The sequence below is a fragment of the Mycobacterium sp. PSTR-4-N genome, assembly GCF_022348085.1.
Lineage (GTDB): Bacteria > Actinomycetota > Actinomycetes > Mycobacteriales > Mycobacteriaceae > Mycobacterium.
Window position 1 is genome coordinate 1 of record NZ_JAKRFN010000025.1, and the last position, 57671, is coordinate 57671.

General features: G+C 65.0%; 53 protein-coding genes (1 of these 53 running past the window's edge). 21 read left to right on the plus strand and 32 right to left on the minus strand.

Annotated elements, in window-relative coordinates:
• Positions 1-538 precede the first annotated feature (538 nt).
• Positions 539-1846, plus strand: coding sequence for a hypothetical protein (locus tag MHN84_RS25060; RefSeq protein ID WP_241207224.1), 1308 nt, complete (start codon positions 539-541; stop codon positions 1844-1846).
• 146 nt (positions 1847-1992) lie between these two features.
• Here the strand turns inward: MHN84_RS25060 and MHN84_RS25065 are convergent, their stop codons facing one another.
• Positions 1993-4071, minus strand: coding sequence for a DUF262 domain-containing protein (locus tag MHN84_RS25065; protein WP_241207225.1), 2079 nt, complete (start codon positions 4069-4071; stop codon positions 1993-1995).
• A gap of 108 nt (positions 4072-4179) precedes the next feature.
• Here MHN84_RS25065 and MHN84_RS25070 point away from each other — a divergent pair, with 108 nt between their 5' ends.
• The 3 genes from MHN84_RS25070 to MHN84_RS25080 all read left to right on the plus strand — a co-directional run bounded on the left by MHN84_RS25070 (position 4180) and on the right by MHN84_RS25080 (position 13162).
• Positions 4180-9069: a DEAD/DEAH box helicase gene (locus MHN84_RS25070; RefSeq protein WP_241207226.1), complete on the plus strand. Its 4890-nt coding sequence runs from the start codon at positions 4180-4182 to the stop codon at positions 9067-9069.
• 332 nt (positions 9070-9401) lie between these two features.
• Positions 9402-10739, plus strand: a complete 1338-nt coding sequence (locus tag MHN84_RS25075) for a putative lipase (RefSeq protein WP_241207227.1) — start codon at positions 9402-9404, stop codon at positions 10737-10739.
• Complete coding sequence (locus MHN84_RS25080) at positions 10736-13162, plus strand: hypothetical protein (protein WP_241207228.1); 2427 nt, start codon at positions 10736-10738, stop codon at positions 13160-13162. Before MHN84_RS25075 ends, MHN84_RS25080 begins: the two co-directional genes overlap by 4 nt.
• A gap of 6 nt (positions 13163-13168) precedes the next feature.
• On the opposite strand, the gene MHN84_RS25085 is transcribed toward MHN84_RS25080, so the two are convergent.
• Positions 13169-14323, minus strand: coding sequence for an ImmA/IrrE family metallo-endopeptidase (locus MHN84_RS25085; protein ID WP_255730931.1), 1155 nt, complete (start codon positions 14321-14323; stop codon positions 13169-13171).
• A 1332-nt stretch (positions 14324-15655) separates the two neighbouring features.
• Here MHN84_RS25085 and MHN84_RS25090 point away from each other — a divergent pair.
• On the plus strand, positions 15656-16264 hold the full coding sequence (locus tag MHN84_RS25090; RefSeq protein ID WP_241207229.1) for a TetR/AcrR family transcriptional regulator: 609 nt from the start codon (positions 15656-15658) through the stop codon (positions 16262-16264).
• 80 nt (positions 16265-16344) lie between these two features.
• Positions 16345-17904, plus strand: coding sequence for an MFS transporter (locus MHN84_RS25095; protein ID WP_241207230.1), 1560 nt, complete (start codon positions 16345-16347; stop codon positions 17902-17904).
• A gap of 14 nt (positions 17905-17918) precedes the next feature.
• Here MHN84_RS25095 and MHN84_RS25100 read toward each other — a convergent pair whose 3' ends face one another.
• On the minus strand, positions 17919-18056 hold the full coding sequence (locus MHN84_RS25100) for a hypothetical protein (protein WP_241207231.1): 138 nt from the start codon (positions 18054-18056) through the stop codon (positions 17919-17921).
• A 288-nt stretch (positions 18057-18344) separates the two neighbouring features.
• Positions 18345-18884: a hypothetical protein gene (locus MHN84_RS25105; RefSeq protein ID WP_241207232.1), complete on the minus strand. Its 540-nt coding sequence runs from the start codon at positions 18882-18884 to the stop codon at positions 18345-18347.
• A 136-nt stretch (positions 18885-19020) separates the two neighbouring features.
• Here MHN84_RS25105 and MHN84_RS25110 point away from each other — a divergent pair, with 136 nt between their 5' ends.
• From MHN84_RS25110 to MHN84_RS25120, 3 genes are read left to right on the plus strand one after another with little or no spacing between them, the layout of a single operon-like run.
• A complete protein-coding gene (locus MHN84_RS25110) occupies positions 19021-19878 on the plus strand; it encodes an ABC transporter substrate-binding protein (protein ID WP_241207233.1) in 858 nt (285 codons plus the stop codon).
• Positions 19875-20702, plus strand: a complete 828-nt coding sequence (locus MHN84_RS25115; RefSeq protein WP_241207234.1) for an amino acid ABC transporter permease — start codon at positions 19875-19877, stop codon at positions 20700-20702. The genes MHN84_RS25110 and MHN84_RS25115 overlap by 4 nt, the downstream gene beginning before the upstream one ends.
• On the plus strand, positions 20699-21439 hold the full coding sequence (locus tag MHN84_RS25120) for an amino acid ABC transporter ATP-binding protein (RefSeq protein ID WP_241207235.1): 741 nt from the start codon (positions 20699-20701) through the stop codon (positions 21437-21439). Before MHN84_RS25115 ends, MHN84_RS25120 begins: the two co-directional genes overlap by 4 nt.
• A 19-nt stretch (positions 21440-21458) precedes the next feature.
• Here MHN84_RS25120 and MHN84_RS25125 read toward each other — a convergent pair whose 3' ends face one another.
• Positions 21459-21770, minus strand: a complete 312-nt coding sequence (locus MHN84_RS25125; RefSeq protein WP_241207236.1) for a hypothetical protein — start codon at positions 21768-21770, stop codon at positions 21459-21461.
• 11 nt (positions 21771-21781) lie between these two features.
• Positions 21782-22405 carry a flavodoxin family protein gene (locus MHN84_RS25130; RefSeq protein WP_241207237.1) on the minus strand — a complete coding sequence of 208 codons (624 nt, stop codon included), beginning with the start codon at positions 22403-22405 and terminating at the stop codon, positions 21782-21784.
• A 180-nt stretch (positions 22406-22585) separates the two neighbouring features.
• Here MHN84_RS25130 and MHN84_RS25135 point away from each other — a divergent pair, with 180 nt between their 5' ends.
• Positions 22586-22768 (plus strand): hypothetical protein, encoded by a 183-nt coding sequence (locus MHN84_RS25135; protein WP_241207238.1) that lies wholly within the window; start codon positions 22586-22588, stop codon positions 22766-22768.
• Here the strand turns inward: MHN84_RS25135 and MHN84_RS25140 are convergent.
• The 3 genes from MHN84_RS25140 to MHN84_RS25150 all read right to left on the minus strand — a co-directional run bounded on the left by MHN84_RS25140 (position 22765) and on the right by MHN84_RS25150 (position 25465).
• Entirely contained in the window at positions 22765-23586 is an 822-nt protein-coding gene (locus MHN84_RS25140; RefSeq protein WP_241207301.1) for an alpha/beta hydrolase, read from the minus strand. The two genes, MHN84_RS25135 and MHN84_RS25140, sit on opposite strands and share 4 nt — an antisense overlap.
• An 86-nt stretch (positions 23587-23672) precedes the next feature.
• Complete coding sequence (locus MHN84_RS25145; protein WP_374238425.1) at positions 23673-24437, minus strand: SDR family NAD(P)-dependent oxidoreductase; 765 nt, start codon at positions 24435-24437, stop codon at positions 23673-23675.
• A gap of 5 nt (positions 24438-24442) precedes the next feature.
• Positions 24443-25465 carry an alpha/beta fold hydrolase gene (locus tag MHN84_RS25150; protein WP_241207240.1) on the minus strand — a complete coding sequence of 341 codons (1023 nt, stop codon included), beginning with the start codon at positions 25463-25465 and terminating at the stop codon, positions 24443-24445.
• Positions 25466-25548: 83 nt separating this feature from the next.
• On the opposite strand from MHN84_RS25150, the gene MHN84_RS25155 reads away from it, so the two are divergent.
• Positions 25549-26448, plus strand: coding sequence for a LysR family transcriptional regulator (locus MHN84_RS25155; protein ID WP_241207241.1), 900 nt, complete (start codon positions 25549-25551; stop codon positions 26446-26448).
• Here the strand turns inward: MHN84_RS25155 and MHN84_RS25160 are convergent.
• The 6 genes from MHN84_RS25160 to MHN84_RS25185 all read right to left on the minus strand — a co-directional run bounded on the left by MHN84_RS25160 (position 26434) and on the right by MHN84_RS25185 (position 31298).
• Positions 26434-26691 (minus strand): Rho termination factor N-terminal domain-containing protein, encoded by a 258-nt coding sequence (locus tag MHN84_RS25160; protein WP_241207242.1) that lies wholly within the window; start codon positions 26689-26691, stop codon positions 26434-26436. The genes MHN84_RS25155 and MHN84_RS25160 overlap by 15 nt on opposite strands.
• 68 nt (positions 26692-26759) lie before the next feature.
• Positions 26760-27782: a DNA topoisomerase IB gene (locus MHN84_RS25165; RefSeq protein ID WP_241207243.1), complete on the minus strand. Its 1023-nt coding sequence runs from the start codon at positions 27780-27782 to the stop codon at positions 26760-26762.
• Positions 27783-27830: 48 nt separating this feature from the next.
• A complete protein-coding gene (locus MHN84_RS25170; protein WP_241207244.1) occupies positions 27831-29012 on the minus strand; it encodes a zinc-dependent alcohol dehydrogenase in 1182 nt (393 codons plus the stop codon).
• A gap of 39 nt (positions 29013-29051) precedes the next feature.
• Positions 29052-29477, minus strand: coding sequence for an acyl-CoA thioesterase (locus MHN84_RS25175; protein ID WP_241207245.1), 426 nt, complete (start codon positions 29475-29477; stop codon positions 29052-29054).
• Positions 29467-30222, minus strand: coding sequence for an SDR family NAD(P)-dependent oxidoreductase (locus MHN84_RS25180; protein WP_241207246.1), 756 nt, complete (start codon positions 30220-30222; stop codon positions 29467-29469). The genes MHN84_RS25175 and MHN84_RS25180 overlap by 11 nt, the downstream gene beginning before the upstream one ends.
• Positions 30223-30293: 71 nt before the next feature.
• Complete coding sequence (locus MHN84_RS25185) at positions 30294-31298, minus strand: SDR family NAD(P)-dependent oxidoreductase (RefSeq protein WP_241207247.1); 1005 nt, start codon at positions 31296-31298, stop codon at positions 30294-30296.
• Between MHN84_RS25185 and MHN84_RS25190 the strand changes: the two genes are divergently transcribed.
• Entirely contained in the window at positions 31282-33192 is a 1911-nt protein-coding gene (locus MHN84_RS25190; protein ID WP_241207248.1) for an NAD(P)/FAD-dependent oxidoreductase, read from the plus strand. The genes MHN84_RS25185 and MHN84_RS25190 overlap by 17 nt on opposite strands.
• 69 nt (positions 33193-33261) lie before the next feature.
• Here MHN84_RS25190 and MHN84_RS25195 read toward each other — a convergent pair whose 3' ends face one another.
• Positions 33262-33933: a response regulator transcription factor gene (locus MHN84_RS25195; protein ID WP_241207249.1), complete on the minus strand. Its 672-nt coding sequence runs from the start codon at positions 33931-33933 to the stop codon at positions 33262-33264.
• A gap of 91 nt (positions 33934-34024) precedes the next feature.
• The gene (locus tag MHN84_RS25200) at positions 34025-36358 is read right to left on the minus strand and encodes a LuxR C-terminal-related transcriptional regulator (RefSeq protein WP_241207250.1); all 2334 of its coding nucleotides are present in this window, start codon (positions 36356-36358) and stop codon (positions 34025-34027) included.
• Positions 36359-36532: 174 nt separating this feature from the next.
• Here MHN84_RS25200 and MHN84_RS25205 point away from each other — a divergent pair, with 174 nt between their 5' ends.
• From MHN84_RS25205 to MHN84_RS25215, 3 genes are read left to right on the plus strand one after another with little or no spacing between them, the layout of a single operon-like run.
• On the plus strand, positions 36533-37294 hold the full coding sequence (locus MHN84_RS25205) for an SDR family NAD(P)-dependent oxidoreductase (RefSeq protein WP_241207251.1): 762 nt from the start codon (positions 36533-36535) through the stop codon (positions 37292-37294).
• Between the two features lie 26 nt (positions 37295-37320).
• The gene (locus tag MHN84_RS25210) at positions 37321-37950 is read left to right on the plus strand and encodes an NAD(P)H-dependent oxidoreductase (RefSeq protein ID WP_241207252.1); all 630 of its coding nucleotides are present in this window, start codon (positions 37321-37323) and stop codon (positions 37948-37950) included.
• Complete coding sequence (locus tag MHN84_RS25215) at positions 37947-38819, plus strand: NAD(P)-binding domain-containing protein (RefSeq protein ID WP_241207253.1); 873 nt, start codon at positions 37947-37949, stop codon at positions 38817-38819. The genes MHN84_RS25210 and MHN84_RS25215 overlap by 4 nt, the downstream gene beginning before the upstream one ends.
• 58 nt (positions 38820-38877) lie before the next feature.
• Here MHN84_RS25215 and MHN84_RS25220 read toward each other — a convergent pair whose 3' ends face one another.
• The 9 genes from MHN84_RS25220 to MHN84_RS25260 all read right to left on the minus strand — a co-directional run bounded on the left by MHN84_RS25220 (position 38878) and on the right by MHN84_RS25260 (position 48068).
• Positions 38878-40602 carry an AMP-binding protein gene (locus MHN84_RS25220; RefSeq protein WP_241207254.1) on the minus strand — a complete coding sequence of 575 codons (1725 nt, stop codon included), beginning with the start codon at positions 40600-40602 and terminating at the stop codon, positions 38878-38880.
• A 16-nt stretch (positions 40603-40618) separates the two neighbouring features.
• Positions 40619-41884, minus strand: coding sequence for an NAD(P)/FAD-dependent oxidoreductase (locus MHN84_RS25225; RefSeq protein WP_241207255.1), 1266 nt, complete (start codon positions 41882-41884; stop codon positions 40619-40621).
• Positions 41881-43212: an NAD(P)/FAD-dependent oxidoreductase gene (locus tag MHN84_RS25230; RefSeq protein ID WP_241207256.1), complete on the minus strand. Its 1332-nt coding sequence runs from the start codon at positions 43210-43212 to the stop codon at positions 41881-41883. The genes MHN84_RS25225 and MHN84_RS25230 overlap by 4 nt, the downstream gene beginning before the upstream one ends.
• Positions 43209-44066 carry an amidohydrolase family protein gene (locus MHN84_RS25235; protein ID WP_241207257.1) on the minus strand — a complete coding sequence of 286 codons (858 nt, stop codon included), beginning with the start codon at positions 44064-44066 and terminating at the stop codon, positions 43209-43211. Before MHN84_RS25235 ends, MHN84_RS25230 begins: the two co-directional genes overlap by 4 nt.
• Positions 44067-44197: 131 nt before the next feature.
• Complete coding sequence (locus MHN84_RS25240) at positions 44198-45655, minus strand: APC family permease (protein WP_241207258.1); 1458 nt, start codon at positions 45653-45655, stop codon at positions 44198-44200.
• 181 nt (positions 45656-45836) lie between these two features.
• Positions 45837-46205: a nuclear transport factor 2 family protein gene (locus MHN84_RS25245; RefSeq protein ID WP_241207259.1), complete on the minus strand. Its 369-nt coding sequence runs from the start codon at positions 46203-46205 to the stop codon at positions 45837-45839.
• Positions 46202-46594: a nuclear transport factor 2 family protein gene (locus MHN84_RS25250; RefSeq protein ID WP_241207260.1), complete on the minus strand. Its 393-nt coding sequence runs from the start codon at positions 46592-46594 to the stop codon at positions 46202-46204. The genes MHN84_RS25245 and MHN84_RS25250 overlap by 4 nt, the downstream gene beginning before the upstream one ends.
• Positions 46595-46665: 71 nt before the next feature.
• Positions 46666-47505, minus strand: coding sequence for an SDR family oxidoreductase (locus MHN84_RS25255; RefSeq protein ID WP_241207261.1), 840 nt, complete (start codon positions 47503-47505; stop codon positions 46666-46668).
• A 62-nt stretch (positions 47506-47567) separates the two neighbouring features.
• A complete protein-coding gene (locus tag MHN84_RS25260; RefSeq protein WP_241207262.1) occupies positions 47568-48068 on the minus strand; it encodes a DUF6328 family protein in 501 nt (166 codons plus the stop codon).
• A gap of 73 nt (positions 48069-48141) precedes the next feature.
• Here MHN84_RS25260 and MHN84_RS25265 point away from each other — a divergent pair, with 73 nt between their 5' ends.
• Positions 48142-48417 (plus strand): DUF4235 domain-containing protein, encoded by a 276-nt coding sequence (locus MHN84_RS25265; RefSeq protein ID WP_241207263.1) that lies wholly within the window; start codon positions 48142-48144, stop codon positions 48415-48417.
• A gap of 70 nt (positions 48418-48487) precedes the next feature.
• The gene (locus MHN84_RS25270; RefSeq protein ID WP_241207264.1) at positions 48488-48727 is read left to right on the plus strand and encodes a hypothetical protein; all 240 of its coding nucleotides are present in this window, start codon (positions 48488-48490) and stop codon (positions 48725-48727) included.
• A gap of 24 nt (positions 48728-48751) precedes the next feature.
• Here the strand turns inward: MHN84_RS25270 and MHN84_RS25275 are convergent, their stop codons facing one another.
• Positions 48752-49624: an alpha/beta fold hydrolase gene (locus MHN84_RS25275; RefSeq protein ID WP_241207265.1), complete on the minus strand. Its 873-nt coding sequence runs from the start codon at positions 49622-49624 to the stop codon at positions 48752-48754.
• Positions 49625-49661: 37 nt separating this feature from the next.
• Between MHN84_RS25275 and MHN84_RS25280 the strand changes: the two genes are divergently transcribed.
• Both MHN84_RS25280 and MHN84_RS25285 read left to right on the plus strand, forming a co-directional pair.
• Entirely contained in the window at positions 49662-51533 is a 1872-nt protein-coding gene (locus MHN84_RS25280; RefSeq protein WP_241207266.1) for a propionyl-CoA synthetase, read from the plus strand.
• A gap of 74 nt (positions 51534-51607) precedes the next feature.
• On the plus strand, positions 51608-52075 hold the full coding sequence (locus MHN84_RS25285) for a DUF4383 domain-containing protein (protein ID WP_241207267.1): 468 nt from the start codon (positions 51608-51610) through the stop codon (positions 52073-52075).
• A gap of 9 nt (positions 52076-52084) precedes the next feature.
• Here the strand turns inward: MHN84_RS25285 and MHN84_RS25290 are convergent, their stop codons facing one another.
• The 5 genes from MHN84_RS25290 to MHN84_RS25310 form a co-directional block, all read right to left on the minus strand.
• Positions 52085-53026, minus strand: coding sequence for a Ppx/GppA family phosphatase (locus MHN84_RS25290; protein WP_241207268.1), 942 nt, complete (start codon positions 53024-53026; stop codon positions 52085-52087).
• A complete protein-coding gene (locus MHN84_RS25295; protein ID WP_241207269.1) occupies positions 53023-53514 on the minus strand; it encodes a DUF501 domain-containing protein in 492 nt (163 codons plus the stop codon). Before MHN84_RS25295 ends, MHN84_RS25290 begins: the two co-directional genes overlap by 4 nt.
• Positions 53507-54196 carry a septum formation initiator family protein gene (locus MHN84_RS25300; RefSeq protein ID WP_241207270.1) on the minus strand — a complete coding sequence of 230 codons (690 nt, stop codon included), beginning with the start codon at positions 54194-54196 and terminating at the stop codon, positions 53507-53509. The genes MHN84_RS25295 and MHN84_RS25300 overlap by 8 nt, the downstream gene beginning before the upstream one ends.
• 3 nt (positions 54197-54199) lie before the next feature.
• Positions 54200-55489: a phosphopyruvate hydratase gene (gene eno / locus MHN84_RS25305; RefSeq protein WP_241207271.1), complete on the minus strand. Its 1290-nt coding sequence runs from the start codon at positions 55487-55489 to the stop codon at positions 54200-54202.
• Between the two features lie 65 nt (positions 55490-55554).
• On the minus strand, positions 55555-56304 hold the full coding sequence (locus MHN84_RS25310) for a lytic murein transglycosylase (RefSeq protein ID WP_241207272.1): 750 nt from the start codon (positions 56302-56304) through the stop codon (positions 55555-55557).
• Positions 56305-56474: 170 nt separating this feature from the next.
• Between MHN84_RS25310 and efeU the strand changes: the two genes are divergently transcribed.
• Positions 56475-57398 (plus strand): iron uptake transporter permease EfeU, encoded by a 924-nt coding sequence (gene efeU, locus MHN84_RS25315; protein WP_241207302.1) that lies wholly within the window; start codon positions 56475-56477, stop codon positions 57396-57398.
• Positions 57395-57671: the beginning of an iron uptake system protein EfeO gene (gene efeO, locus MHN84_RS25320; RefSeq protein ID WP_241207273.1), read on the plus strand. The gene runs 881 nt beyond the window's last position; the window shows 277 of its 1158 coding nt (coding positions 1-277); it begins with the start codon at positions 57395-57397; its stop codon lies off the right edge, out of view. Before efeU ends, efeO begins: the two co-directional genes overlap by 4 nt.

The window sequence follows — 57671 nt, forward strand, 5'->3', positions numbered from 1 at the left end:
CCAAAGCAACAAACCCGCGACCCGGTCAGACCAACCCAGGAGGCATTAAGGACGCACCTCACGTGCTGGTCCAGGAGAGGTGAAAAGCGAACAGAGCAATACCCGGCGCTACATGCCGACCAGCGTGAAGGCGTATTCACCCCGAATGAACACGACCCCTGCGCCGGTATGATCCGTCGGTTAACGACGGACGAATTCGGAATTGGCCACGTCTGCGCCCAAGTTAACAGCGACATTCCGGCGATTACGACGGTCCTCAGGGGGCTAGAACATCCCCGCAGAACAACCGACCGGATACACGCCGAAGTGGTCGTCGGCGGAGGCCCACCTTCGGTCGCTTTCACTTGCGATAGGGGCTGCTCCTAGGTCTTCGTTGTTACGCTCGTCGATGCGTCCACCTCGGGCCTTGCCCGCGGTAGTTACGAGGCTTAGGCGAGTGCCGGGGGTTGGCAAGGTGAAGCGGCTTGTAATCGGTCTTGGGGCCCTCGCTGTAAGCCTGGCGGCAGCTGGGTGCGGGGTCGGCGCCGATCAGGATTCGGTGCGATGGGACGCGCTTCCCCACACGATGGGTTGCGCATTAGACCCAGCGGATCGAGCTGCGGATCCGCCCGGATCGGCGCTTGTCCGCGAGATCACGCTGTCCCACGTCGACCCGAATCAGCTGCAGCTTGACGTCGAGTTCAACTTTCAGATTCCGCCGGAACCGGGCGTCGCTCGGAACGAGTTCGGGCCGACGGATGCCCCCGGCAGCATCCTTACCGACTACCTGATAGAGCCCCACCACGCGGACGGTGTAGTGGCGATCTCTGGCCCGCGACCAAGCATCGGACAAGGCTGGTATGCGGACGTGTCTGAGTTCGACTCTGCGAACCCCGACGTCTTGACCTCTGTCGCGACCGAGGGCCGCATTCTCACTTTGCGTCTCGACCTCAGCAACCAGCCGACCATCCTCGGCGAGGGCGAATTCAAAGCAGATGTTCAGATCGTTCAGATGGTGGCAGGACGCGTTGATTCGGTGCCGAATATCTTCCCGGTTCGCGGGCAAAATTGCGGCTGGAATGCGCCCGCTCGTGAGACACCTGAAGCTCCGATCCGGCAGCCGGTACCCCAGACCGTCAAACCGACCGTCTCTCCCGAGATACCGCCACCTCTAGCAGGCATGGACACAAGCGGCTTTCGCGAGCACCCCGGTGCCCGCTGTGAACCAGCGGATGAGCTACAGCTCGCGCAGATCACCTCAGATTCGGCCCTTGTCGTCTGCCTTCGGGGCTCCAATTACTACTACCGTGGAAGCCGCCTTAGCGACGGAGCTTCAATTGCCCTAACTGACGTCACCGAAGTTCCTCGGGGCTTCGACGCCGTCAACACCGTCGACGGAACGCGGTACCAAGTGCGTGGCGATGGGCTGACAATCATCACGGCAACACAAACCTACATCGAGCCGGCTGTTGAGCTTTGGCAGCTTGATCACACGTCGGCGCCGGCGCCCTCTGCTCAACCACAAACGCAGTACGTGATCACGCAGTCTCGGCAGGTTCGATGTGCCGTTTCCCAAGGATCTGTTGCGTGCGAACGCAACTCGGCTGACGGCTTTCCGCAGGCACCTGTCAGCACCGGCGGAGCGGCGCACTGGAATCTCGCAACCGTGGATTTTCGCGGCGCATTCGCTTGGGCCGAAGGAAACATCGGCGGGGCAGATCCGAATCAAGACGTCATGCTGGATTACGGGACGAAGGAACACTTCAACGGGTGGATCATCGAGGCAAGCGCGGACGGAACCCGCTTCACTAATGCTGCCAGCGGCCGCGGCATGTTCGTCAGTATCGAACGCGTGCACTCGTTCTGAGACCGATGTGCAGCCAGCGCTCGGCCATCCCGCCCGAGACTATGAGCTGCCCCGCTCCGGATACCCTTCCTACCTGACGTATTGCGCGAGGATGGCGAGTGACGTTTGCACGTCATATCTCGACGATCGGTCCGGCGCGAGCCGGGTCATTGCACCTCGGCCGGCACGTTGTCGAGCAGAGCTTCGAGCTCAGGAGGACCCAGGCGTTGCGCCTGCGAGGCCTTGTCATTGTCGTCGAACTCGATGCCCTCGCCGATCAGCATTTCCATCGGATCGCGGGTGTCGGCCGAATCGTGCCACTGAAATTTGAAACTGATGGACCCATCGCTGCTGAGGACACGGTAAGCGTTCGTCACCGCGGGGTCGTGTGCGATGTGATTTGCGGTCGGCTGTGCCGCCGTTCCTACGAGTTCTGCGAGGTCACCGTAGGACGTCCACGAGCCTGCCGGCAGCGCTGCAACGGCATCGTCGACCCGTGTCCAGTCGAACCCAGAGTGCGCCGTTACAACCCCCGGCACAGGGGCCGACCACAGCGCGATTGCAGCGTCGGCGAGCACCTGCGAACGCGCCTGAATCTCATCGACTCCCCACTGGGAAGCGGCGGCGAGATGCTCGTTCAGCTTGAGGTCCGAGTTCTGCAGAATCTCCTGCTTGCGCTCGAACAGCTGATTCGAAAGCTTCGAGTTCCACGCCGTCAGCGTCAGATTTCCTAGCGTGTGGCCGAGCCGCTCGAAGACCTCGCGCGGCTCGTGACCGGCATCCACCAGGTGCTTCTTCCAGCCCTCACTGAGCGTCTGCGGCATGACATGTTCGATTGAGAGCTTGGCAGAGTCGAAGTCGAGATCAACCTCGGCTCGTAAATGGGATTCCAGGCGCTGTAGAACCAACCGCTGCTGGTGGGCCCGCCCATTGGAGTAGTAGTGCACGTTGGCGATCCCGTCGCGGACACGCTCGTCGTCGGGCCACCGTTTGTCCCGTGACAGCTCTCGACGCACCGCCACGTCAATCGGCTCACCCTGGGGAAGATTGTTGATCACGGCAATGAAGAGCCGGTTCAATACGTTCGTCGGTACATCGACGACGTAGCGCCTGACGATGAAGGACTCGATCGCTTCGAGGCAGGACTCAGCTTGCGCGGTGGTGGCGCGGCCGGCATCGACTTCGGCGTAAATGTGGAGCAGCAGCGGATACGTCGTGCCGGCACCCCAGCCACGCAGGAATGCCAAGTGCCTCAGCGCCTTCTTGCTAAGTCCGAGATCCGATGCCGTGGAGTTCGGATCTGCTGGTTGCAGGAACAGCGAATAGTAGGCGCCTCTTCGCGCAAGCCGCTTGACGTGTTCTTCGAGGAAATCGAGATCCGCTGCTGACGGTTCGAGGCGGCTTCGGGCTGCTCGATAAACATCGCCCTGCTTGACGAAATCGCCCGTCGACTGAAGATCGTCCCTAACCAGCCCTTCCAGGCCCTCCACTCCTAGCGCCTTTTCGAGTGGACGCCAGTGCTGCGTATAGACCGTATTCGAGCGGGGGCCCAGCGCCATGAATAGGTAATTGCGCAACAGATCAGATTGCGTCAGCCCCACACCAGTCGCGTTGATCGACTCGAAGATCTTGTGGGGCCGCTCGCCTTCGGAAACAGTCACGAAGACGAGCGCCAACCGATCACCGATCGTCGTCGCGAGCCGTTCCGGGACAAGCTCGCCGGCTTCGCGGAGAGTGCTGATCTTGCGATGGAAGAATCGGTAGGCGTTCACGATCGCACTGTGGCCGGACACGTCGGCCGGGTCGGTCAGCACTGTCCAGTACGGAGCAGCATCTTCGTCGCCCGGCACTAGGCGTGCCCACCTGGGCGACCCCTTCGGCTCGGTGTCGTTGATTAGGTATTTCTTGTTGAGCCGGTCGAACTGGTCAGGATCGTCAAGCGCCGCGACATTCCGCAGAGCTGCGAGCGCGACGGACAATGTAGTCAGACGCTGCTGACCGTCGACGACGCGAAACTCGCGGAAGTCATGCAGCGGGTCGGCATCCTTCTCGACCGCCACGATGCTGCCGATGAAGTGCTTCGGGACCGCGCTCCCGTCCGCAAGCGCTCGGTCTTGTTCGGCGATGTCTTGCCACAGATCTTCTTGCTGACCTGTCTTCCAGCGATAGTGCCGCTGGTACAGCGGCACCTGAAACTGGCGGTCCTGCGTCATCAGATCGCGGAAGGTCCCCTCCTTGGCACGCATCTAACGCAGGATAGTCAGGCGGCGCCGTTGGATGTTGTCGGTAGCGTTTTGTGACTATGTTCTTCCCGAGAGGGCAATCTACGACGGCGTTGCCCGAAGGGGGCGGGTTTGGGGACGATTAACGACGTTATCGACGCGTTCCGTCGAGCGCCGACCAACGTCGACCGCGGCACCTTGTTTGAACAGCTCATGGTGCGCTTCTTCGAACTCGATCCGGCGCTAAACCAGCAGTACGAATCGGTCTGGCGTTGGATCGACTGGCCGGACCGTCAGGGCAAGCCCGATACCGGTATCGACCTGGTGGCACGCGAGCGCGACACAGGCAATTACACGGCAATCCAATGCAAGTTTTACGAGCCCACGCACACTCTTGCCAAGGCAGATATCGACTCGTTTTTCACCGCCTCAGGCAAGAAACCCTTCACCAACCGCGTGATCATCTCCACGACGGACAAGTGGGGAAAGAACGCTGAGGACGCCCTGGACGATCAGGCCATCCCGGTGCAGCGGATAAATCTCGCAGACATCGCCGAATCACCCATCGACTGGGACATTGCCTGGCCGCAGGACAGCCTGACCATCGAGCTGTCCCCCGCTGAACGTAAGCAACCGCGCCCACACCAGGTCGAGGCGATCGGCGCAGTGCTGGCCGGATACGCGGTCGGCAATGACCGCGGCAAGCTGATCATGGCGTGCGGCACCGGCAAAACGTTCACCGCCCTCAAGCTCGCCGAGCGCGTCGCCAGCGAAAACGGTGGCACCGCCCGCATCCTGTTCCTGGTCCCGTCTATCTCGCTATTAAGCCAGTCGCTGCGCGAGTGGACCGCCCAAACCGCACTCGACATCCGCGCATTCGCCGTGTGCTCCGACACCAAAGTTGGACGGCTGCGAAACGCCGAAGACTTCAACGTCCACGACGTCCCCATCCCTGTCACCACAAGCCCCGCCAACCTCGTCGACGCCATGGCGCACCGTAAGCGCGCTAAGGGCCTCACCGTCGTGTTCTCGACCTATCAGTCGCTGCCGACTGTCGCCGACGCGCAAACGCTGGGGTTGGACGACTTCGACCTCGCGATCTGCGATGAGGCCCACCGCACCACCGGCGTCACCTTGGCCGGCGAAGACGACTCGAACTTTGTCCGCATCCACGACAACGGCTACCTGCACGCCAACCTGCGGCTGTACATGACAGCCACTCCGCGCATCTTCAGCGACGCCGTGAAAGACAAAGCCGACCAACATTCCGCCGAGCTGGTGTCGATGGACGACGAGCTGCGCTACGGCCCGGAGTTTCACCACCTGTCCTTCGGGGATGCGGTCGAACACGGACTGCTCACCGACTACAAAGTCCTCGTGCTGACCGTCGACGAATCGGTCATGGCTGCACCCCTGCAGCAGCAGCAAGCCATCTTCGGCGAGATCCCGAACCTCGACGACGCCTCCAAAATCATCGGTTGCTGGAACGGGCTCGCAAAACGCGCAGGCGCCACCGCCGACGGAACTCCCAGCTTCACCCTCGGTGAGCCTCCGATGCAGAGAGCGGTCGCGTTCGCTAAAGACATCGCCACCTCCAAGCACATTGCCGACCTCTTTCCCCGCGTCGTCACCGCTTACCAGGAATCCCTCAACAAGCAGGAAAACGAGGGGCACCCCGTCGAGGGCACCAATCGCGACCTCGCTTGCGAGGTGCACCACGTCGACGGCACTTTCAACGCGCTGGAACGCAACGCCGAACTAGCCTGGCTCAAATCGCCAGTCGCTGAAGGCGAATGTCGCATCCTCACCAACGCTCGCTGCTTATCCGAAGGCGTGGACGTGCCGGCCCTCGATGCGGTTCTGTTCCTGCACCCGCGCAACTCCATAGTCGACGTCGTGCAATCCGTCGGGCGTGTCATGCGGCTATCCCCCGGCAAGGACTACGGCTATGTCATCCTGCCCGTCGCAGTCCCCGCGGGTGTCGACCCAGCCACCGCGCTGGCTGACAATGTGCGATTCAAAGTGGTGTGGCAGGTGCTCAATGCTTTGCGCTCTCACGACGAACGATTCGACGCGATGATCAACAGCATCGCGCTCAACCAGACCGACAAGAAGACCGGCCAGGGCAACAACCGCCTTCTTGGCGGCCACATCGGTCCGACGGCGAACGGTACTGACGGCGACACCGAAGTGCCGACGAAAGCTGTGCCAGCGCAGATGGCGCTGTTCTCGCTGTCGGAATGGCAGGAGGCCATCTACACACGCATCGTCGATAAAGTCGGCACACGCGTGTACTGGGACCAATGGGCTACCGACGTCGCAGACATCGCCCAAGCCCAAATCACAAGAATCAACGCCATACTCGATGACCCGAGCGCCGATAAAGCGGTCATCGAGCAGTTCGATTGGTTTCTAAAAGGGTTGCGTGACAATCTCAATGACTCCGTTACCCGCTCGGATGCAATCAGCATGCTGTCACAACATCTGATCACGAAGCCGGTGTTCGACGCGTTGTTTGCCGGCCACGACTTCGCCATCCATAACCCTGTCTCCAAGGTGATGCAGGCGATGGTCGATGCTCTCGACGGCACGGGCCTCGAATCCGAGACTGCCCGCCTCGACAAGTTCTACGACTCAGTGCGATTACGCGCCGAACAGGTTGTCAGCGCTGACGGTAAACAGCACCTGATAGCCGACCTCTACGAAAAGTTCTTCCGAACCGCATTCAAGAAGCAGTCCGATGCTCTCGGCATCGTCTATACCCCGGTGGAAGTAGTCGACTTCATCCTCCGAGCCGCCGACCACGCCAGCCGCGCCCATCTCGGAAAAGGCTTGACGGACGAAGGCGTGCACATCCTTGACGGCTTCACCGGCACAGGCACCTTCCTGACCCGATTACTGCAATCCGGGCTCATCACTCGTGGCGATCTGAAACGCAAGTACTCAGAAGAGCTTCACGCCAACGAGATCATGCTGCTCGCGTATTACATCGCCGCGGTGAACATCGAAACTACGTATCACGCTCTGACCGGCAAGACCACCGGCGCCGATGATTACGAGCCATTTCCCGGCATCGTCTTGGCCGATACCTTCCAGATCCACGAAGCCGACGACACACTCGACGCAGAGGTCTTCGCGGCGAACAACGAACGAATTGCCGCAGAGATAGCGACTCCAATTGGCGTCATCATTGGCAACCCGCCCTACAGCGTCGGACAGACCAGTGCCAACGATCTCAACGCCAACAACAGATACCCCACCCTGGACCGCCGCATTGAAGCTACCTATGCAAGGCGCTCAACGGCGCGCAGCCAACGGACGCTCTACGACTCCTACATCCGCGCTCTCCGTTGGGCTACAGACAGGATTGGCGACATCGGCGTTGTGGCCTTCGTGTCCAACGGTGGCTGGATCGACGGCAACACCGCAGACGGCATACGCCTAACCCTCGCTGAGGACTACAGCCATATCTACGTGTACAACCTGCGCGGCAATCAACGCACCGCGGGAGAACTGTCACGCAGAGAAGGCGGCAAGGTCTTCGGCGGGGGCAGCCGAAACACCGTAGCCATCCTGATAGGAGTAAAGGCCCCTGCCCACGCAGGCTCTTGCCAGATTCACTACCGCGATGTTGGCGAGTATCTCAGTCGCGAGCAGAAGCTTCGGATTGTCTCCGACAGCACTCTCGACAGTCCCGAGTGGAGGGATATTGTCCCTAGCGAGGAGGGTGACTGGATTAACCAACGCAACTCAGCGTTTGGTTCATGGCCGGCGCTCGGACGAAAGAAGGGCGACGATTCAAGTCTGCCAAGCGTATTCGCCACCTATTCCCTCGGCCTCGCAACGGGCAGAGATGCCTGGTGCTACAACTTCTCCAAGAGCAAACTCGAGACGCAAGTCAAGACGATGATCGGGACCTATGAGGATGCCCGCACGGACTTCTCCACGTTAGCCGCGGACTCCACGAAGCGAATTGAAGATGCGGTGAACATATTCCTCGATACCCACCCGCAGCATATGCGTCTGGACCGAATCAGCTGGAACCGCAACGCAAAACAAGACCTCGTTAAGAACCGTGAGTATCGCTACGTGGATTCCGCAGTTACACCTGCGATGTACAGGCCGTTCACCAAGCAGTACTGCTACTTCCACCGGGATATGAACGCAATGCTGTATCAGCTGCCCGCCTTATTCCCCACCCCAAGGCATAAGAATGTCGGGATAGTTCTTACAGGCCCGGCATCACACTTCGAGTTCACGCCATTCATCACCTCTGAGCTACCCAATCTGCATCTGCTTGACACCGCTCAGTTCTTCACCCGCTGGAGGTACCAGAAGGCTGACGAGGGAACGCTGGACTTATCCGAAAATGGTGACGTCGATGAACACGGCTACCGTCGCCTCGACAACATCACCGACCAGATACTCGTGTGGTACCGGGACGCAATCCGAGCCCCGGTCGAAAAAGATGACATCTTTTACTACGTCTACGGCATCCTGCACGACCCTGCGTACCGATCCCGCTACGCCGCTGACTTGAAGAAGATGCTTCCGCACGTGCCTACACCGAACGGTGCTGAACGTTTCAAGTTCGTTGCCGACATCGGCCGCAAGCTTGCGCAGCTTCATCTCAATTACGAACAGTCAGAGCCTTATCCGCTGGAAGTGAACCTCAAATCGGGAACCGATCCCAAAGATCGCGAAACATGGAGAATCGCAAAGATGCGCTGGCGTTCGAAGACCGACAAATCAGCGATTCTGTACAACGGCCGCATCACCATCGCTGGTATCCCCGACACCGCGCACGAGTACATCCTCGGCTCGCGCACCGCACTTGAATGGCTTATCGATCGCTACCAAGTCAAGACTGACAAAGCGTCCGGCATCGTCAACGACCCCAACGACTGGTGTGACGAGCACAACGACCCGACCTATATCGTTAACCTCATCAAGAGGGTTACGACCGTCAGTGTGGAAACGGCCAAGCTAGTCACACTCTTGGCCGAGGCTCCTGATGAGTAAACGAATCGAGCAGTCCCTGCGCGAAAGGGAGCGGTCGACCGTCAATTTCATCCACCGCGCAGACCGAATCACCGCCGCGACCCGGTGCGGTTCTAGCGTGTCTAATCAGGACAAGAATTAGCGCATGGGCACACACTTGCGACATTGCGCGCCGCGAAGCAATGGGCACGACGCGCCTGAACATTCAATAGAATGCGATCATCCCCATCAAAGGAACTAGGTTTGTACGATAATACCGCCTGCCCATGCCCCCAGTCCTAAATCGCTCGCCCGTGTATTACAACGACTGCCCACAGTCGTCGTTCTCACGATGCGATTTCGACGAGTCGGGCATGAACCTTCACCGGAATCCCGGCCGTCCTGGACAAACGCTTGCTATATTTGTCCATGGATTTGACGGTGACGGCTATGGAACATGGCTAGACTTTCCCAAGTACATATTTAACGGCACTCCCGACGGCACAGCAATCGACGTCGCAATATTTAGGTACGACACGGGACATATCGCTGCACTGAAACGAAAGGTCAATCTTCCAGTCGCAGCCGAACGTCTCGCGGAGTCTATTCGAGAGCTTTCGGCAACTTATAGCTCGATCTATTTTGTCTGCCACAGTCTCGGTGGGTTATTGGCGCATGTCGCGATCGAAAACTATCTAAATCAACACACATACAACCACAAGACGTTCAGCACGATAATTGGAGGCATGTTCCTTCTCGGCAGCCCTCGCGCCGGCAATTGGATGGCTTTGCCACTATTGACCTGGTTCTACCGCGAATTCAAGTGGTTGGCCCGATTCTCAGAGAGAATCACGTCCACTGAGAAATTCTTCACTAATAACGTCGAAAGCGAAGCAGTTGCAGATCCGGGTCGTAAGCCGTTCTTGATTCCTCGATTTGTGTGCATGGGCAATGCCGATGCTGTTGCAGAAGAATTCAGCGTGACCTACGGGATGCCGGCTGATCGAATCTACTACCCAGATCTAGACCATGGGCAGTTGCCAAAACCTACTTCCGCCACCTCGCTACAAGTTACATGGCTATGTCGCGAGAAAAGGCGTATCGATCAATTGCGGGCGCAATGGTTCCGGGGCCGCGCACATGCAGCAACACACTCAGCCGAGAAATCGAAACGTCGTGCCCTGTTTTTCGCTGAATTGTGGACCGACACGAGTGGTTTCGAATATCGAACTATATACGATCAGGCTCGACATGAAGTCGCTCTCGAGCATAGTAGCGACCGGACTGAGGTGGCGATTCACGATAAAGGTCAACTTGCCGAGGATGCTGCTGGGATTGACCTGCTGATTTCTGTCCACAGTACTCAACGCGTGCTCGCGACGCCGGAGTCCGAGCACAAAATTGTATTAGAAGCGCAACGACGCCACCAGCAAGAGAACAGCCTAACCGTCGCGATGGCGCCAGTCGGCAGAGATTGTGCGCAAGCTTGCACAAAGATGGAGGCCTGGCTGGCCCCCAACCGCCCGTACCGGCGGTTCTACATTGAAGGGGCATCAGGTTCTGTTCAGCTCAAGTTGCTCATGCGAAAATGGTTGGACTCAATTCTTACTGAATCAATGAATTTCGCTAATTTTCAAGAGACCTCACTGGGCGATATTCTCCAGCCGCCGTCGCCTTACAGGCGCCTTGCTGATATCGAGGAATACAGATGAAGCTGGAATGGCTAGCCGCGGTTCTCCGGCCCCACGATATAGCCGCTCATCCAAACTTTCCAGTTCCGGAATATGACCGTCAACCACACGTAATTCTCGCGACCGCTATCCTGGGCAGGTCTACAGCTCGGTGGCCATCGACGACGGCAAAGATTGAAACCGAACCTTCGCACAAAGACTCTGAAACCCTAGGCGCCGAACTCGCGTTAAAGACGTTCGCCGACTCTACGCTACGCGCAGCGACGACGGATCTGTTCGGGTTGTTGGTGGAAGAAGATCTAGACCTCGGCGTACGCTGCGCTTTGACCTTAGTCGCCGCATCTGCCCTGGCCGAGCTCGAAGAGCGCGAATCCGTCGAGAAGATTCTGGCTCTCGGCCTAGATGCAACAGCCGCAAACGCGGATTTATCGCATAAACTGGTGCGCATCTGTTTACTGCAGCAATTAAGCCTTCGAAGGCGTGATTGGGGATCAAAGGACACGCGGCTGAGCAGTGAAGCGAACTCACTACTTGCCGAGGTTCGACCAGAAGCCGTTCCAGCTTTCAGCGTCGGGAAAGGCAGCACAACTGACTCGGGCGTCACCATCCGCAGAATTTGTGAGGCGCTTCAGTATGCGATTTGGTCAACTATTCCCAACACATTTACACCGTCTGAGCTGGGGAACGAGGACGCAATAGATTGGCGATCCATTGTGCAGCATGGGCGGTCCGAAGAAATACTGATTATTCACCGCACAGAAGCAGAGCAGTACGAACGTTTCGTGGAGTCGCAGTTTCGCCGGCTTTACAGCGACAGATCCATTAGGTTCGGAAACACTAGTTCCGACCTATTCTACGTGAATCTTCGCAATGAATTGTACGGATCGGGAGCAGTGTACGAGTCGCGGCAAAATCTAGCTGTTCTTAGACTAGTTGAAGCGGAACTAAGCGAGACTGGCACAAACTATGCTGACTGCTTAAGGCTGCTGCGTTACGGGCGGCATAGCGATCACTTGATGCTCGCACTCGACCGAGTGAGATTAGGCGGCCCGTTAGCCGCCCTTAGCGCCGATGCCCGCCAGGTCATCGCCCGAAGATTAACGCCCGGTCACGTTCGTAGCTCTGATCTTTCTGTACTTCGGGCTGCGGCCGATCTCCTATCAGAACCTGAGGCTGCCCGCGCGCTGTCTGCTGTCTTGGGTCTAATTGATGCAGGTAGCCCAACAAACGATCCGGGGAGATGGTCAGCCCACTTCGCTCGGTTGGAACGCAGCTGGCTTACTGTCGCATCGCTGGCGAATGCTGCGGATGAAACCGACGAGACGGTACGAAAACTCTTGAGCGATGTTCGGCAGGCCAGCACGGATCTCAACGGTGAGAACTACGACCAATCAGTAGATCTCGCCTACGCCAAAGCGTTCCAGAGTATCGAGGTCGGTGATGACTGGCGCGAATCAGAAGGCGGTGCCGATTGGGCCGCGTGGATCGAAGATGCCGATCTCTGGACATACACACGAGACGTCGCCCGTCAGAAGTTGGGCGTTCAGTTCGTGGCAGAAGGTCAGACGGTTTCGAACGTCACTGGGGCTGGTGAGGTAATCGGCGACGCACTTTCTGGCCACCGCGTTCCACCAGAACAATTGAACGCGGCAGCAGATATTGTGGTCGCCGAGATCATTGATCTGCAATTGGCGAATCAGAAGGGCAGGTTCCCGGGAGGTGGCCTGGATCCGGCTCAACTCGCGGTGGATCTCATACGCCTGGGAATCACCCGTGTCTGGGCTCCGTTCCTCGCGTTCCTTCTGGACCCCAGAGTCTCGAGGAAGTACAAGACCCGCGCGATTGATCGAGTTTTGACCTCCGGTATCGAGCTCCCGGCGGAACACACGGATACCGTCGTTGAGGGCCTCGACAGCCTTCTGACCGCACGGGATGCAATGCCGGTAGAAGCAGATTCGATCCGCCCATATCCTGCTGGTGTCCGGCTGGCTGGATCATGGCAACTCGTCCAGGAACCCGAGCTTATGGGCATGTTGACGAGTCTCGCTGGCATGAACTCAACACGAGCTCGCATCGAAGCAGCAAAATGCCTATCGATGCTGGCCGCAAGGGCTGATTATTTGTGGCTGACACCACTAGCTCTTCAATCTAGCTATCAGCAAAACGCAGAAATGCAGGGCTATGCCGCGAACGCCCTGGCCCTGCTGTCAAATCCAGTTTCCGCTGGGTCTGAGCCTTGCGTTCTCCGGCTAATTGATCTGATTCATTCCGACGGAATGATAGCGCCGCTCTTAGCAATCCGGGGTCTGGCAAACGGGTCCCTTAGAGTTGACCCTCGGCTGGTGTCTGCTGTGGAGCATGTTTCGGGCGCTCATCCGTCGCGGCGAGTCAGAGACGAAGCAGGTGAACTCATTTCGCGTCTACGAGGGCCAGCGAACTCTTGAATCGCGTCAGTCGTGGACTGCAAGTGTCGAATCTGGCCGAACACTCGGGCGGTTGTCCGTGGCTGCCGCAACAACCAGCTCAAGCTGCTGCTGTGACACGGCGGCATGCCGTGCCAGGTCTTCTTTTGTAGTACCGTTCTCGGCCAATAGCGCAACCGCGGCACCAAGTAGAGACGGCGACTCCGGAGGACCGAGCGGGCCGGGTTCAGGTGTCCCCCAGCTTGATAGAGCAACATTGGCGCGCTTGTACGCAGACTCGGAGAACAATCCAAGACTGTGAGCCCTATAAACGAGAGCGCGCAGACTGATACCCCAGCGTCGTTTAGCCGCATGCAGCATGTCCCAGTTGAGGGTACGGGGAAGGTCGTCGATGACCTCATCAGCAGGTGCCAGAAACGCGGAGGCAAAGTCCTGCGCTTGGTTCTCAATCACTTTCGAGCCCGGTTCCGCATCTGGATGCAGCAGCAGGTGCCCGAGTTCGTGAGCACAATCAAATCGGCTTCGGGCTTTGTCATCCTTCATCGAAGAGAGCAGCACGACCGGACGCTCAGTCGCGGTCGTCGAAAATGCGTCCACGCGCCTGTCAAATTGGTCTCCCGGATAGCGGAGAACTAGGACTCCTCTTGCTTCGAGGAGTCGGACCACATGGGGAATCGGCCCCTCAGTGATCCCTAGCATCTGCCGGGCTTCCGCTGCGGCACGTTCGATGTCGGCTTGGGATACTTCGCCGAAGTAACCCTTCAACGACGGCAAGCTCGGCGGCGGAAGATCAACGAAGTCCTCTACGGCGGTGAGAACTTCTAACGCGAGTTCCGCGTGCGCGAGAGCCTGATCGCGACTGATGGCCGGCGTAGCACGAAGCGAGCGGAAATGCGCCGACGCAGCGGGTATCGACTGATCGCCCACACTGCGCATCAGGAACTCGCGTGGTAGCCCTAACCGAAGTGCTAGTTCGGCGGCCACGGCGGTTGTCGGCCGGTACTGCTCTCGTTCAAGCTGCGTGATAGCAGTGGGAGATATGTCGACTAATGCCGCAAGTTCAGCACGGGACATGCGAGCCATACGACGCGCGATGGATAGGCGTGCTCCGCTGAACGTCGCGACGGAGCCGCTACCCCGACGTCGGCGCGCAGCCTGAACCGCATCACTTGAATCGCTCATTCCCCTGCCGTCTTAGGCTTCGGCTTCAGGCGAATCTCCGGCTGAGGAAGCGGCCTTCGTTCGAATGTGTCTGGATCCGGCCCCGTTGGTGGCCGAGTACGGTCGGTCCGCATACCTCCGCCGCCTGCCTGATGCCACCAAACACGTTGCACTGCGAGCCAAGGGTTGTCATGGCTTAGCGTAGGTAGACCTATCCAGCCTGCGGTGTCTGGGTTAGATGAACCGCCGGCCCAGACCAAGACGACGTCACATAGGGCTCTCGGGTCACCTTCTGGAGGGAAGACACCATCGAAAAGAGTCCCGCTGCCAATTTGATATGGGTTGTAGCGTGTCCGGTTGTTACGGGCTGCAGCCTTCCGCACGTCACTCTCGCCAGCCCACTCAAATTCTGCCCACTCGGGTTCCGCGAGAGTGACCATTGGTTTCGCCTTCATTACTCGAAGACTGACGCCGCCGGACTCAATAAGAAGAGAATCATTCGGTGCCGTGACATGCGCTCGTGGATCGAGTTTGCCGTCGCCCATATGAGACCAGCGCTCACGGAGTGCGAGTTCGCGAATGTTCTCGGCCGCCGTCACGCCCAACGAACGAGGCGTGTCACCCAGTTCACTAGGCTCGTAGCGAGCGGTGTTGGCTCGCCATACTCGTGCAACTGTGGACTCAAGCACTTCAATCACGCGGGTTTCCCGCAGCTGTTCAACTATGACATCAAGACGATTCGCAGCCGCCCGGTCCCATCGATCCATGCAATTAGTGAAGCACACATGGCCTGAATCCGCGAGAAATGAAGTACTGCATGTCGCCGCAGAGTTGCGGTTGAACCTTCGTTTCCATCCTGCTCAGGTCTGCTTGCTCCGTCCTCCGGTCCGCAGTAGGTCCGCAGCACTCCACACTGAGGCAAGCAGCACCCAACGCAACCAACGCCGCTCACATGCGACGTCGCCCGCGAGCCAACACAACCGTCTCACTCAAACTCCCAGGTCTCGTGGTTCGGGACGAAGAAGTCGCCGACACACGATCTTCCGGAGCCTCAGGGCCGCTTCCGCGACGCCACTCCCCATGCAGCCGACCTGAGAGCCGTTTGCCGTACCGCAGTAGATACCGCAGTGCCTTCGTTCGGAGTCAACACCAGCCAACGCAGCCAACACCGTATCCGCAGCTAGAGATATTTCTTCCTACTGCTACCGGAGCTAGCAAACACAGCAAACGCCCAGTTCAGAGGATTTTAAGTCCGCTGCCTCTGCCAATTGGGCTATGGGGGCGTGCGTCTTCAGAACATACTTGAGGCCGCCTTGGCCCTGATGTCGCGCACCCGATGTAAGACTGGTCAACATGGCGGCGAGCTCCTATCACCACGGCAATCTGCGACAAGCGCTGCTCGAGCAGGCCGTCGAACTCGCTCGCACCGGCGGCCCCGATGCCGTGGTCATGCGCGACGTCCAGCGCGCCGTCGGCGTGAGTAATGCTGCGGCATATCGGCATTACTCCGATCGCCACGCACTTCTAAACGCCGTCAAAGAGCACGCGATGGGCCTTCTCGGCGACCAGATGCTCGAGGCGCTCTCCCACGTCCCCAACCGTGGCCCCCGTGGCCCCCGCGCCCTGGCACGCCTCCGCGCCACCGGTCAGGCCTATGTCGATTTTGCACTCGCCGAACCCGGCCTGTTCCGTGCCGCGTTCTCCCCCGGCGAGTCGACTTCCGACGACGCCACTCTGTCGAGTCGTCACCCCTTCCGCATCCTCAGCGGCTGCATTGACGACCTGGTGACCGCCGGCCTCCTCGACGAGCGCAACCGCGACGGGCTGGACGAAGCCGCCTGGGCTTCGGTCCACGGGCTTTCGGTCCTCTACCTCGAGGGCCCCCTGGCGACGACCGACGACGCGCGCAGAAAGGTGATCACCGACCGCCTGCTCAAGGTCATCGGCGCGGGCATCCGCTAGCCACCCAATATGTTGACAGCGATAACTTCAACTGTCATGCTCGACGAAGTTATCAGCGTCAACATAAGGCGGTTCCTCCCGTGGCCTCACACACGCTCGACCGATCCGCAACCGGCAGCATCGCGCCCCTGGCGAAACGACCCGGAGCAGTACTGGCCGTTGTCCTCGTCGCCGCCCTGGCGATCAACGTCGAAACCACCATCGTCAATGTCGCTCTGCCCACGCTGAATTCGTCGCTCGATGCCTCGACCCGTGGACTGCAGTGGATCGTCGATGCCTACAACCTGGCATTCGCCGCACTGGTCCTCGCGGGCGGCACCATCGGCGACAAGTTCGGCCGGCGCCGCACGCTCATCGCCGGCCTCGTCCTGTTCGCGGCAGCCAGCGTCGGCGCGGCGCTGTGCACCACCACCGGCGAGCTCATCGCGATGCGGGTGGTGATGGGTGTGGCCTCCGCGATGATCTATCCGACCACGCTGGCGATCATCACCGACACCTTCCGCGATCCCCGCCAACGCGCGGCGGCGATCGGATTGTGGGGTGCGGTCACCGGCCTCGGCGTGGCCATCGGCCCGATCCTCGGCGGCGCTCTGCTCGAGGTGTTCTGGTGGGGCAGCCTGTTCCTCGCGCTCGCCCCGATCGCGCTGGCCGCAGCCGTCGCCGCGCCCGTGCTGATTCCCGCCGCGAAGGCCGACACGCAGTCACGCCTCGATCGCGGCGGGCTGCTGCTGTCCGTGGTCATGCTCGCCGCGCTGGTCTACACGATCATCGAGGCACCGGAGCGGGGGTGGACGTCGCTTCCGACCCTCGCCGGCTTCGCGGTGACGCTCGTCGCGGGCATCTGGTTCGCAGTCTGGGAGCGCCGCCAGCGTGACCCCCTCATCGACATCAGCCTCTTCGCCAACCTGCGTTTCAGCGCAGCCAGCGGAGCCGTCACCGTGGCGTTCTTCGCACTGTTCGGTTTCATCTTCCTGATCACCCAGTTCATGCAACTGCTGCAGGAGTTCGGCCCCCTGGAGACCGGCGTTCGCATTCTCCCGGTCGCGCTGTCCATCGCCATCGGGTCAGTGCTCGGCACCCGGCTCGCCGTCGGCCGTATCGGCACGAAAGTCATTGTGGCGCTGGGCTTGATCCTGATGGCCGCGGCGTTCGCCTGGGTGAGCGTGATCGACGTCAGCGTGACCTATCCGGTGATGGCGGCCCAGATGGTTCTTCTCGGCGGCGGGCTCGGACTGACGAGTGCCCCGGCGACCGATTCCATCATGGGCGTCGTGCGTCCCGAGCAGGCCGGCGCCGGCTCGGCCGTCAACGACGCCACCCGTCAGGTGGGAGGCACGCTCGGAGTCGCCGTGCTCGGCAGCATCTTCTCGACGCTCTATCTCACCCGCCTGAATGATGCAGCGGCCGTGCAGATCTTGCCGGAGCCCGCCCGCGCGGTCGCTGGCGAAGGGCTGGCGCAGGGGCTCGCTGTCGCGGCGCAGTCCCCCGCGGCGATCGCCGGCTCCGTGCGTACTGCCGTGGGCGATGCGTTCCTGTCCGGCATGAGCGCGGGGTGCCTCACGGCAGCCGGGGTGTGCCTCGCGGGCGCGTTCTTCGTGCTTCTCGCTCTCCCCTCGCACCCGCTGCAGAAACAGTCCTGAGCCTTCTGCGGGCGTCACAGGCGGGGTAACGAGTCTGGTCGAACGTACTCGTCGAGCGACAGCACCAAGGTGCTTACCGGCTGGGAGTTATCGACGTAGTGACGACCCGGGCGACGACCATCATCAGCGAGCGATTTCAGTGCGTCGATCATCTCGACGACCTTGGTCTGGTCCAGGCTCCAGTCAACGTGTAAGCGTTGCAGGTCAACCGTGGATTGGCCGTGCGAATCGTGAACCGGTGACCGAAGGTGCCCAAACTCGAGTTCCCAACTTTCCTTTGTTTTGAAAGGCACTTCAGGGCAGAGGTGAATTCTGCAATTCCATCAACGTCCACGGCCAGCAACACAACGTCGTCGCCCAGCATGAAGTCCTCGGCGAGTTCGACGCGAATAATGCTCATGTGTCTCCATCGGAAACCCTCCGACACGCGCCCACGACCGTCACCAAGGATTCCTGGTCCCGGGCGGAAGTGGTCCGTTGGGGTCGGCGTAACGGCGGGGTTCCACAACAGGCGGAGGTGTGTGGTCGATCCACGCCGGGTCGACTGGTGGTGGCGTATAGCGATGCTCTTCAGGAAGTTTGGAGAGCTCCTGCGGTAGACCATCCCGCACATCACCCCGCCACCAGATAAGTCCTGGGTTCTCACCCGGCTCCGGGAACGCTGCGCCGGGCCAGTCCTCTTCAAGATCCAGCAGGTAGTAGTACCGCGCGGGGTCGTCGGCCCGATCCCAACCCGACATGTTGATCAATGAGCTGCGCGTATCGCGGACCAATCCCCAGTGACGAACGGACGGTGGCGCAACAAAGACGACGTACATAGCCGTGGCCTCGGTCCATGCATGCGTCACCGAGAACGTGAATCGACCCGGCCGTGGGTAAGCGGCGGCGTTGGCGTTACCCACTTCAATGAAGTGCAGCAGATCGCCGAGGATTCTGGCCGCTGCGGCTCGGTCCACGTCGCTGACCAGCTTGTCCTTCACGCCGGCTCCTGTATCGCTAGATCATCCTGCACACGAACAAGCAGGTGGCTCGGATTGTAGGTCCACCTTGCCGCCGATCCGATCACCTCGCTCCGATCCGTGGCGTCGGGCGGCCGGATGCGCGATGATGCCGCGCATGCATCGCCTCACTGGTGTCCTCTGCGCGCTCACCCTCGTCCCCGCGGCCATGACCGCCTGCGCCCCGGCCGACGAGCAGCCGGCCGCGTCGTCGTCTGCCTCGGCCAGCGCCGACACCTGCACCAAAGACAACCTCACGACGCTCACGCCAGGCACCTTCACCTTCGCCACCGACCAACCGGCCTACGCCCCCTGGTTCGACAACGACGATCCATCCAACGGCAAGGGTTTCGAGTCCGCCGTCGCCTACGCCGTCGCCGACGAACTCGGCTACGCGAAAGAGAACGTCACCTGGATTCGCGTCCCCTTCAACGCCGCGATCGCTCCCGGCCCCAAGCAATTCGACGCCGACCTCAACGAGTTCTCCATCACCGACGAACGCAAGCAGGCCGTCGACTTCTCCTCCCCCTACTACGACGTCACCCAGACCGTCGTCGCGCTGAAGTCCTCCCCCGCAGCCAAGGTCACCACCGTCGACGGCCTCAAAGGCCTCAAGCTCGGCGCGCAGGTGGGCTCCACCAGCTACACCGCCGCCCAGAAGATCGACCCCGGCGTCGCGGTGTTCAACAACAACGACGACGCCAAAGCCGCGCTCGCCAACGGCCAGATCGACGGCCTCGTCGTCGATCTGCCCACCGCGTTCCAGATCCAGGCCGAACTCACCGACGGCACGATCGTCGGGCAGCTGCCCGCCGGCACGGACAAGCCCGAACAGTTCGGCATCGTTCTCGACAAGGGCAGCCCGTTGACGGCCTGCGTCTCCCGCGCCGTCGATCAACTCCGCGATCGCGGCGAGCTCGCCGAGCTGCAGAAGACCTGGCTCGCCCAGGCGGGGAACGCACCGGTCCTGTCGTGACCACGGTCGGCATCGACCGCGTCGCCTACCGGCAGGCGCGGGCACGCCGCTCCACGCTCGTGGCGCTGCTGTCCACGGTCGTGTTCGCCGCGGTCCTGCTGTTCGCGGTGACCTCGGCACCGGGTTGGCCCCGGGTGCGCGACTCGTTCTTCAACCTGCGGATCGGCTGGGAGAGCCTGCCGGCGCTGCTGTCGGGGCTCTGGCTGAACATCCGCGTGCTCATCGTCTGCCAGATCCTCGTCCTCGTCGTCGGCCTCACCCTCGCCGCACTGCGCACTCTGCGCGGACCAGTCTGGTTTCCCCTGCGCGCGGTGGCCACCGGTTACGTCGACCTGTTCCGCGGCCTCCCGCTGCTCATCTGTCTCTATCTCGTCGGGTTCGGGCTGCCGGGTCTGCGCCTCACTGGCCTGCCGACCAGCCCCGTGATCCTCGGCGGCCTCGCCCTTGTCCTGGTCTACTCGGCCTACGTCGCCGAGGTCCTTCGCGCCGGCATCGAATCCGTGCACCCGTCGCAGTTCGCCGCCGCACGCTCCCTCGGACTGACGTACCGCCAGACCATGCGCCTGGTGGTGCTGCCCCAGGCCACCCGCCGCGTGACCCCGGCGCTGCTGAATGACTTTGTCGCGCTGCAGAAGGACTGTGGGCTGATCTCGGTGCTCGGCGCTGTCGACGCCGTGCGCGCCGCACAGATCCAGTCCGCGACCACCTACAACTTCACTCCGTACGTGGTGGCCGGTCTGCTCTTCGTGGCGCTCGCGGTGCCGTCGGCCCGGCTCGCCGACTGGGTCGCGCGTCGATCCGCGATGCGGCAGGGCGCGCTGTGACGCCGCTGCTGCAGGTGCAGGGCCTGGTCAAGACGTATCACGACCGGACCGTGCTGGCGGGGGTCGATCTGGACGTCGCCGAGCACGAGGTGGTGGTGTTGATCGGCGCGTCCGGCTCGGGCAAGTCGACGCTGCTGCGGTGCATCGATCTGCTGGAAGAGATCGACGACGGTCGAATCTTGTTGAGTGGGCGCGACATCAGCGATCCCCGCATCGACGCCGAAGAAGCCCGCCAGGCCATCGGCATGGTGTTCCAATCGTTCAACCTGTTTCCGCACATGACCGCGTTGGGCAACGTCGCCCTCGCCCCGCGGGTCGTGCACCGCCACAGCCGCGGTGACGCAGAGCAGCGCGCTCGCGCTCTGCTCGCCCGGGTCGGCATGCAATCACATGCCGACTCCTATCCGGACAAGCTGTCCGGCGGCCAACAGCAACGAGTGGCCATCGCACGCGCCCTGGCCTATGACCCGAAACTCCTGCTGCTCGACGAGATCACAAGTGCTCTGGACCCCGAACTGGTCGGCGACGTACTCACTCTCGTCGGCGAGCTCGCTGCGGCAGGGGCGACGATCGTGATGGCCACCCACGAGATGGCGTTCGCCCGCGACGTCGCCGATACGGTCCACTTCCTCGAGGGTGGCCGGATCGTCGAATCCGGCTCGGCCGCCGAAGTTCTCGACACACCGCAAGAGGAGCGGACGCGACAGTTCCTGCGGCGCTTCACCTCCGGCCGCTGAGCCCTCAGCGCGTCGGCCCTCAGCTCGTGGGTGGCTCGTAGGGCACTTCGGGGTGTTCGCGATGCCATTCCACCTTGTTCTCGACCACCTTGCGGTGGCGCAACGCGAGCCACGCGAACCCTGCGGCGGCGAACAGCACGGCCACGATGATCGCGACGACGCCCGTGGTGCGCGATCCGTTGGCGAACGAGAACAACGCGACCACCATCGACAACACCCCGAGGCCGATACCGATCAGGCCCACTGCGTTCTTGCCGGCCTTCATTGTTTCGCCGGCGTGCTGACGGTAGGTGCGGGCGTGGTCGATGGGATCTCTCGATGTATCCGGCATCTTCACTCCTCTCACTCGACGGGTGGGTACTGGGAGTGCCGCAGTACCCGGGCGAGGTGCGCGGCATTGCGCGCGACCATCGCGTTGGTCGACGCGGTGGCCTTCGGCACCTCGTCCAGCTCTTTGTAGTCGGTCGAATTCATCGCGGGGCCGTTCCAGTACGTCGACCCCTGTGCAGGGATGGTGTAGCCGATGTCATTGAGCGCCTGGAACATATCGGCGACGATCTTGTGCGCACCATCCTCGTTGCCGACGACGGCAACCGTGGCGACCTTGCCGAACATCGCGGGCCGCCCCTGCTCGTCGGTGTTCGACAACTCGGCGTCCAGTCGCTCGAGCACCCGTTGGGCCACCGACGACGGATGGCCTACCCACGTCGGTGTGCTCAGCAGCAGGATGTCTGCTGCGAGCAATTTGTCGCGGATCTGGGGCCACTGGTCGCTGTCGCCCATATCCGCTTCGGTGCCGGGGGCGATGTTGTAGTCCACACACCGAACGGATTCACACAGCACATCTTCGGACCGCAGCGACTCGAAGACGTGCTCGACGATCAGTGCACTGCTGGACTCGGCGGGGCTCGGTTTCAGGCTGCACACCAGCGCGATGGCGCGCAGCGAAGAATCAGTTTCAGCCATGCTGAGGCGATACCCGAGGGCCTACCCGCCAAACGAACGACGACCACCGGTCACAAGTCAGTCATCGATTCGCCGCGACACCAGTTCATCGCCCTCGAAGGTGACACGACCCACCAAACGCCGCCGGGTTTGGTTTCGGGCCGTCGGGGCATGCCGTGCGGACCCGATCAGGAGGCATCGATGAGCAATCCGGAATCCGAAAAGGCCGAGTCCGACGTCGAGCCCGACGCCAAAGTGGCCGGCTCGCGTGCGAGTGAGGGCGACGACGATCAGGCAGAGGGCCCGTACGTCGGGCGGGCAGGGTCCGACGACGACATCGACACCCAGGAGTCCGGCGCAGAGGCGCGTGCGCAGCAGGACTAGCGCGACCCGTTGCCGACGACGTGTGCGGCGATCTGCGCGTAGACCCGCTCGGTCACGGACGCGGCGTCGCTCATGATGTTGTAACCGTGGTCCGCGCCGGCCACCTCGATGTAGTCGACGAGTGACCCCGCGGCAGCCAGCCGGTCGGCATACCACCGGGCCTCGTCGCGCAACCGGTCGTACTCCGCGGTGACGACCACCGCGGGCGCGATGCCATCGATGTCGTCGGCGTTGGCGCCCCATGCGGGTGAGACCAACCTGTCGCGGCGGCGCAGCCTGTCCGGGACGTAGGCGTTGTCGAACACCTGTCCCATCCACGGTTTCATCACCGCGCGTGCCCCCAGAGCTGACGGCTTGTCACGCACCGCGGTCACCAGATCCAGTGGCGGATAGTGCAACACCTGCAGTCCGATCGTCGGACCGCCGTTCTCGAAAGCCTGGCGGGCAGCTGCGGCCGCGAGATTGCCGCCCGCACTCTGACCGCCTACCGACAAACGCTCGCCATCCCACTCCCGCGCCGCGTCGGCGGCCCAGCAGACCACATCGTAGATCTGTTCTGCTGCAACGGGGAAACGATGTCGCGGAGCGAGGAGGTAGTCGGTGTTGACGACGACCACGCCGGCGGAGTCGGCCAGGAACCGGCACCACGGATCGTCCTGGTCGCGATGTCCTACGACGAAACCACCTCCGTGGATGTTGACGTAGACCGGCGGGCGACGCACCCGCGGGTCCGGCCGGTACGCGGTGGCCTCCACAGGGCCGTGCCGGGTCGGAATGCTGATCAGCGACGTATGTCCTGGGATTCCGGGGAACCGCACCGCCGGCTTCGGAACGGGGTTGACCGCTGCCGCGAACAGGCGTGCCAGCGGATCGGTGACGACGTGGTGCACGAGGATTCCTTGTCTCAGGCTGCAGCGAATCCGCCGTCGACGCTCAGGATGGCGCCGTGGACGTTGGTGGCGTGCGGGCCCGCGAGGAACACCACCGCCGAGGCGACTTCGTCGATGGCGCTCATCCGGTGCGACGGTACGCGGGCCAGCACCGGATTGACCGCCTCACCGAAATCCGCCATGCGTTCGGTGGCGATGGGCCCGGGTGCGACCGCGTTGACCCGCACACCCGACGGCCCGTATTCAGCTGCCCATGATTTGGTCAGCAGGTGCACACTGGCTTTCGTCGCACCGTAGAGCGCCGAGCCCGATGCGCCGAACAGTGCGCTGATCGAGCCGATGTTGACGATGGCACCCTCGCCACGTTCGACCATCGCCGGCGCGATGAGCCCGGTCAGCAGGAACAGAGCGGTGACGTTAACGGCGAAGGCGTCGCTGATCTCGGCGGCGGTGACGTCCGCTGTCGGAGCCGGAAAGACAAGGGTGGCCACGTTGTTGACGAGGATGTCGAGCGTTCCGCCGACCGCTTCAGTGGCTCGTGACGCGACGTCGGCGGCTGCCCGCGCGGGTTTCGAGAAGTCGGCTTCGACGAAAGATGCCTTACCGCCCGACGATTCGATCCTCGCGACAACGTCCTCCCCACGGCTGCGGGTGCGTCCGGTGATCACGACGTGCGCGCCGGCGTCGGCCAACGCCGTCGCGATGCCTGCGCCGAGTCCTGACGTCGAGCCGGTCACCAGAGCGGTGCGGCCGGCCAACGGGGTTGATGTGGTCATGATCGTCCTCACTGTCGGGTCACGTCGGCGATTGCTGACGCGAAGTCGCGGGGCGCCTCCTGCGGCACGTTGTGTCCGATTCCGTCGAGGACGCGGTGCTGATGGCGGCCGGTGTAGAGCGCACGGTAGGCGGCGCCGTCCTTTGCAGGACCGTCGAAGTCGGACGCGATGGTGATGGTCGGAACGGTGATGGCCGGTCTGTCGGCCAACCGCCGCTCGTCGTCCTCGTACCGGGCTTCTCCCTCGGCCAGGCTGAGGCGCCACCGGTAGTTGTGGATCACGACGTCGGTGTGATCCGGATTGGTGAATGCGGCCGCCGACAGGTCGTAGGTGGCGTCGTCGAACTTCCACAGCGGGGAGGCGTTACGCCAGATGAGCTTGTTGAAATCGGCTGTGTTGCTGCGGTATCCGCGCTCACCGCGGTCGGTGGCGAAGTAGTACTGATACCACCAGCCGTACTCGGCCTGCGGGGCGAGGGGCGCCAGATTGGCCTCTCGGTTCACGACGATGTAGCCGCTGACGGCAACGAGCCCCGTGCAGCGCTGTGGCCACAGTGCGGCGACGACGTTGGCGGTCCGACCACCCCAGTCGTAGCCGCCGAGAATCGCCTCGCGGATGTCCAGCGCATCCATCAGCGTGATGACGTCGTGCGCCAGTGCGGCCTGCTGTCCGTTGCGAACTGTGCCGGTCGAACGGAAGCGGGTGCTGCCGAAGCCGCGCAGATACGGCACGATGACTCGGAACCCCTGCCCGGCCAGGATCGCGGTCACGTCGGCATAGCTGTGGATGTCGTAGGGCCACCCGTGCAGCAGGATGACGGGCTGACCGTCGCGGGGCCCGGCCTCGACGTAGCCGACGTCGAGATCGCCCGCGATGATCTGTCGGACCGGTCCGAGCTCGTGGCTGGGTGCGGGCGGTGCGGGTGACGGAACCGCGGCCGCCGGAGTGGACGAACACGCGGCCAGCGTCGCCGCCCCGGCTGCAGCCGTCATCAGCAAGCCGAACCGCCGCCTGCTCACGCCATCGCTCATGAATCCATGACAGCGGACGGTAGCGATCAATGCCAACGATTGATTTTGATGATTGTCATCAATGAAACAGATACGTTGGTGTGATGGAGTTCCGTCAGCTCGAACACTTCCTCGCCGTCGCCGGGGAGATGAGCTTCACGCGCGCCGCCGAACGTGCACACGTCGTGCAATCCGCGCTGTCGACGTCGGTGGGCAAGCTCGAACGTGAGCTGGGGGTCACGTTGTTCGACCGCTCTCGCCAGCAGATCGACCTCACCCCTGCCGGAGAACGGTTCCGCCACCACGCGCACGATGTCCTACGCGCCGGACGGGCCGCCGTCGACTCCGTCGCCGAATTTCGCGGCACCTTGATGGGGACGGTGGAATTCGGTTCGCTGATCGCGTTCGGCCCCCTTGACGTCGCGTCAGCCCTGGGCGGCTTTCACCGCGAACACCCCCACGTCCGACTTCGGTTGCGGCTGAGCCAGACCGGGGCGTCGTCATACCTCGCCGCACTACTCGAAGGCTCACTGGACCTCGCACTCGTTTCCGTGCCGGACCGCTTCCCCGCCCCGCTGACGCTGCAGAAGCTGTTCGATGATCCGCTGGTCTTCGTCTGTCGCGTCGATCATCACCTCGCCGGACGGCAACAGGTGTCGATCGCCGAACTGGACGACGAAGATCTGATCGGATTTCCCCCGGGCTTCGGACTTCGCCGCCTGGTCGACGATGCGTTTCATGCCGCCGGCCGCCGGGCACGCACGCTGTACGAAGTGCCGGCCGGGTTTCATGCGGTTGCCGATCTGGTCGGCAGCGGCCTGGGCACAGCATTCGCACCCCAGTCGGAAGCCGCCCGCTTCACCGCGTTGCGCGCGATCGAACTCGCCGAACCAGTGCTGTGGACGGTCTATCTCGCCACGCCGGGCGCCGAGCGCATGACACCCCCCGCGGCGCGTCTCGCGCAGACGCTGCAGGACGCAGCGGCGGAGTCAGTGGCTTCGTAACTTCGAGATCAGTTTGTCCTTGGTCAGTCGCGAATATCCGCTCAGGCCGAGTTCTCTGGCTCGTTCCTTGAGCTCGTCGACCTTCCAATCGTCGTACGAGCCCGAGCGGCCGCCTTTCCTGCCGACCGCCGAAGCACCCCGCGCCGCGGCCGCGTTGGCGATCCGCGCGGATTTCTCTTTCGAGTTCCCCTCGGCTCGCAGATCTTCGTACATCTTCTCGTTCTTGATCGATGAGTTCGGCATCGAAACCAACCTCCCTGAACGGTCGACAATGCCCGTAGGTTTTCCGCGCGGGAGGTTTGCCAAACACGTCACCGGCCTTTGGCAACCCGCCGAATCAATTGGCGGGTGGCCTTCTCGAGGAGCTCCTGAGCCTTTTCCGGCTCCTCGATCTTGTCAGCCCGCTTGGTCGCCGCGGCGATGGTCAGCCCGTTCTCGTAACCGGTGACCACTCGCGGGTCGACGTACGAGGCGCGGGCGACCGCCGGCGTATTGCCCAGTTCGCTCGATACCTCCTTCATGACCGCCGACGTCTCCCGCTTGATCGCGGTCTTCGACGTCGGCGGCTTCGCGTCGGCGAATGCTGCGGCAGCCAGCACGGTGCCATGCCAGGTGCGCAGATCTTTGACGGTGAATTCGTCGCCGACGATCTCCTTGAACCGGGTGTTGAGATCGTCGGCCTTCACATCGACCCAGCCGCTGTTCCCGCTGCGGCACACCAGGAGTCGCTCGGTGCGTTCGGTGCGCCGCATGAGGGAACGGACTGCCCGCACCACCTCGGGATCGTCGATCTCGACGGTGCGCTGCACCCCACTCTTGGCCGGATAGTCGAACTCGACCGCGTTCTTCTTCAGCGTCACATGCTCACACAGCAGAGTGGCCAGTCCGTAGTGCTCGTGCTCCTCGGCCGACTGCTCACCGCCGGCGCGGAAATAGCCCCTGTCGAGCAGCTGCAGCGCCAGCCCGAGCACGCGGTCACGAGTGAGCCCGCGACCGGCCAGATCTCGCGCGATGCGAGATCGCCACTCCGGCAACCGCGTGGAGAGCTCGAGCACCCGGTCGAACTTCTCCTCGGCCCGCTCTTGCTGCCACCGTTCGTGATAGAGGTATTGGCGCCGGCCCGCGGCGTCGGTGCCGACCGCCTGGATGTGACCGTTCGGCCGCGGACTGATCCACACGTTCTTCCACGCCGGCGGGATCACCAGATCCTTGATCCGCTGCGCCGTGTCGGGGTCTGCCAACAGCTCACCGTCGGGCCCGTAGTAGGCGAAACCCTTGCCGCGCCGCTTGCGGACGATCCCCGGCGTGTCCAGTTTGCTTCGTGCCAGCCGCATCGTGATGTGCCCCTTGTTACCAACCCAACGTCAGCCGGGGATACCCGCTCAGGGTTGCAGGATCACCTTGACCGCGCCGTCCTCCTTCTTCTGGAAGATGTCGTACGCGTGCGGCGCCTGATCGAGCGGCAGGACGTGGGTGGCGAACGAGTCGACGCCCAACGGGTCGTCATCGGTCAACAACGGCATGATGTCGTCGACCCACTTCTTCACGTTGGCCTGCCCCATCCGCAGCTGGATCTGCTTGTCGAACAGCGTCAGCATCGGCATCGGATCGGCCGCGCCGCCGTAGACACCACTCAGCGAGATCGTGCCGCCCCGGCGTACGCAGTCGATCGCCGAGTACAGCGCGCCCAGCCGGTCCACTCCCGCCTTCTGCATGAAGGGTTTCGCGACGAAATCCGGGAGGAACGCGGCCGCGGTCTGTGCGGCCTGCGCAACCGGTGAGCCATGTGCCTCCATCCCGACGGCGTCGATCACCGAGTCGGTGCCCCGCCCGTCGGTCAGCTCACGCACTGCGTCACCGACCGAGCCGCTGAGCCCCATCATGTCGATGGTCTCGATACCCCGCGCACTCGCCCGGGCGAGACGCTCCGGAACTCGGTCGACGGCGATCACCCGATAGCCGAGGTGGCTGGCGATGCGGGCCGCCATGTCGCCGATCGGTCCCAACCCCAGCACGGTCACCGATCCGCCGTCGGGAATGCCCGCGTACGCGACGCCCTGCCACGCCGTGGGCAGCACGTCCGACAGATAGACGAATCGCGAATCCGGCGGTCCCTCCGGCACTTTGATGTGGGTGAACTGGGCCTGCGGGATGCGCAGGTACTCGGCCTGACCGCCGGGCACCTCGCCGTAGAGTTCGGAGTATCCGAACAGCGCCGCCCCCATCCCCTGGTCGCGAACCTGCGTCGTCTCGCACTGCGTGTAGAGCTGCTCGTCGCACATGAAGCAGCTGCCGCAGGAGATCTGGAACGGCACCACGATGCGATCGCCGACCGCGAGGTTCGTCACGCCCGCACCCACGTCGCGCACGACGCCCATCGCCTCGTGCCCGAGGATGTCACCGGCGTTCATGAACGCGCCGAGCACCTCGTAGAGGTGCAGGTCCGAGCCGCAGATGTTCGTGGACGTCACCTCGATGATCGCGTCCGTCGGGTCCTGTATGCGGGGGTCTTCCACGGTGTCGACGCGCACATCGCGCCGGCCGTGCCATGTCACTGCCTTCATGACGCCTGCCGTACCCGAGCCGGTGCGGTTGAAACGCGCTCAGCCAGGTACGCGACCGGTCGCGCCGGCGAGCGACTCGAGGATCGATCTCAACGTCGGCGGGATCTCGTGGGGGATGCCGACGGCGTCGACGGCGACGAGAACGACTGACCCCCGACAGAACGTCCCACCGTCGCGGTCGAGTACTCGGAACTCCAGCACATAAGACGTCCGCCCGATCCTGGCGCACCAGTGTTCGACCACGACCACATCGTGGCCGGCGTGGATCGGCGCCAGGTACTCGATGGCCTGCTGCCTGATCACTTGCCCCGGACTCTCGGGTAAACCGGCCCGTTTCCACAGCGCGATGCGCGCCGACTCAACGATCTGCAGCACCGACGAATTGTTGACGTGGCCCTGCCGATCGACGTCGCCGTAACGGAGCGGGATGGTTGCTCGCAGAACCGTCGACTGCTCAAAGGTCACCGATGACCCCGAAACCGTCTGCGGTCCAGCCACCGTCGCTCACGACGACCTGCCCGGTGATGTTCCGCGACACATCCGATGCCAGGAACAACGCGAGATTTGCGACGTCTTCCGCCGTGCCCAGACGTCCGATCGGGGTGCGGCGGCGCACCGCCTCGATGTCGAGGCGGGACTGGGCGACCAGGGCCGCTACCAGTTCCGTGCCGATGTATCCGGGGCCGATCGCGTTGACCCTGATGCCGCGGTCGGCCCACTCGACGGCGAGAACCTTGGTCAACGCGACGACGCCGGCCTTGGTGGCGCAGTAGGCGGCCCGGTCGGGGGCGGCGGTCACCCCGAACATGGACGCGATGTTGACGATCGCTCCACGCCGCTGGCGAGCCATCGCCCGACCCGCGGCCTGTGCGCAGACGAACGTGCCCGTCAGGTTGACATCCACGGCGCGCTGCCAATGCTCGACGCCCAGCTCGAGGCTGGGCGAGTTGGCGGCGATTCCCGCGTTGTTGACGAGCACATCGAGCGAACCCGTGGCCGAGACGAAGCGGTCGAAGGCGTCCCCAACACCGTCGACGTCACTGACCGACACCGGCGCCACGTCGACGACGACGTCGGGGCAGCGTGCGGCAATCAGCTCCCTGGCCTCGAGCAACGCCGTGTTGTCCACGTCCACCAGCTGCACGTGCATTCCGGACCGCGCCATCGCGAGCGCGATCGCGAGACCGATCCCCCGTCCAGAGCCGGTCACTGCCCCGCAGCGACCGCGAAGATCCGGGTATATCGGCCGCGCCGCGCCGTGCGTTTCTCGCACTGTCGAGGTCATCGTGCGGTCAACCCACCATCGACGACCAGTACGTGCCCTGTCACATAATCCGATGCCCGCGATGCGAGGAACACGGCCGCGCCGGCGAACTCCTCCGGTTGGGCCCAGCGGCCCATCGGCACCTGCTTGCGGATGTAGTTCGCCGCAGCGTCATTCGTCGTCAGATCAGGCAGCATCGCCGTCTGAGCAAAACCGGGAGCTATCGCGTTGACTTGCACACCCGAGCGCGCCCATTCCAGCGCGACCGCACGGGTGACACCGATCAACCCGTGCTTGGCCGCCACGTAAGCACTGTCGTTTCGGATGCCGACCAGCCCGAGGATCGAGGCGATGTTGATGACTTTGCCGCCGCCATCTCGCAGGTATGGCGACGCGGCGCGGGTCATCAACCAGCAGGAGCGAAGGTTGAGATCGAGCACCCGGTCCCACACCGCCGGATCGGTGTCCTCGATCGTCGACTCGTGATCGTCGGCGGCGTTGTTCACCAGGATGTCCAGTCCGCCCAGCGATTCCGCGGCCTGCGCCACGCACGAGTCGATGCCCTCGGCCGAGCGCAGATCGATCGAAGCGGAGTCGAACGACCCCGATGCTCCCGACGCTAACTCGGCGGTTTCTGCGAGTCCCTGCTCGGAGCGTGCGGCACCGAAGACGTGGGCGCCGTTCTGCGCCAGGGCCAATGCAATCGCACGGCCGATTCCGCGGCTAGCTCCGGTGACAAGTGCCCGTCGACCGGTGAGGTCGAACAGAGAGGATGCCGGCGCACTCAGTTCTTGTGTCGTCATGGGCATCAGCGTCACCGAAGAACGTTGCGTCGAATGCGGGTCACAACCAAAAACCGCCCGAATGGGTGGGGCGCCAAACGGATCCATAGCCAGGTCCCCCCAATCGGGCGGAGTTTCGACCATGCATGTGAGCTCGGTCGCAATTCCTTCGCATCCTGATGCCCTCAGTTGATTCGTTTCCGAGCAATGAAAGTCAGGACTGATGAGCGAAGTGACCATGAACCGAGATGTCGACCGCGATACGAGTGGCAGCCTCGCCGACCGGGCGATCGAGGCAGCCGATCCCAACATCCTGCGTCTGGCCCTGTTGCACGCCACAGGTGATCAGTCGCTGGCCGGGATGCGGACCGAATTGGTCGAGAGCGGCCTGTTCCCGGCCCGCGCTCTGGCCCCCGAGCATCACGACGAGGTCAGAGCAAAGGCGCGCGCCTTCCTGCAATCCGGTGCGCCTGCCGCGACACCGGCGCAAGACGACATCCGCGAGCTGATGAGCGTCGCCAAGGGCGCCGAGCTGACCGACGAGGAATTTCGGTTCGGCTACGAGGAATTGGCGCTGGAGGACTTTCCGCGCGAGATCGAGTGGACCGCGAAGCCGGACGCCTCGGTGCTAGACACCCTCCATGTCACCGTTATCGGCGCAGGGTTCTCCGGCATCGCGATGGCGGTGCAGCTGGGTCGTCTCGGCATCCCCTACACGCTGGTGGAACGCCAAACCGGTGTCGGGGGTGTGTGGTTGACCAATTCGTACCCGGGCGCCCGCGTCGACGTGCCCAGCTTCAACTACCAGTACAAGTTCGAGAAAGGCTATCCGTGGAAGTCGCTGTTCCCCCAGCGCCAGGAGACTCTCGATTACCTGACCCACGTGGCGACCAAGTACGACGTGCTGTCCCACTGCCAGTTCGAAACGCAGGTCGAGCGTGCCGAATGGAATGAGGAGGACAGCACCTGGGCCGTGACGGTCACCGATCGGTCCGGCCTGCAGCGCAGCTGGCGCACCAACTTCATCGTCTGTGCCGCAGGGCTTTTCTCCACGCCGCTGGAAGCCGATTTCGAGGGCAAAGAACGTTTCTCGGGGCGCATCGTGCACACCACGAACTGGGATCACGGCTTCGACTGCACGGGCAAGAAGGTCGCGATCATCGGTAACGGATCATCAGGTGCCCAACTCGCTCCGAGCATCGTCGGCGACGTCGAATCGCTGACCCTGTTCCAGCGGACGCCGCACTGGGTGATGCCGATGCCGGGTTACCTCGATCAGTGGTCGGAGGAAGTCCAGTGGTTGTTCGAGAACTTCCCCTACTACTGGAACTGGTTCAGCTACACGTCTTTCCTGGCGATCCTCAACCTGGAGGAACTGCAGGACTACGACCCCGAGTGGCAGGCCCGCGGCGGAAAGATCAACGAGCTCAACGACAACCTCAAGCTCAAGCTGCTGGACTACATCGACGAACAGGTCGGCGATCGACCCGATCTGAAGTCCAAGGTGATCCCGAAGGTCGCCCCGCTCGGCCGTCGGTTCGTCATCGACATGGGTTGGTACGACACCCTCAAGCGCGACAACGTCGAACTCGTCACCGATCACATCGAGCGATTCGACGAGAAGGGCATCGTCACCGTCGACGGCACCTCGCGCGAATTCGACCTGGTGGTTCTCGCCACCGGATTCCAGGTGTCGAAGTACTTCTTCCCGATCACGTTCGTGGGTCGCGACTCGACCACGCTCGACGAGCTGTGGGAAAACGACGGTGCGCGCGCGTTTCTCAGCATGACGTTCCCGGGCATGCCCAACATGTTCGCGATGTACGGGCCGTCCGGCCAGGCACGCACCGGCGGCTTCCCCATGTGGACCGAGATCTGGACGCGCTACATCCTCGAAGGGATCGTCGGTCTGGTCGAGGGTGGGAACTCGTCGGTGGAGGTGCGCCAGGAGGCATTCGACGCCTACAACGAAGAGGTCGACGAAGCCGACGCCAAGGTGCTCTGGCAGCAGGAGGGCAAGGGCAGCTACTACCTCAATGAGTACGGCCGCAACGAACTCAACTGCCCCTTCCACGTTCAGGACGCGTTCCTGGCGATGGAGCGATTCGACTTCGACGACTACCACGTGAAGTGACAACGAGGCCGGGCGCCGTGGAATTTACGGCGCCCGGCCTCGATGTTCTCGATGTGTCTGGCGCGCAGACTAACCCGCGGTGAGTGGCGGCGCGGAACGGTTCCACAGCAGAAGTCCGAGCTGCTGGGCGCGGCTGGCCGCCTCGGCACGATTGCGGACGTCGAGCTTGCGATACAGCGCGCTGGTGTACTGCTTGACGGTGTGCGCTGAAAGATTCAGGATGGCCGCGGTTTCCCGGTTGCTGAGTCCGGCCGCCACGTGGTGCAGCACATCGAGTTCACGCTTGGACAGGTGCAGAGTCGCCGGAGTGGTCGTGCGCGGAAGCAGCCGCTCACCCTCGGCGACGCGCTTCATCGCGGCCAGAACCGCACCCCGCGGCATCTGCTTCGACAACACCGCGACCGCCCCCAGCGAGGCCGCGAGGGCAGCCGGCACTCGCCCGCCGGACATCACCGCCACCTTGATGTGGGGTGTGTTCTCCTTGAGCCAGTGACACAGATCGGGGCCCGCGGTCGCGCCCAGCGTGGCACTGATCAACACGATGTGGGGTTGCCTGCGCCGGATCACGTGCATCGCGACATCGGCGTTGCCGGCGACGAAGCAGGCCGCCACCCAGGGTGCCTCCAGGAAGACCGACCGCAGCCCGGCCTGCATGAGTTCGTTCTCGTCGACCACGAGGATGCGTTGCGGCTGACACTCGGTTTCCGGCTCGACAGCGACGGCGGCAGAACTGATGGTCATCGGTGGTTCCCCTTGCGCGACGGTGTGGTGATGGCGGTTGCCATGCCTCTCTCACGGTCGCGCGGCCGGCTGTCACGGCACACGGTGGAAACTACCTGTTTCTGCCCCGTTCATCGCCCACGGCCTGCGCCTCGGTGAACCACGACGCGATCTGAGCGCGAGTCCGGAACCCCAGCTTGGTGAGGATGCGCTCGACGTGACCTTCGGCAGTGCGCAACGAAACCACCAGTTTGGCCGCGATCTCCTTGTTGGACAGACCCTCGGCCACCAGCCCGGCCACCTCGCGCTCGCGGCGGGTGAGCTGATCGAGGGTGTGGCTTGCGGTGGTCGTCGTCGCATCGTCGGGCCGCTCGTCGAGCGCATAGACGACGACGTCGTCGAGGCTCAGGTCGCTCCCCCGACGCCGGGCATCGTCGAACGCGCCGTCTCCGAGGTCGGAGGGTTCCGCCAGGAGGTGGCGCACCCGCCATCCGTGCATGAGTTTCTCGGTCGCGCTGATCGACTTCCAGGCCACCTCGGTGCCGCCCAGGATCGTCGCCGCGCGTTCCCCCTCCCCCGATGCGGCCAAGCTCCACGCCAGCGCCTCGAGGGTGAGGATCAGACCCAGGTTGTCCCGAAAGGTCCGCTGGATCGTCACGGACTCGGCCAACAACGCAGCGGCCTGACGCGCGTCCCCCCGGATCAACGCGAGCAACCCGCGTAGCCACAGCGCGTATCCCAGATGCGAGCGTTCCCCCGCTGCCGAGCACCGCTGGTGCAGCTCGTCGACCAACGCCGCCGCACCGTCGAGCTCATCGACGCGCAGATGGGCGACGGCGAGCTCCACCATGGCCGCGTCGTGGTACTGGACGGCGGTCCCGCTGTCGACGTGCTGCTGCAACGCATCGGTGAGCAGCGGGATCGCGTCGCGAACGGCGTCACCGCTGGCCAGGGACTGCCGGAAACCGATCACGTGGTTGGCGAACGCCAACGCCCGGGTGTCGCCCAGGACCGCGGCGAGGTCGCGCGCCTGCTCCGGGAGAGTGTCCAGCACGTCGGATTCGCCGAGGAACGCAGCGATGTATCCGCGCGCGGCGAGCCCCCACGCGCGATCCGGGGTCGGTTCGGTGGCCAGCTCCAGCGCGCGATCCAACCACAGCGTGGCCTCGTGCATGTGCGAGGTCGCCGACCAGAACCACGTCTGCCCCGCGATCCTGATCGCAGTGGCCGCCCGCTCCGGGGAGGACACGCAATACTCCAGCGCGGCACGCAGATTCGCGTGATCGAGGTGCATCAGCTCGGCCCACTCCTCCTGCCGGGGCCCGATCCACTCGTCGGTCACCCGATCGGCGAGCTGTGCGTACCACCGACAGTGGCGCTGCGCCAGTAGTTCATCCTCGGTTGATTCCCGAAGCCGGACCCGCCCGTACGCACGCAGCGTCTCGAGCATCCGGTAGCGCGCTCGCCCGCCGCTGTCGTCGCGCACGATGATCGACTTCTCGACCAGGCCCGCGAGGACGTCGACCAGTTCGTCGGCGGGCAGCCGGTCGTCGGCGCACACCGCGGCCAACGCATCGAATGCGAAACTGCCCGCGAACACCGACGACCGGATCCACAGCAGCCGCTCGGACTCCGTACACAGATCGAAGCTCCAGTCGACCAGATTCTGCAGAGTCCGGTGTCGCTCGGGCATGTTGCGGTTGCCCGCCCGCAGGACGTGGAATCGATCGTCGAGCCGATCCGCGAGTTCTGTCACCGACAGCACATTCAGCCGCACGGCGGCCAGCTCGATGGCCAACGGGATGCCCTCGAGGCGACTGCTCAAGCGCGCCACCGCCATCTCGTTGTCCGGTGTCACCTCGAATTCGGGCACGATGGCCGCGGTGCGTTCGGTCAACAGCCGCACCGCCGGGTAGTGGCTGACCGCGCCGGGCAGCACCGACCCGTCCGGGTCGGGTGTCGGCAGCGGCGCGACGTGGTGAACGTGCTCCCCGGTGACCCGCAGCGGTTGTCTGCTGGTGGCGAGGATGCGCAGCTCCGGTGCCATCTGGAGCAACTCTGTGGTGAGCGCAGCGGCGTCCTCCACGACATGCTCGCAGTTGTCGAGGATCAGCAGCATCCGTCGGCGTCGCAGAAAGCCGCGTAGCGAGTTCACCGCATCCTCTCTGCGGAGCTCGCGGACCTCCAGGGCATCGAGCACCGCCTGCCGCAGCAGGCGCCCTTCGGACAGCGTCGAGAACTCGACGACGTACACCCCGTCGGGGAACGCCCTCTGCAGTTCTTTGGCGAGTTGCAGCGCGAGCCGGGTCTTGCCCACCCCGCCGATTCCGGTGAGGGTGACCAGCCGCGTGGACGAAAAGAGCTGGCGCACAACGAGGATGTCTTCGCGCCGACCGACGAAGCTCGCGATGTCGGCGGGCAACGACGTTGCCGACTCAGAAGGCATACCTGTTCCTCACCACATCATCGTCGGCAGCGAGCCGATCTGGAGAGAATAACGGCCGAAGGGGCTCGAGGGCGTTTCCCCCATCTGGGCGTACTTGTCGGCGACGAGGTCCGTCCGCAGCGTCGGGCGGTGCACAGTCGCATCTCGAACACCCGCACCCACAGGGAGGACGCCATGTCAGGAGTACTGACCGGAAAGCGCGCGCTCGTCACCGGAGCGGCCACCGGCTTCGGCCGCGCCACCGCCGAACTCTTCGCCCGCCAGGGTGCCCACGTCGTCGGCATGGACCTGCGTTTCGACGGGGAACTCGACGGCGTGAAACCGTTCCAGGGCGACGTGACACAAGACGAGGACGTCACGGCAGCAGTGCAGGCCGCAGCCGGTGACGACGGGCTCGACATCCTGGTGGCCAATGCCGGGGTGATCCTCATCGACGACCTGCGCACCGCCAAGGCCGAGGACTGGGCGCGTGTCTTCGACGTCAACGTCCTGGGCATGCTGCGGGCTTTCCAGGCGGCCGCGCTGAACATGATCGACACCGGCCGCAAGGGCAAGCTGCTCGCCACCGCGTCGGTGTCGGCGACACGCCCCTACGCCGAGGGCGGCTCCTACTGCGCGAGCAAGGCCGCTGTGCACTCGCTGGTGAAGTCGGCCGCGCTCGCCTTCGCCGGTGACGGAATCACCGTCAACGCCATCGATCCCGGGCCGGCCGACACCGCGCTGTACCGCAACGCCATGGCGAAACTGTCGCAGACCGATTACGCCTCCGGCACCAGTGTCGAGGAGCACAAGGCCGAGTCTGCGTCGCATGTGCCGCTCAAGCGGTTGGCCGACGTCGACGACATCGCCCAGCTCTACCTCTTCCTGGCCTCGGACGCCAGCCGCTACATGACCGGTGCGACGATCGCCATCGACGGTGGACTCGCTCTGGTCTGACGGACGAACGTAGGCAGGAGACCAGCATGGCGCACGGCGGTGGACACACCCTGGTGGTCGTGGCGCATCCCGACCCGACGTCGTTGAGCCATCACGTGGCCAACGCCGTGGCGGCCGCCGCCGCGCAGCGGGGTACATCGGAGATCGCCGATCTGGCGTGGGAGGGCTTCGATCCGCGATGGACCGCCGCCGACCGCGCCGCCTACCAGGGGACGGGCCCGGTCCCGGCCGACGCCGTCGCCGAACAGGTTCGGGTCGACAGGGCCACCGACCTGGTACTGGTCTTCCCGGTCTACTGGTGGTCGATGCCCGCGTTGCTCAAGGGCTGGATCGACCGCGTGTTCGTCAACGGCTGGGCTTTCGGCTACACCTCCACCGGCGATGTCGAGCCGGCGTTGCAGTGGCTCACCATCCACGTGCTGCCCGTCGCGGCCAGCAGCGCCGGTGTGTACGACCGGCACGGTTACGAGAAAGCCCTGCGGGCGCAGATCGAGCACGGGCTCATCGATTTCTGCGGAGCAGTCCGGGGCGCGATGACGTTCATCCACGACTCGGAAGACCCCTCGGACTCCGCCCCCGGAATCGAGGCCGCGATGGACGCCGTGGGTGCCGCGCTGAGCCGTTCCCTCCCTCCTGACCAGGAAGCACTGACATGACCGAGAACAAACGATCCGCGACCTTCGACGTCCTGATCGTCGGCTGCGGGTTCATGGGCTCTGCGCTCGCCCGTACGCTCGCCGAGCAGGGCTTGCGGGTGGCGGCCTGGAACCGGACTTTCACCAAAGCGGAGGCGCTGAGCCACTACGGCGTGACCCCGGTGCGTGACATCGACGGCGCTGTCCGAGAATCCGACATCGTCGTGGCGATCACCGCCACCTACGAGCACGTCTACGCGGCGATCGGTGACGTCACCTCCTGGGACGGCCACCTCCTGGTGAACCTCACCAGCGGTCGGCCCGACGAGAGCGATGCGTTCGCCGACTGGGCCGCCCAGCACGGCGTGGACGTCCTCGACGGCTCGATCCTGAACTATCCGCGCCAGGTCGGTACCGCTGAGGCCTACTTCATGTATTCCGGGCCGCCGGCCGCGTGGCAGCGCGCCGAACCGATGCTGACGCTGCTCGGGCCGTCTCACTACATCCCCGGTGCGCAGTGTGTGAGTTCTGAACTGCTGCAGGGGTTGTGCGCGTTCCTCATCCCGGCTCTCAGCAGCTTCGTCGAGGCGGCCACCTATCTGCAGCGGCGCAAGGTGCCGACGGAGCAGCTGCTGCACGCCGCCGGCTATCTGGCGGAGTCCTTGCAGCGCACGCTGCCCGAAGTGGTCGAGGCGCTCGACACCGGTGACCTCGCGAGCGATCAGGCCAGCCTGGAGACCTTCGCCGAATCCGTCGAGGGCTCGCTGGCCGCGTTCGCAGCCGAGGGACTCAACGGCCGGATCCTGCGCGCCACCGGAGAGGCTCTGGACGCTGCGCGCGCCAAGGGTCTCGGTGAACTGAGCCTGTACGCCCAGACCACCGTGATGTGATGGGCGCCAACGAATAAATCCCCGGCTCCTGAGCCGGGGATTCTTTCGTGTGCCTCGACTACGTCGGGGGTGCACCGGTCACGTCGGCGAGGATCATCTGCCGGAGCTTGTACTTCTCGATCTTGTTCGTCGGGGTGCGCGGAACGTCGCTGACCACGCGGATGTGTTTCGGCCGCATGAACTTCGGCATGGTCTGCACGGCGAACGTGTGCAAGTCCTCGGCGCTGACGGTGGCGCCGCCGAGCGGAACCACGAACGCGCAGATGTCGTCCTCGTCCCCTTCGGCACTGGCGATGCCGAAGGCCGCGGTCATCTGCACGTGCGGATGCTGGTTGAGCTGATCCTCGACCTGGGACGAGGTGAGGTTCTCCCCGCGTACCCGGATGCGATCGCCGAGCCGGTCCACGTAGTCGTACATGCCGTCCGACGAGAGCACTGCGGCGTCGCCGGTGTGGAACCACAGGTTGCGCCACGCCGACACCGTGGCCGGCGCCTTGCCGAGATACTCGGTGAACAGTACGCCCGGCACCCGGGGACGTACCGCGAGCTGCCCGGGGACGCCCACCGGGCACGGCTGGTCCTGCTCGTCGAGCACCGCGACCTCCATGAACGGCACCGGTCGGCCCATCACCCCCTTACGCGCCGCGGCACCTGCGGAAAGAGTGGCGACGCCGGCATCTGCTGCGCGCGAGAGGATCTCGGCATGTGACAGCCCGCGATACAGATGCGCCGGGGTGCCCTCGTCCTGCGCGGTCTCTTCGATGATGAGCCCGATGGGACACCCCGACTCCGTCTGTCCGAAGCCGGTCGAGACGATGTCGATGCCGAATCGCTGTGCGAATTCCCGATGCCGTGCCGGCAGCGGCTGCATGTTCACCTTGTTCAGGGTGTTCGCCGCGTCGTCCTCGCGCGGCGGCACCTTCAACAGCCACGGGATCATCACGTCCAGAAGCGCTGCCACGGACGCGCCGCGGGACGCGATACGAGACCAGAACTCGTTGGGAGAGAACCGGTCCCACACCGCGACTTCACAGCCGACCCAGGCCGCGCGCGACACGTGCGAGATCGCACCGCCCACGTGATACAGCGGGAGATCGCAGTAAATGACGTCGTCGGGTGACAGCAGCATGCGGTGGTAGAAGGTGTAGCTCGCCAACCACCGGTGAGGCAGGACCACGCCCTTGGCAGGGCCCGTGGTTCCACTGGTGTAGAACACGCTGGCCGGATCGTCGAACGCCAGCTCCACCTGAGGCCGGGGGCAGGGGCGATTCAGCTCAGCCCATTCCAGCGGGGTGAACGGGGCCACCGCCCCGGGCGCGCCGCCGGCCGTCGGGTCGTACACGGCGACGACCGGATGGTGGCTGACCTGATCGGCGACCTCGTTCACCGCAGCGATCAGCGTGGTGTCGGTGACCAGCAGCCGGGCGGCAGTGTCGTCGATCTGGTAGGCCAGCAACCGCCCGCGGAAGCTGTAGTTGACCGGCGCGTAGACGGCGCCGAGCTTCCATGCCGCGAACATGACCGCTGCGCAGAGCAGGGAGTTGGTCGACAGCACGCTCACGCGGTCACCCTTGGCGATCCCGAAGCGGTGCAGGTTGCCCGCGAGAGTGTCTGTCCACGAACCGAATTCAGCGAAGCTGTACTCGCGATCGGTTTCCCCGTAGTAGAGGAACGTCCGATCGGGTGTCTCGTGCGTCCAGCGGTCGAGCTGCTCGACGACGTTGTCGCCCTGAGCCGTCAGCATCGCCGTCAGATCCTCGTGGCTTCTCAGCGTTTCGGACACGATCGTCTCCTCCCATTCACCGCAGTGATTCGCGCCGCTGCAACACTTCGTCGGCGGCACGCTCGCCGGAGCGCATCGCGCCGTCGATCGCGGTCGCCCACATGTTGGCCGTGTGTTCCCCGCAGAAGTGGACAGGCCCCACGGCTGCGGCCAGGAGCGCCTGCAACCGGATGCGATCGCCGAAGAGCATCGACACCACCCCGCCGGCGTATTCGTCCTGCGTCCAGTCCTTCAGGATTCCGCTCAACCGGCGGGCGGGAACTCCCGATGCCGTCCTGACGAGACCGTCGAGGGCCTGCAGAGCCTGTTCCTCGTCGTGCGACGTTCCGTCCCCGCGGTCGGGGACGAACCCCAGCACCACGATGCTGTCGTGCGGGCCGACCGCTCTCGTCCACAGCGCGGTCACGCGATCGTCGCCCAGAGCTGTTCTCGGTAGTCGGGCGGCGATCGCCGCGCCATCGCTGTACTGCCCGATCACCTTCGCGCCCTGCGACATCGGCGTGGACAGCAGCGCGTTCGCCTTCCACTCCGGCAGTACCGGATCGAACCCGATGGCCATCGTCGGAGTGACGGGGGTGGCGACCACCACGTCGTCGGCGGCGAAGGTGTCGCTGTCGGTCTCCACCACGACGCCGCGCTGCGTGCGACGGATCAGCCGCACCGGCTGCTCGAGCCGGATGTCGAGGCCCTCGGCCATCGCCCTGGTGACCGAATCGGTGCCATCGGCCAGCATCCAGACCACGCGTCCGGTGGTCGGCGGGTGGATCTCCCCCATCGGGACCAGCGCCGGATGGCTGACGGGGTTGTATCCCGTCACCCCCGCCAGCGCGGTGCGCGCGCACTGCGACACGCCGCTGCGGCGGGTCCACGCCAACACCGGCTCGGTCGGCTCCGGGGGCGTGCGCGTCAGCGCGTCGCTCACCTCCTGGGCGATGCGCTGCGCCGCGATGTCGTCGACGCGCGCACCGTCGAGCACCATCGGATTGCGGACATGGCTGGCCGCGGTGTACGAGCCGCCCGGCTCGGCCGGAAAGAGCGCGAACTGCGAGGTCAGCTCGATGCCCAGCTCTGCACAGACGGCGAGGATCTTGTCCTGCCCCAGGTCGATCAACGATCCGCCGAGATCGGCGGGCTGGCCGTAGCACAGGCGCGTGCGGTCGGTCCGCGTGCGTCCACCGACGTGCGGATTGGCTTCGAGGACGGTGACGTCCTCGCCCCGGGACACGAGCACCCGGGCCGCTTCCAAGCCGGCCGGCCCGGCTCCGACGACGATCGTGGTCATGCCCTCACCAACTTCAGGTTGCAGTCGTCGGCGCTGAACCGCACCGGATGACGGAGGACCTCGCGGGCGGCGCGCTGACCCGAACGCACCGCGCCTTCGAGGGTGTCGCAGAACATCTCGTCGGTGTGCGCGCCGGCGAAATGCACCCGTCGCTCCGCGGCGGCGAGCAGCGCGACGTGGCTGCCCCGCAACGCGATCGGCGGCGCTCCACCCATTCCGAGGAAGCGCTCGTCGGCGCTCCAGTTCTTGACGCAGCCACCGACACGGGTCACGCCGTGGCCGACGATGGTCTCCAGTAGCACGTCCAACTCCTCGAGAGCGGCGTCACCCTGCTCGACCTGCGCCCGCCCGGTGCCGCAGACGAGTGCACGCACGACGGCGGGACCAGCGGTGTCCGCGCCACTGAGCCAGGCGCGACTGATCGGGCCGTCGGTGCAGACCCCGTGTGCCAGGGCCCCGCGCACCGCAGCACCGTCGCGGTAGTGCGCGACCACGGTGCTGCCCTGTGACCGCGGCGTCGACACGGCCGCCAGCAGCGTGGCCGGCGGTAGCGGCGGGTCGAAACCGATGGCGCCCAAGACGAACGGCGACACCGCCACCACCGCCTGCTTGGCCGACAGGGTGTCCCCGTCGTCGAGCGTCACGGTGATGCGGCCGCGACGCTGTCGGATCACCGTCACCGGCGCGCCGAGGCGCACGTCTTCGTCGCGAGCCAACGCGTCGGTGAGGCGCTGCGTGCCACCGCGGATCGTCCGTCGCGCACCGGGGCTGTCCTCGATGAGTACGTGTGCATCGGTCTGGGCCGGATCACGCTGTGCCCGCGCGCGAGTCGCCGTGCTGAGCACGGCGCGTGCGTAGTCGGACAACGCTGCCCGGCGGAGCCATTGAGCGACGGTTTCGTGCGCGGCGGGCGGGAGCCCCCGCAGGGCCGTCGTCGCCTCCCGCCGGATCGAGGCGAGCTGAGCCCCGGCCACGACGTGTCCTCCCACGACCACGGTGTGGGTGTCCAGGAGGCTCTCGATCGCGGTCATCGGTGCGCCGTCGCGTGGGGCCGGCTCGGACAGTTCGACGCCGAGGTCGGCGCACAGCGCCGTGACGGCGGCATCGCTCGCGCTGATCGACTCGGCGCCGAGCTCACCGTACTTCGCGGTGTCCAATCCCTCTGTGCACGTGTGGATTCTGCCGCCCGGACGGTCACCCGCCTCCAGCACGACGGTGCGCATGCCCGCGCGTCCCAGCATGTGGGCTGTGGTCAGGCCGGCGAGGCCGGCGCCGACCACGATGACCGGTTCGCGATCGACCTCGCGCACCACCACGTCGTCGCTCATGACAGCCTCGTCCCCCACATCGTGTCCAGCAGTCGAGCCGCGTTCCCGCGGGTGTACTTGGCCAGGGAATCCTCACTGAGGCCCAGCATGGACGCCTCCGTGAGGAGCCGGTCGTGGCGCATCATCGGCCAGTCGCTGGCGAGCAGCACCTGATCGGACACCATCGTGTTCATCCAGTGCGCCACCGGCTCCCATCCGCCTGCGGAACCGACCATGCGCTTCGGGGCGATGGCACCGAAGTCGGCGTACACGTTGGGGTGCTTCCACAGCACCGCGAGCATCTCGGTCACCCAGGGCCAGCCACCGTGATTGGCCACCAGCACCAGATCGGGGTAATCGCAGGCGAGGGTGCACAACCCCAGCGGACGGCCGTATTCGATCGACCCGGTGGGGCTGAAGTTGACCCCGGTGTGGACGGTCACCGGATGCCCGTCGGCCTGGCAGTACGCGAAGAGTTCGGCGCAACGCGGATCGGTCATCGCCATCTTGAGGAACCCGGGCTGAAAGTTCCAGCCCCGCAGACCCAGATCGTCGTGTGCGTGGCGCAGGATCTCCAGCGCGTTCGGCAGCCGCGGATCCGTGGTCGCGATCCCAGCGACCAGCCGGTCGGGATGGCTCCGCACGGCGTCGGCGACGAGCTCGTTCACCGCGACGGGATCGTCTTCCTCCCACTCCGCCTGCATCACCGCCTGACCGTCGTGCGTCTGGAGGGCGTGGATCAACGTCGAGATCCCCCGGTCGGCCGCGAATCTCGACTTATAGACGCGGGCGTAGTGCTCGTCGCGGGCGGGAACCTCGATACTATCCTCGATGCCGGCGGGTCGGACTCTGAAGTCGATGAACGACGAACTCACGGTGATTCCTCTGAAGTGGTTGTACTCGAACGGATTCGACGTCAGTGGCCAGAGCGTCGAGACGACTATGCGCCCCGACTCGGCCCGTCGGTGACCTCGTGCGCAGAACTACCCCCGACCGGGGGAAGGGCCTACTGGCGGCCGATGCGCGCGTAAGCGGCAGGGCGCCTGCGCTTGAGGATCATCGCCCAGCACGCGCCCAGCGCGAGCGCGCCCGCCAACGACACGAACATCAGGGTGATCGCCCACGGGCCGCCCGTCACCAGCATCTCGATGTGCTGGGTCGCCAGGAACAGCGTGCCGCCCAGCCCCAGCAGCGCGAGCACCGGCGCCACCATCCGGTGCCAGACTGTGGTCCCGTGCGGCTTGTCGCGACGCATGAACACGATCACCGCGAGCGTGGTGAGAATGAGCAGTGAGACGAACGCGTAGCCGAAGGCGCCGGAGAACGGCGCGTACACCAGCAGCGGGTCGACGTGGTTGACGATCAGCAGCATCATCGCGACCAGGACGACGCCGGACAGCACCAGCGAAGCACGATGCGGCGAGCCGTGTTTGGCGTGCGTTGCGCCGAGCCGCGGCGAGATGATGCCGTCGACGCCGAGGTTGAACAAGTAGCGGGACAGCACGTTGTGCAGAGCCAGCGCCGAGGCGAATCCGCTGGTGCACAGCAGCACGGTGACGATGTCGCGGGCGGTCTTACCGGCGAACTGCTCGACGGTCGCCATGACGGCGCCGCTGGGATCGGCCGACGTCGCCGCGACCGCATCGGCGGCGCCTAGAGCCTGGATGATGGCCCAGCAGGAGAATGCGTAACCGGTGGCGATGAATGCGATGAAGCCGAACGACGCGCGCCGGATCGTGGTGTCGGGATTCTTCACCTCGTCGCGGAAGATCACCGTGGACTCGAAACCCGTGAAGCACAGCATCGCGAACAGCAGGCCGATCCCGACGTCTCCGGAGAACACATTGTGCGGTAGCAACGAGTCGGCCGACAGCCCGTTCGCTCCACCGCGGAAGACCACCGCCGCGTTGTAAACAACGATCATCACCGCCTCGAGCGACATGCAGACCGTCAGGGTGCGGGCAGAGAACTCGAGGTTGAAGTACCCGAGCACGGAAACGACCACGAACATGCCCAGCGTCCACACCCACCAGCTGATGTCGGGACCACCCAGGGTGTCCCGCAGGAACGCCTGGAAGAACGTGCCCTCCAGCGGATAGCTCCCGACGTAGAGGACGGCGTAGCCGAGGATGGCCACCAGCGCAGCCCCCAAGCCCATTTCGCGCCCTAGGCCCTTGGTGACGAACGAGTAGAAGCCGCCAGGATTGTCGACGTGGCGCGACATCTTGACGAAGCCGACGGCGAACAGAGCGACGATGACACCGGCGGCCAGATACATGACCGGTGCGCCGAGCCCGTTGCCGTAGCCGATAACCACGGGCAGGAATGCGACGACCGCGATGATCGGGCCGTTGAAGGCCAGCACGGTGAACAGCAGCTTGAAGGTGTTCATGTCGCCGCGCAGACGGTGACCACCGTGCGCGCTCGTCGATACCGCCTGATGTGGGGGGTCAGCTACGGTCATTGCTCTCATTCCTCGATCCGGGTCGGCCGCCGGCTGCCACACGGATCGACCGTGCACACGGGCGGGAACTCAGATTCTGTGATGTGGCCAGTGTCACATGCCTAGCCATGGGTGAAAGCACACCCGACTGGGGGATGCGTAACACCCAAGGTGCACAGCTGCTTTCGCACGCTGCCTGCTTCTAGCTTCGGCGCTTCATCGGCTGCAGATACTCGTACCACCGCACGACCAGCCCGTCCCGGCACTCCACGATCGTGCAGTTGCGTAAGCCCACGGTGGAACCGTCGAGCAGCGTGACCACTTCATCGAGCTCCACCGCCGCCCGGTCGCCGTCCCCGATCGAGCCGAGGACCACGTACTCCAACGCCGCGAACTCTGTACCGCAGATGGTCCCGAGGTATTCGGCCACCGCCGGACCGTGCACTGTCCCGCTGACGTAGGGCTCGTACATCGTCGCGTCGGTGGCGAACAACTGGCGCATGGTCGCCACGTCCGCGTTCGCCTGCGCGTTCTTGACTGCGAGGAACAGGTCGTACGCGCTCCTCGTCACGGCTTGCGATTCTTCAGCGGCTGGATGTAGTCCCACAACCGGCTCAATCGTCCGTCCGTCAGCGTCACCCAGGTGGTGCCCTCCACGGTCGCCGACCGATTTCCGGTGTGGATCGTCTGCGTCCATTCGACAGCTGCGGTGTCCCCGTCGGCGAGAGCTCGGACGACCTCGATCGAGGACCGGTCGAAATCCCGCCCGAGCATGCCCCCGATATGCTCGGCGATTGCAGTAGAGCCGCGCAGTGTTCCGACGAATGTGTCGTACCACAGTGCGTTCTCAGTGAAGCAGTCCAGCGCCCGGGCGCGGTCGCCGGCCAGCATGCTGTCCATCGCGCGCTTCCAAACCTGCAGAACAGGACTACCGGGAGCAAACCAGTCGGTCTGTGACATGGATGCATGATCAGGTGCGCCGAGGCATTGTCGCCGGGCCCCCGCGGAACAACGGCCCGACTGGGGGAGCCTCAGCCAGGAAGGGTTTCACCGCCGATCGGGGCCAGCACTTCACCGCTGTAGTACGACGACAACCGGCCCGCGGCGAAGAACACGTACGACGGCGCGATCTCGTCGGGTTGGGCCGCTCGCCCCATCGGCACGTGCTCACCGAACGACTCGGTCTTCTCGGCCGGCATCGTCGCCGGAATCAGCGGGGTCCACACCGGCCCGGGCGCAACGCAATTCACCCGGATGTTGCGCTGGGCGAGCGACTGGGCCAGCGAGTAGGTCAGGGCGATCACCGCGCCCTTGGTCGCCGAATAGTCGATGAGCGACTTGTTGCCACGCAGCCCGTTGATCGATCCGGTGTTGATGATCGCCGACCCGTCCGGCAGATGCGCCAGCGCGGCTTTCGTGACGTGGAAGAAGCTGTCGATGTTGACCGAGAAGGTCCGCCGCCATTGCTCGTCGCTGATCTCGGTCAGATCGGACACCGGCGACTGGAACGCCACGTTGTTGACGACGATGTCCAGTCCGCCGAGCTGTTGAACCGTCTCGTCGACCACGGACCGGCAGTGCGCGGCGTCGGCCAGGTCACCGGGCAGATGGACCGCCCGCCTGCCGGCCGCCTCGACCAGCGACACGGTGTGTGCAGCGTCGTCGCGTTCGTCGAGGTAGGCGATCGCGACATCGGCACCCTCCTTGGCGAAGGCCACCGCGACCGCCCGTCCGATACCGGAGTCACCCCCGGTGATCAGCGCCCGCTTGCCCTCGAGCAGTCCGGTGCCGACGTAGTCGGCCATCTCGTCGCGTGGCTTGTCGGCCATATCGGCTGTCTGGCCGGGATAGGGAATCACACCGTCTGGCATGGGACCTCCTGAAGCTCGTCGGCTGTCAGGGCGTCGTCGTACCCCGGGAAGGGGTGGCGAAACTACGGGTCCGTGCGGCGAAGGGCGAGGGGTAGCACCACCCAGAACGAGGCGAACACCACCAGCGCGGCCGGCCCGGCGATCAGCGCCGCGGTCAGGCCGGCGACGGCGTCGAAGATGATGACCGTCATCCCGGTGACCGCGACACCGAGGAGCAACAGACCGGCGTAGGCACACCGGTGCGCTGCCTTGACCAACGTCCCGAGACGATGGCGTCGGAACAGCAGTCGATGCATGCCGACCGGGGCGATCAGCAGTGCCATGGAGAGCACCGCCGCGCTCACCGTCGCCAGATAGACCACCTGCATCTTCTGGCCCAGCATCGTGAACCGCTGCTGGAACGGCAGCGTCAGCAGGAACCCGGTGAGCAGCTGCACCCCGGTCTGCACCACCCGCAGCTCCTGCAGAAGGCTGGTCCAATTGCGGTCCAGCCGTTCGGTTTCCGTTTCGTTCCGGGCGCTCCGGTCCCATCCTCCGTCGCCGTCGAGGGGATGCGCGTTCACGGGTCGATCTTCGCATCCGCCCCTTCCCGTCGCACAGAGTTTGGTAACGGCGGGCTCGGGTAATCAGCGGGCCATGAGCAGGCTGTCCAGGAAGTTGTACACCCCGCTGTCGGTCGCCACCGGTGTCGGTGGCGGCCTGCTTGCCGGGCAGATCTTCGGTCAGATCTGGAAGCGGGTCGGACAGAACGATCCCGAACCCCCGGACCCCAAAGACCTCAGCTACTCGACGAAGTCGGTGTTGATCGCCGGCGCGATGCAAGGGCTGATCGTCGGCCTGGTGCGGGCCAGCCTGCAGCGGGCCAGCGCTCACGGTTATCAAGCGCTCACGAACGAACCCCCGCCTGGCTGAGCAGTGAACTCATAGCTTTTCCACAGCTCTCGATGGGCATGTTCTTAATCGCTCGTCGGACCGTGGAGACATGTCTCGCTCGATCGACACCCGGCTGCTCGGGTGCGCAGCTGTCCTCGCGCTACCCGCAAGCCTCGCGGTGATGCTGATGGCGACGCCGGGCGCGGTCTCGCCGCTTCTGTACTGGACGGTGTCAGGAATCGCGCTGGCCATCGCTTTGGCCGTGCTCGTCGCCGGCGAATGCGCGTGGGAGAACACCGTCGCCGAAGCCCAGGCCGCCGGCTTGGTGGCCAGCGAACCCGGACACTAGGCCCGGATCACGTCGCAGACGGGATCAGCGGGCCGGGATCTCGTCGGCGAGCGCGATCAGCCTGGCGCGGACCAACTCGGGCTGCTCGTCGAGGATGAAGTGGCCGCCGTCGACGAGCTCCAGCGTGTAGTCGTCGGCGCGGGCGGTCTCGGCCGCGGCCAGCGACGGATGGATCGCGAGATCCTTGCGGGCGAACAGCGCCCGGGTGGGCACGGTCGACCACCGCCGCTCGGGGTTGCGCGCACTTTCGCGGGCCTCCCGCAGCAGGAACGTCCGATAGGTGTCGCGCGCGGTGCGGGCGACCATCGGGTCCCGGAACGCGTCGGCGTAGACCTTCGCCGTCTGCCGGTCGAGATTCGGCGCGGCCGACCGGAAGATCACCCGCTCCAGATACGGTGTGCGCCGTTGCAGCGGCGCTCCGATCGTGGCCACGAACGGCTGGTAGAGCAGGAACCGCCACAGGTGCGGGGCGAGGGCTTTCGCCGAGATCCACGGGTGCGGGATGTTGAGCACCAGATAGCCGTCGATCCGCTCGGGCACCCGCAGCGCCAGCAGATGGCCGATGAATCCGCCCCAGTCGTGACCGACGAGCAGCACGTGCTCCAGACCCATTGCGTCCATCAGCGCCACCAGGTCACTGACCACGTCCTCTTTGGCCCATTTGTGCGGTGCCGGGCCCGACCAGCCGTAGCCCGGTAGGTCGGGGGCGATGATCCGCAGCCCGGGCAGCGGATCGGCCAGCAGGTCGCGATACGCCCAGTGGTGTTGAGGCCAGCCGTGCAGCGCCAGCACCGGCCTGCCGTCCTCGGGTCCGGCCTCGGTCACGTGGAAGCGGACACCTCGCGCGGTCACGTGACTGCGGCGGACCCCTCCGATCGGCGGGGGTTGGTTCGTCATGCCCCTGAGACTAACGGGGAGGGTTTACGGTGCTGATATGCCCGGGTACCGCGACCTGTTCGACGCCAGCATCTCCGACCCCGAAGCGTTCTGGGCCGACGCGGCCACCGCTGTCACCTGGACCCGCGCGCCTCAGCGCATCCTCGACGACAGCCGGCCGCCGTTCTACCGGTGGTTCCCCGACGCCGAACTCAACACCTGCGCCAACGCCCTCGACCGACACGTCGAGGCCGGCCGCGGTGAGCAGGCCGCGCTGATCTACGACTCCGCGGTGACCGACACCCAGCGCACCTACACCTATCGCGAATTGACGGACGAGACTGCGCGATTCGCGGGCGCGCTGCGCGATCTCGGCGTCGGCCGCGGTGACCGGGTGATCATCTACATGCCGATGATCCCCGAGGCCGTCATCGCGATGCTGGCCTGCGCGCGACTGGGCGCGGTGCACTCGGTGGTCTTCGGCGGCTTCGCACCCCACGAACTGGCGGTCCGTATCGACGACGTGCAACCGGCGGTGATCGTCTCGGCGTCCTGCGGGATCGAGCCCACCCGCGTCGTCGAGTACAAACCCATGCTCGACGCCGCGATCGGGATGACCAGCCACCCACCACGCCATTGTGTTGTGGTGCAACGGGATCGGCATCGCTGCGAGCTCATCGAAGGCCGCGATCTGGACTGGGCCGACGTGATGGCCGCGGCGAGTCCCGTCGACCCGGTCCCCGTCGCCGCCACCGATCCGCTCTACGTGCTCTACACCTCGGGCACCACAGGCAAACCCAAAGGCATCGTGCGCGACAACGGTGGCCACGCCGTCGCGCTGCTGTGGAGCATGAAGCACATCTACGACATCGCCCCCGGCGACGTGTTCTGGGCGGCCTCGGACGTGGGCTGGGTGGTCGGCCACTCCTACATCGTCTACGCCCCACTGCTTCTCGGCGCGACGACCATGCTCTACGAGGGCAAGCCTGTCGGCACCCCCGACCCGGGCGCGTTCTGGCGGGTGATCTCCGAGCACGGCGTCAAAGCACTGTTCACCGCGCCCACCGCGATCCGCGCCATCCGCAAGGAGGACCCCGAGGGCACGCATGTGGGCAGATACGACCTCTCGTCGCTGCAGTACCTGTTCCTGGCCGGCGAGCGCCTCGACCCCGACACCTACCACTGGGCCGCCGACAAACTCGGCGTCCCGGTGATCGACCACTGGTGGCAGACCGAGACCGGCTGGCCGATCGCGGCGAATCCCATGGGAACGCAAGCTCTTCCGATCAAAGCGGGATCACCGACGGTGCCGATGCCGGGCTTCGACGTGCACATCCTGCGCGAGGACGGCAGCGACTGCGACCCCGAGCAGGAAGGCGCCATCTGCATCCGCCTGCCGCTGCCGCCGGGGACCCTGCCGACGCTGTGGCACGCCGATGAGCGCTATCAGCAGTCCTACCTGTCCGAATATCCCGGCTACTACCTGACCGGCGACGGCGGCCACTTCGACACCGACGGCTACCTGTTCGTGATGGGACGGATCGACGACGTGATCAACGTCGCCGGGCACCGGCTGTCGACCGGCGCGATCGAAGAGGTGCTGGCGACCCACCCCGCCGTCGCCGAGTGCGCGGTCATCGGGGTGCCCGACGAGATCAAGGGGCAGGCGCCGCGCGGACTGGTGGTCGTCAAAGCCGGCGCCGCCACCGACGGTCTGGCCGATGAGCTGGTCCAACTGGTGCGCGACGAGATCGGGGCCGTCGCCGCGTTCCGGCTCGTCGACGTGGTCCCCGCTCTGCCGAAGACGCGGTCGGGCAAGATCCTGCGCAAGACCATGCGGGGGTTGGCCACCGGCCGGGACGAACCGGTGCCGTCGACCATCGAGGACCCGGCCGTCCTGGACAAGCTCGGGCCGATCCTGCGCCCCTGAGGGGTGTTAACCCCGCGGCGGGCGGGGTACCTCTTCGGCACGCACGTCAATATGACGCGCTGAAGGAGGACGGGATGGCGGACAGCCCGAAATACATGGCCGTGCAGGGCGCAGCGCTGATCGTCGCGGTCGCGCTGACGGTCATCGGAGTCCTCGGTTTCGTCCCCGGTGTGACCTCCGGGCTCGATCGGCTGAGCTGGGCGGGCCAGCACTCCGGCGCCCTGCTGTTCGGCATGTTCGTGGTCTCGGTGCTGCTCAACGTCGTGCACATCGTGGTGGGCGTCGCGGGATTCGCGGGCGCACGCAGCTACGCCGCCGCGCGCGCCTACCTGCTCGGCGGCGGACTCATCTATCTGAGCCTGTGGCTCTACGGGATTTTCGTCGAACACGGCAGCAACGCCCACGTCATCCCGCTCAACGGCGCAGACAACTGGCTGCACGCCGGCATCGGGGCGGTGATGGTGCTGCTGGCGGTCACGCTCGCCGGCCAGCACGACCCCACCAAGCGACGCTCGCGGGTTCGCCGCGCCGCCAGCCACTGAGCCACGCCGTCAGGCGATCGACAGCGCGATCCCGTCGAGGATGTCGTGCTCGCTGACCAGCAACCGGTCGATGCCGGCACGCTCGCCGAGCACCGCAGCCAGCTCCGTCACGATCAGCGCGCCGCCGCCGATCACGTCGACCCGGCCCTCGTGCATCGGGCCCAACACCGCACGCTGGGCCCGCGTCATCGCCAGCAGGTCGGTACAGACGGGGAGAAGGTCGTCGAAACTCACGGAGGACAGGTGGATCGCGTCCGAGTCGTAGGTGGTCATCTTCCGCGCCAGCGCCGCCAGCGTGGTCATCGTCCCCGCAACGCCGACCCACGTCCTGGCCTGCTGCACCGGCACCTGCGCGAGCACGGTGTCGAGCGCCTCGCGGACCACTGCCCGCGCCGCGTCGATCTCGTCGGGAGTCGGCGGATCGGAGTGCAGGCACCGTTCGGTCAACCGCACACACCCGATGTCCGCCGAGTACGCGGCCTCCACATCGTCGGAGCCGAGCACCACCTCGGTCGAGCCGCCACCGAGATCGACCACCACGAACGGTGCTGCCGCGGAATCCAATTCGCCGACCGCACCGAGGAAGGACAGCCGCGCCTCCTGCTCGCCGGTGATCACCTCGGCCACCGCCCCCGGCACCACCGCACCGAGCACATCCGACGTCATCGCGAAGAACTCGTCCCGATTGCCGGCGTCGCGCGCCGCTGACGTCGCCACCATCCGCACCGCCGACACCTCGTGATCGCGCATCAACGCGGCGTAGGCCTCGAGTGCGGCCCGGGTCCGGGCCAACGCCTCGGGCGCGAACTCGCCGGTGGCGTCCACGCCCTGCCCCAGTCGCACGATCCGCATCTCGCGATGCACATCGGTGAGCCGCCCGCCCGCGACGTCGGCGATCAGCAGGCGAATCGAGTTGGTTCCGCAGTCCACCGCGGCCACCCTCGCGCTCATGTCCACACCTCCGAATCGAGAATGCCGGCCATCTCTGGCTCGGCCGCGAGCAGCGCCAACGCCTCGTCACCGAACGGGTTGACGCCGGGGCCCTTGGCCAGCGAGTGGGCGATCACCACGTGCAGGCACTTCACCCGGTCCGGCATGCCGCCTCCCGAGAACGTCGTGCCCAGCGGCTCGATCGCGTCGCGCTCGGCCAGATACGACTCGTGCGCGCGCCGATACGCCGCAGCCAACGCGGGATCCTCCGCCAGCCGCTGGGTCATCTCCCGCATCAACCCCGACGATTCCAACCGGCTCGCCGCCGCCGTCAACGCCGGATGCGTCAGGTAGTACAGCGTCGGGAACGGGGTGCCGTCGGGCAGCTTCGGCGCGGTCTTCACCACGGCGGGATCCCCGTCGGGGCAGCGGTAGGCGATCTCGAGAACACCGCGCGGCTCACGGCCCAACTGCCGCGCGACCATCTCCAGATCCGTCGGCTCAACCACCGGGCGCCGGCGGTGGGGCGGGCGGGGCAGGAGCAGGCGGCGGCGGCACGGGCGGAGCCGTCGGCGTGATGCCATGCGGTGCATCGGCGATCGTGTGCCACAGCGCCGTGTACCAGGGATCGGAACCTGCGACCGGCCCCGCACCCTGCGGGGCCTGGCCTGCTTGCGTGGCCCCGGCCGGGAGCTGCACCTGATATGGGATCTCCCCCGGCATCACGAAGCCCAGCCGCTCACGCGCCTGCGCGGCGATGAACACCGGATCAGCCAGCTTCGCCTTCTGCGACTCCAGATCGGCGATCTGATCCCGCAGTTGGGACTCCGAGGCCTGCAACTGCTTCATCTCGGTGCGCTGGCTGAAGTACGTGCGCACGGGCCCGGCGATGGTCAACGTCAGCACGCAGATCACTGCTGCCAGGATCGCGGCGCGCCGCGCCGTCGAGCCGAACCGTTGATCGGCCGACGCCTGCATGGATGCAGCGATCGACGCACGGATCGACGTGCCCGGGGCGGTCTGCTCGACCTCAGCGGGAGGTGTGCCGTCGGACCCGTCGGCCACCCGTGGTTCTGGTGCGCTGCGCTCACGACGGCCCGAGGTGACCCCGGGCTTGGCCCGCCCAGGCTTACCCGGCCCGGCGGGCCGGGACGTGCGCCGCCGAGGGTCGGGCCGCTTCGCTTCGGGCACAGGCTATTTCGCTCCGCCTTCGAATCGCGGGAAGGCCAGGTCGCCGGCGTAACGCGCCGCGTCGCCGAGCTCTTCTTCGATGCGCAGCAGCTGGTTGTACTTGGCGACGCGCTCGCTGCGGGCCGGGGCGCCGGTCTTGATCTGCCCGCTCCCGACGGCCACCGCGAGATCGGCGATCGTGGTGTCCTCGGTCTCGCCGCTGCGGTGGCTCATCATCGTCTTGTAGCCGGCGTTGTGCGCCAGCGAGACCGCGTCCAGCGTCTCGGTCAACGTGCCGATCTGATTCACCTTGACCAGCAGCGCGTTGGCGGCGCCCCGCTCGATGCCGTCCTCGAGCCGTTCGGGATTGGTGACGAAGAGATCGTCGCCGACGATCTGCACCCGGTCACCGATCGCAGTGGTCAGCGTGACCCAGCCGTCCCAGTCGTCCTCCGACAGCGGATCCTCGATGGACACCAACGGGTAGGACCCCATCAGCTCTTCGTAGAACGCGGCCATCTGCTCGGCGGTGCGGGTTTGCTTCTCGAACGCGTAACCGGTGCCCTCGGTGTAGAACTCGGTGGCCGCCACGTCGAGCGCGAGGGCGACGTCGCTGCCGACCTTCAGGCCCGCGGCCTCGATGGCGGTGCCGATCAGATCCAGCGCCGCCGTCGTGCCGGGCAGATCCGGGGCGAACCCGCCCTCGTCACCCAGACCGGTTGCGAGCCCCTGCTTCTTGAGCACCGACTTGAGCGCGTGGTACACCTCCGCACCCCAGCGCAGCGCCTCCTTGAAGCTCGCGGCGCCGATCGGGGCGATCATGAATTCCTGGACATCGACGCCCGTGTCGGCGTGCGCGCCGCCGTTGATGATGTTCATCATGGGCACCGGCAGGATGTGCGCGTTCGGGCCGCCGACGTAGCGGAACAGCGGCAGCGCGGCACTGTCCGCGGCGGCCTTGGCCACCGCCAGCGAGACGCCGAGGATCGCGTTCGCGCCCAGCCGGGACTTGTCCGGGGTGCCGTCCAGATCGACGAGCGCCTGGTCGACGAGGCGCTGCTCGTCAGCACCGAGCCCGATCACCGCGGGGCCGATCTCGTCGAGCACCGCCTCGACCGCCTTCTGCACGCCTTTGCCGAGGTAGCGCGACCCGCCGTCACGCAGCTCCACGGCCTCGTGCTCACCGGTGGAGGCACCTGAGGGGACGGCGGCGCGGGCGACCGTGCCGTCCAGCAGGCCCACCTCCACCTCGACTGTCGGGTTGCCCCGGGAATCGAGGATCTCGCGGGCTCCGACCTGCTCGATGATGGGCACTACTGCCTCCTTGCTAGATCCGGGGTCATTCCGGGCGTGACGATCAGCACTGAGCCTAGAGGGTCTTACAGCGGGTGTCCTTCGGCGTACGCAGTCGCCCAGTCGCGGACCGTCCGCGCGTACTGATCCGAGTGGTTGTAGGCGTGCAGCGCGCCCATCCAGCCACGCGGGGTGGCCAGGTCCTTGCCACTCCAACACAGGTAGCCCGCGGCCGAGAGGGCCGCGTCGTCGATGTTGTCGGCGCTGATCTTGCCGTCGTTGTTGGCGTCGACGCCATAGAGCCGCCACGTCTCGGGGATGAACTGCATCGGCCCCATCGCGCGGGCGAACGGCTCGTCGCCCCTGTTCTCGGTGGCCGGATCGTGGCTGACCGAATCGTGGTCGAGGATCTCCAGGTTGCCTCCGGTGCCGTCGAGCAGCACCCCGCGGATCGGCGGCTCGACATCCCCGTCGGGGCTGATCACCGCACCGCGATACGTGCCGTGGTGACTTTCCACCTGCCCGATGCCCGCCAACGTGGTCCACTTCAGATGGCAGTCGGGATTCTCCACGTCGGCCACCCGCGCTGCATAGGCATAAGCCTCCAGCGCGGTCACCGGAATGCCGAGCGCGGGGGCGCGGGCAGCCGCCCAGTCGTGCAGCGCATCCGCCGGCCGGCCTTTGGCGTAGGTGTCGATCTGCGGCACCGGATCCCCAGGTGGCGGCGGCACACCCTCGGGAATCGGGTTGCCGAGGTGCCACGAACAGCTGGCGCCGAGGAGCAGCGCCGTCGCGCCGATCACGGCCACCGTTCGCAGCCACCGCACCCGTGTCACCGGACTCCCTAACGCCAATCTCGTCCTAGCCATGCTGCCACGCGCCCGGGGACTTAAGACCCATCCCGGGCCCGACACAGGCGGTGTACATTCAGTGAGCGCATCACCAACCAAGGTGAGCCGAACCTATGTTTGGCAAGCCAACACTGAATACCGACGAGGACTACGCGATGAGCATGAGCACCGATCTGACGGTCACCATGCACTCGGCCACGTTGGCGGCCTCGCCCAACGTCACCTCCCAACTGTTCGGTAGCGGACTGATCGGGCTGCGGGAAGGCCTCGAAGCCGCGATCGTCGTGTCGATCCTGGTGGCCTTCCTGGTCAAATCGGACCGGCGCGACGCACTCAAATGGGTGTGGCTGGGGGTGGGCGCCGCGATTGCGATGACGGTGACCGTGTTCCTGGTCATCCAGTTCGGCGAGAACACGATCACCGGTCTGGCCGCCGAAGCCATCGCCGGCGTGGCGTCAGTGATCGCGGTCGTCATCGTCACCACGATGGTGCTCTGGATGCGTCGCGCGGCCGCGGGCATGTCCGGTGAGCTGCGCAACGACATGGCCCAAGCACTGGAAACGGGGCCGCTGGCCGTCGCATTGCTCGCCTTCTTCGCAGTCGGTCGCGAAGGCGTCGAGACCGCGCTGTTCATGGTCGGATACGCCGAAGCTTCGACGAACTGGCCGCTGGTCGGGTTGATCGTCGGCGTGCTGATCGCCGGCGCCATCGCCTACGGCATGTACCGCGGGGCCCTGAGCATCAACCTCGCGAAGTTCTTCACCTACACCGGTGTGTTCCTGATCGTCGTCGCCGCCGGAATCCTGTCCTACGGCATCGGCGCACTGCAGACCGTCGGCTGGCTGCCCGGCCTGGGCACCAAAGCGTTCGACATCACCGCGTGGTTCAACTGGTCCGCCTGGTACGGCGAAGTGGTGCAGGGCGTCTTCAACGTCACCCCCACCCCGACGGTGCTGCAGCTGTGCGGTTGGCTCGCCTACCTCGTCGTGATCCTGGTGCTGTTCCTGCGTCCCACCCCGGCAGCGACACGCTCGGCCCCGACATCCCCACTCCCCGACCCCGAAAGGTCCACCACGTGAAGGTCTCCTCGTCTGTCGCCGTTCTCGGTACGGCCGTCGCCGCACTGGCGCTGAGTGGCTGCCAGGCCAAAGAGGAGCCGGCCAACGCCGCCGAAGGCACCGACGCGCCGGCCCAGATCACCGTCGACGCCTCCGACAGCTCCTGTGAGCTGTCCGGCACCGAGGGCACGACCGGCGCCAACACCTTCGTCGTCACCAACAACGGCAACAAGGTCACCGAGTTCTACGTCTACGGCGAAGGCGAGCGGGTGATGGGCGAGGTGGAGAACATCT

Excerpts from the sequence above, each read along its gene's own strand:
- MHN84_RS25160 (WP_241207242.1), bottom strand. The coding sequence starts at position 26,691 with ATGCCGAACTCATCGATCAAGAACGAGAAGATGTACGAAGATCTGCGA.
- MHN84_RS25080 (WP_241207228.1), top strand. The coding sequence starts at position 10,736 with ATGAAGCTGGAATGGCTAGCCGCGGTTCTCCGGCCCCACGATATAGCC.
- MHN84_RS25190 (WP_241207248.1), top strand. The coding sequence starts at position 31,282 with ATGAGCGAAGTGACCATGAACCGAGATGTCGACCGCGATACGAGTGGC.
- MHN84_RS25110 (WP_241207233.1), top strand. The coding sequence starts at position 19,021 with ATGCATCGCCTCACTGGTGTCCTCTGCGCGCTCACCCTCGTCCCCGCG.
- MHN84_RS25075 (WP_241207227.1), top strand. The coding sequence starts at position 9,402 with ATGAACCTTCACCGGAATCCCGGCCGTCCTGGACAAACGCTTGCTATA.
- MHN84_RS25170 (WP_241207244.1), bottom strand. The coding sequence starts at position 29,012 with ATGAAGGCAGTGACATGGCACGGCCGGCGCGATGTGCGCGTCGACACC.
- MHN84_RS25100 (WP_241207231.1), bottom strand. The coding sequence starts at position 18,056 with ATGATCGACGCACTGAAATCGCTCGCTGATGATGGTCGTCGCCCGGGT.
- MHN84_RS25090 (WP_241207229.1), top strand. The coding sequence starts at position 15,656 with ATGGCGGCGAGCTCCTATCACCACGGCAATCTGCGACAAGCGCTGCTC.
- MHN84_RS25290 (WP_241207268.1), bottom strand. The coding sequence starts at position 53,026 with ATGAGCGCGAGGGTGGCCGCGGTGGACTGCGGAACCAACTCGATTCGC.
- MHN84_RS25155 (WP_241207241.1), top strand. The coding sequence starts at position 25,549 with ATGGAGTTCCGTCAGCTCGAACACTTCCTCGCCGTCGCCGGGGAGATG.
- MHN84_RS25185 (WP_241207247.1), bottom strand. The coding sequence starts at position 31,298 with ATGGTCACTTCGCTCATCAGTCCTGACTTTCATTGCTCGGAAACGAAT.
- MHN84_RS25065 (WP_241207225.1), bottom strand. The coding sequence starts at position 4,071 with ATGCGTGCCAAGGAGGGGACCTTCCGCGATCTGATGACGCAGGACCGC.
- MHN84_RS25250 (WP_241207260.1), bottom strand. The coding sequence starts at position 46,594 with ATGTCACAGACCGACTGGTTTGCTCCCGGTAGTCCTGTTCTGCAGGTT.
- MHN84_RS25195 (WP_241207249.1), bottom strand. The coding sequence starts at position 33,933 with ATGACCATCAGTTCTGCCGCCGTCGCTGTCGAGCCGGAAACCGAGTGT.
- MHN84_RS25205 (WP_241207251.1), top strand. The coding sequence starts at position 36,533 with ATGTCAGGAGTACTGACCGGAAAGCGCGCGCTCGTCACCGGAGCGGCC.
- MHN84_RS25150 (WP_241207240.1), bottom strand. The coding sequence starts at position 25,465 with ATGAGCGATGGCGTGAGCAGGCGGCGGTTCGGCTTGCTGATGACGGCT.
- MHN84_RS25085 (WP_255730931.1), bottom strand. The coding sequence starts at position 14,323 with ATGAGCGATTCAAGTGATGCGGTTCAGGCTGCGCGCCGACGTCGGGGT.
- MHN84_RS25275 (WP_241207265.1), bottom strand. The coding sequence starts at position 49,624 with ATGACGAACCAACCCCCGCCGATCGGAGGGGTCCGCCGCAGTCACGTG.
- MHN84_RS25135 (WP_241207238.1), top strand. The coding sequence starts at position 22,586 with ATGAGCAATCCGGAATCCGAAAAGGCCGAGTCCGACGTCGAGCCCGAC.
- MHN84_RS25280 (WP_241207266.1), top strand. The coding sequence starts at position 49,662 with ATGCCCGGGTACCGCGACCTGTTCGACGCCAGCATCTCCGACCCCGAA.
- MHN84_RS25230 (WP_241207256.1), bottom strand. The coding sequence starts at position 43,212 with ATGAGCGACGACGTGGTGGTGCGCGAGGTCGATCGCGAACCGGTCATC.
- MHN84_RS25210 (WP_241207252.1), top strand. The coding sequence starts at position 37,321 with ATGGCGCACGGCGGTGGACACACCCTGGTGGTCGTGGCGCATCCCGAC.
- MHN84_RS25265 (WP_241207263.1), top strand. The coding sequence starts at position 48,142 with ATGAGCAGGCTGTCCAGGAAGTTGTACACCCCGCTGTCGGTCGCCACC.
- MHN84_RS25240 (WP_241207258.1), bottom strand. The coding sequence starts at position 45,655 with ATGACCGTAGCTGACCCCCCACATCAGGCGGTATCGACGAGCGCGCAC.
- MHN84_RS25125 (WP_241207236.1), bottom strand. The coding sequence starts at position 21,770 with ATGCCGGATACATCGAGAGATCCCATCGACCACGCCCGCACCTACCGT.
- MHN84_RS25200 (WP_241207250.1), bottom strand. The coding sequence starts at position 36,358 with ATGCCTTCTGAGTCGGCAACGTCGTTGCCCGCCGACATCGCGAGCTTC.
- MHN84_RS25215 (WP_241207253.1), top strand. The coding sequence starts at position 37,947 with ATGACCGAGAACAAACGATCCGCGACCTTCGACGTCCTGATCGTCGGC.
- MHN84_RS25270 (WP_241207264.1), top strand. The coding sequence starts at position 48,488 with ATGTCTCGCTCGATCGACACCCGGCTGCTCGGGTGCGCAGCTGTCCTC.
- MHN84_RS25165 (WP_241207243.1), bottom strand. The coding sequence starts at position 27,782 with ATGCGGCTGGCACGAAGCAAACTGGACACGCCGGGGATCGTCCGCAAG.
- MHN84_RS25225 (WP_241207255.1), bottom strand. The coding sequence starts at position 41,884 with ATGACCACGATCGTCGTCGGAGCCGGGCCGGCCGGCTTGGAAGCGGCC.
- efeU (WP_241207302.1), top strand. The coding sequence starts at position 56,475 with ATGAGCATGAGCACCGATCTGACGGTCACCATGCACTCGGCCACGTTG.
- MHN84_RS25285 (WP_241207267.1), top strand. The coding sequence starts at position 51,608 with ATGGCGGACAGCCCGAAATACATGGCCGTGCAGGGCGCAGCGCTGATC.
- MHN84_RS25255 (WP_241207261.1), bottom strand. The coding sequence starts at position 47,505 with ATGCCAGACGGTGTGATTCCCTATCCCGGCCAGACAGCCGATATGGCC.
- MHN84_RS25130 (WP_241207237.1), bottom strand. The coding sequence starts at position 22,405 with ATGGCTGAAACTGATTCTTCGCTGCGCGCCATCGCGCTGGTGTGCAGC.